Here is a 57,671-nt window from a genome sequence, read left to right as displayed (position 1 = left end):
GCTTCTTGCCGACCATCGGGCAGATCGGCGTCTCGATCGGGCAGTCCTCGACGTCGATGTCGCGGGTCGCCTCGTAGGTCTCGAGCATGACCAGCTCGGACACGAGTTCGCGGAAGGTGGCGGATGGGGTGTTCTTGTCACGCAGGACGGTGAGCTTGTGGTCCACCAGCGGGTGGTCTAAAACATGAAGTTCCATACCTACTAGGGTAAGCCCTGGGGGCGAGGGGAGCCAACCGCCGCGTCGGCGCGGACTCGGGCCGCCGGGCCTTGCGGGCGGGCGATGGGGCGGACCCGCGGCGGGGATTGGCGGCGGGATCGGCGAAGTGGGTGAAGCGCCGAACCATGAAAGCGCCTGTCGGCGCAAACGCCGCTCGCAGCGGCAACAAATGGAGCCCGGGGCTTAAGCATGGCCCGGCGCGAACCCCATTGTAACGGGTATGCGCGCGAGCCACGCCGTGTCTGCCGTGGATCGGGGAGTCCGGCGATTATGCCCCGCGCGGCCCGCCGGACGAGGGGTTTCTGCCGCGGATGGGGGAGTCTGGACGAGGGGCCGGTTCACACTTTCGGCCATCGGCATCCCGTGAACCGGAATCGCGATTCTCCGGTCATGGCGCCGCAATCGCAACCGGCGGTATTCCGCGGTTATGCGCCAGGCGTCGCCGTCTGCGTCCGTGCGTTGCCGGTTCACGGGATTCGTGCCGTGAATCCCGTGAACCGGCGGATCGGTGGCTACTCGAGTCTGTCGTGCCGCCACAGCGCCGCGCCGTGCCGGAAGTCCCTGGCCGTGGCCAGCAGGTTGCCCGCCGTGTGCATCAGCCGCGCGGCCTTGGTGCGGCGCGCCCGCTCGTCGGCGTCCACCGGCCCCGCGCCGTTCTCCGTGCGCGGCTCGGGGGGCCCGCCGTCGAACGGGCCATCCGACGCATGCCCGGTGGCGTCGGCCAAGGCGTCGGCCGCATCGCCGGGAGCGCCGCCTGCCACGGAACCGGCCGCGGCCGTGTCGTCCGCCGCGCCGCCCACGCCGTCGGCGACGGCGTCACGCCGGTAGCCGCGCGTCATATGCCGCGCCTCGACGCGCAGCCCGTTGGCCACGACGTCGACGAACGCCGCGGCGCGCTCCAGCGCCACCGCGAAGTCGCCGGTGAACGCGCCGGCGAGAATGGAGTCCGCGGTGCGCGCGATGTCCTCCTCGGTCGGCGCCTGGTCGACGCCGGCGATGGCCGAGGCGGTCGTGGCCACCGGCTCGCCGATGCGCCACAGCCGGGCGATGGCCTCGCGGTGCCGCCGCATCCAGGTGCGCAGCAGATACAGCCGCCACAGCACGCCGGGCAGGGAGTCGGCCTCGCAGTGGCTCCACAGCTCGGCGATCACGTCCACGCCCTCGCGGTCCACCAGCGTCAGGACGCGCTCGACCACGGACGGATCCTCGGTGTGGTGGACGCGGTCGAGCAGCGCCGCGGCCGACGTGTGGCTCAGCTCCCGGATGACCTCGGGGTCGGCCCCGCCGGCCAGCCCGTCGAGGATGGCTCCGCTGAGCTGCCCCGGCCGGGACGGTCGGGCCGACCCGCCGGCGGACGAGACGAAACCTGTCCGGCTCGACAGGATCGAACCGGAACCGTAATGCATGGCGCTAGTAGACAATGGGGGCTACCTTCTGGATGTCGATGATGCGCGGCCCCGCCGGGGTGCCGGTGACGAACAGCACGACTGCGTTGCCCGTCGGCATGTACGGCGATTTGGCGATGAGTCGCCTGGCCAGCGTCTTGGTCGAACACATCTTACGCAGATGCTCGAACATGCCGCCGATCACCGGGCGGTGCATGCACACGGCCGTCGCCGTGCGCTCGATCAGCGACTGGTGGATCTCCTGCTCGAAGCGCCGCCACGAGGCTTCCGGGTCCTTGGCGAACGCGTCCTCGGTGAGCTCGTCGATGTGCACCATCGGGCGGTCGGTCTGCCACGACAGCACCTGCAGCGTCTCCTGGCAGCGCATCCAGGGCGAGGTGGCCAGCCGCGTGGGGTTGTAGCACGCCAGCTCGCGGTTCAGCGCGAACGCCGCCGCGGCGCCGCGCGGGGTGATCGGGCGGTTGGCGTCGGTGCCCTTCCAGCTCTTTCGGGACTCGGCCTTGCCGTGCCGCACGATGATGACGGCCCGGCTTTCGGCCGCGCCCTCGCGCACGAGCCCGACGAACGCGGCGAGCATGTCCTTGTCGGTGGAGTGGGTGAGCATGGAGCGCGCCTTGCGCAGCGACACCCAGACGATGCCGTCGATCTCGCCGATGTCGGCGCGGTGCACCGGGCCGAACGCGTCGATCAGGTGCTCGGCGTCGGTGGGGGAGACCGCCGTGGCCATCCAGAACATCACATGCTTGGAATCCACGGTCCGGTCCTTGGAACGACGCCGCTTGCCCTCCTCGGCGAGCGGGTACTCGACCTCGCCCAGGTACGGGCCGAGCGCCACGGAGATGCCGGTCTCCTCGCTGATCTCGCGCACCGCCGCGTGCCGGTGGGACTCGTTGGCGTCGAGCTTGCCCTTCGGCCAGCTCCAGTCGTCGTATTTCGGCCGATGGACGATGCACACCTCGATCGCGTTCAGCAGGGCGTCGTCGCCCCCGGACTCCTTGCCGCGGCCGTGCCGTTTCCGGTGCTTGGCGGAACCGCCGTCCTCCTCGGCGAGCGCGGCGTCCGCGTGGCGGTCCGGCCTGAACCGGTACAGGATGCCGCCGGCCGCCTCCACTACACGTCTGACTTTGCTGCCCATTCCACTCATTGTATCCCCCCGTCAGGGCTCCGCTACGTAGTTTTTCCATGGAACGACGATGGCCGGCCCGAAGCGGGCCGGCCATCGTGCGATGCCTGCGTTGCGGCCTAGTTGCTGGACCGCGGACGGCGCTGATGCTTCTTGATCAGGTAGTCCTGGCTGTCGACCAGCGGGCGGCCCTCCTCGTCGCGCGAGTGGCGCACGTAGGTGCCGTCCGGCTGCATGTGCCACGACGAGGTCGTGTCGGCCATCTGCAGGTCGACGTAGCGGATCAGCTCCTCGATCTGGTCGGGGTCGGTGATGCGCACCAGCGCCTCGACGCGGCGGTCGAGGTTGCGGTGCATCAGGTCGGCCGAGCCGATCCAGACCTCGGGGCCGGAGACCGGGCCCTCGCCGATCTGCGGGCCGTCGGAGTTGCAGAACGCGTAGATGCGGCTGTGCTCCAGGAAGCGGCCGAGGATCGAGCGCACGCGGATGTTCTCGCTCAGGCCCGGGACGCCCGGCTTGAGCGTGCAGATGCCGCGTTCGACGATGTCGATCCTGACGCCGGCCTGGCTGGCGCGGTACAGCGCGTCGATGGTCTTCTCGTCGACGATCGAGTTGACCTTGATCTTGATCCAGGCCTCCTTGCCGGCGCGCGCGGCGTCCTCCTCGCGGCGGATGCGCTGGATCAGGCCGGTGCGGATGGTGCGCGGCGCGACGAGCAGGCGGTGGAAGCTCGACTTCGGCGCGTAGCCCGACAGCTGGTTGAACAGGCGGGTCAGGTCCTGGCCGACCACCGGGTCGCAGGTCAGCAGGCCCAGGTCGGTGTACTGGCGCGCGGTCTTCGGGTTGTAGTTGCCGGTGCCCACGTGGCAGTAGCGGCGCAGGCCGTCGGCCTCCTGGCGGACCACCAGCGAGATCTTGCAGTGGGTCTTGAGCCCGACGATGCCGTAGACCACGTGCACGCCGGCGCGTTCCAGCTTGCGGGCCCAGGCGATGTTCGCGTCCTCGTCGAAGCGGGCCTTGATCTCGACCAGCGCGAGCACCTGCTTGCCGGCGTGCGCGGCGTCGATCAGGGCGTCGATGATCGGGGACTTGCTGGAGGTGCGGTACAGCGTCTGCTTGATGGCGAGCACCTTCGGATCGGCGGCGGCCTGCGCGAGGAAGGCCTGGACCGAGGTCGAGAAGGAGTCGTACGGGTGGTGCAGCAGGATGTCGTGCTGGCGGATCGCGGCGAAGATGTCCTGGGCGCGGCTGGATTCGACCTCGGCGATCTGGCGGTTGGTCGTCGGCACGAAGGAGCGGTACTTCAGGTCCGGGCGGTCGATGCCGCCGAGCTCGAAGAGCACGGTCATGTCCAGCGGCGCGGGCAGGCGGTACACCTCGTCGCTGGTCACGCCGAGCTGGTCGGCGAGCAGCTGCGAGAGGAACGGGCTGGTCGCGTCGGAGATCTCCAGGCGGATCGGCGGGCCGAAGCGGCGGTGCAGCAGCTCCTTCTCCATCGCGTTGAGCAGGTTCTCGGCGTCGTCCTCCTCCACGTCGATGTCCTCGTTGCGGGTGACGCGGAACGAGCGGGCCTCCTTGATGATCATGCCCGGGAACAGCGACTCGAGGTGCGCGATGATCAGGTTCTCCATCGTGATGAAGCCGTAGCGCTCGTCGCTGCTCTCCTCGTCGGTGCGGTCGTCGACCGGCACCAGGCGGTTGAGGTTGTCCGGGACCTTGACCCGGGCGAAGTGCGACTTGCCGGAGGTCGGGTTCTCCACGATCACGGCGAGGTTGAGCGACTTGCCGGAGATGTAGGGGAAGGGGTGGGCCGGGTCCACGCCGAGCGGGGTGAGGACCGGGAAGACCTGCTGGCGGTAGTAGCGCGACAGGCGCTCCTGCTCGGCGGTGGTCAGCTGGTCCCAGTTGAGCAGCACGATGTGCTCGTCGGCCAGGGCGGGCAGGATCTTGTCGACCACGTAGTGGGCGTGCTCGTCCTGCATGCGATGGGCCTGCTCGGTGATCGAGCGCAGCTCCTGGCGCGGGCTCAGGCCGCTGGGCGAGGTCACGGCGATGCCGGTGTCGATGCGGCGCTTCAGGCCGGCCACGCGGACCATGAAGAACTCGTCGAGGTTGGAGGCGAAGATGCCGGCGAAGCTGGCGCGTTCGATGAGCGGCAGGCTGTCGTCCTGGGCGAGCTCCATCACACGCCAGTTGAAGGAGAGCCAGCTCAGCTCGCGGTCGAAGAAGCGGTCGGTGGGGAGCGGCTCCTCGCCGTCCATCGTCTCGCGCTTGTCGTTCTTGTCGGTTTCGGCGATGTGCTCAGCTATCTGGCTGCGCAGGATCGCCTTTGAAGATGCGTCGAATATCTGTGCCATAGTCCTCTACTTTAGGCGCTGGAACGGCCGTGTCACAACGGGACATGCAAGAATTTAACGGCTGTTAACATTTTCTGTCGCGCCGGCGTGGGGCGGCGGCGCGGCGGACTGTCGGCGGGGCGGCCGGCGGGTGATGCGCGGGGCGGTCGGCGGGTGATGCGCGGGGCCGATGACGACACGCCAACCGGGCGCGGAACGGCACGCAATCGAACACGTAAACCCGTTCGATTCGCACATCTTGAGCCACGGCTGTCGGTCGAGCGGCCAGATGAGAACACTTGTGCAAATTTGCGAACAAATGCCGTCCGCGGCTTGCGGCCCGGCGAACCCCGAGCATAATGGCAAGTACAAGGACAACTGAACAGAGCGGAAGCCCACAAGTGGTGTATGGTCACGAGGACTGTTACGTTGAACGGGCATTGGAAAGACTTACCGTTACAACGATGATGTTGTGTAGAGATTCCGCTCATGTTGGACTTGCAAGAAGACCCGCCCCACGGCGGGTCTTCTTTTTTGCCACGCCGGCGTGCCGATGCTCCGGCGACTTGACTCCAGGGCGGGCCAGTGTGCCGATGACCTGATGTTTCAGTGGCTCGGCGTCCCGGCCGGCTTGGCCGCTTGGACGATTCAGGACCTACAAGCCATCTGTCTGTCTGGTCTGTCCGGTTCGTCTGGCCTGGCCTGTCTGGTTCGTCTGGCCTGGCCTGTCTGGTTCGTCTGGCCTGGCCTGTCTGGTTCGTCTGGCCTGGCCTGTCTGGTTCGTCTGGCCTGGTCTGTCCGGTCATCCGCCTGATCCGATGGATCCAATCGCTCCGGCCAATCCGGCTCATCCGCCGGGGCGATGCCACCCCGCGCACAATGTGCGTGTGGAACATGCCCGAATCGCAGCGCGCACAATGTGTAACGCGCATGCGGCATGCGCCGTGAGGCGTTGTGCCGCTTGGCCTGCGGGGCACATGGTGTTCGTGGATGCACAATGTGCGCGTTGCGCGTGCAAAGGCACAATGTGCATGCGGCCGGATGGGGCGCATCGTCCGTGTCGGTCCGCAGGCGCGTCCCGGCGCGTTGTGGACGACACGCCCGGGTTGTGGATAACCGCCAACCCTTCGACCACAATGGCCTCCGCCCGTTGTGGCCCCGGTCCCAATCGAGGTTCAATCGCCGCATGACGATGCAACGGCAGACCACTTACGCACCACCCGTCCATACTCCGGGCGATCCGCCCGGCGACGCCCCGGCCGAGCGGGCCGCGCTGCCCCCGCCGCCGCACGCGCGCGTCATGGGCATGCGCGACGGCGGACCGCCGGGGCTTCCCCGTGGCGTCGGCACGTCGGCTCCGCCGGTCACGGCCAACCTGGTCGTGGTCACCTCGGTGAGCGGCGGCATCGGCGCCAGCGTGATCGCCGCATTGCTGGCGGAGGAGCTCGGCCGCCGCGCGTACGCATGCGCGTTGGTCGACGCCGATTTCGAGGCCGGCGGCCTCGACGTGCTGCTCGGCATCGAATGCGAACCGGGGCTGCGGTTCGACACCATCGAGGCCCCGCTGGGCCGCATCGACGGCGCGGCGCTGAACCATGAGCTGCCCCGGTGCGGCGAGGTCCGGGTGCTGGCCTTCGACGCCTGGGACGGCCAGGCGCCGGACTGGTGGCAGGCCCAGGCCGCGGTGCGCGCGCTGTGCGACGTGAACCAGGCGGTCGTCGTCGACGCCGGCCGCGGCGAGGCCATCGCACGGATCCCGGACCTGGAGGCCGGCGCGCTGCTGGTGGTGCTCGAACTGTCCGTGCTCGGCTTGGCGCGCGCGAAGGCGTGGCTGGCGCGGCGGGACCACGCCTCGCCCCTGCTGGTCGGCGTCGCCCCGAGGGGCGGCTCGCACCGTCGGAACGCCGTGGAGACGGCGGAGGCCGAGGACTATCTGGGCGTGCCGATCGCGTTCGTGTTCGAGGAGGACCGGCGGCTGCAGGACGATGTGCTCAATGGGCTGGGCGTGCGGCCCTCATCCCGTCGGAACCGCGAGACCGTCGCCAGCATCTGCGATCGGCTGGGTGCCTCGTCGCGGGGCCCGGGCCTCGAGGACGGGGCGGAAGGCCTCGGTCATGGACGCGACTGAACCGCCGGTGCTGCTTGGCCCGCTGGAGGAGCTGGGCCGCGACCCGACCGTCACGGACGTGGCCGTGACCTGCGAGGGCCGCGTATGGGTCGACCGCGGCGGCGGCATGAGCGAATACCATCCGCTGGTACGGTTCCGTTCGCCGTCCGCGGTGCGTGACTTCGCCGTCCAGCTGTGCGCGCAGATGGGCCGTCGTCTCGACGACGCGTGCCCGATCGCGGACGCCTCCACGGTCGGCGGCGTCCGCGTGCACGCGGTCATCGCGCCGTTGGTGCCATACGGGGCCGCGATCTCGATCCGGTTCCCGAACTGCGGCACCCCGTCGCTGGAGGCGCTCGCCGTCCGCGGGATGATGCCCGCCGCATGGCTGCCGCTGCTGCGTCGGCTGGTCGCGCATCGGGCGACGATGCTGATCACTGGCGGCACCGGGGCCGGCAAGACCACGCTGCTCAAGGCGTTGCTGGCCGAATGCGCCGTCTGCGAACGCATCGTCACCGTGGAGGAGGTGCGGGAGCTGGGCGGTCTGGGACGCGGCAACCACGTCTCGCTGGTGTCGCGCGAGGCGAATGTGGAGGGCGTCGGCGCGGTGGGGCTGCCGGAGCTGGTCAAGGCCACGCTGCGCATGCGCCCCGACCGCGTGGTCCTCGGTGAATGCCGGGGCGAGGAGGTGGCCGATGTGCTGAGGGCGTTCAATTCGGGGCATCGCGGCGGCATGCTGACCCTGCACGCCGACGGGGTGGCCCGGGTGCCGGCGCGGCTGCTGTCGCTGGGGCTGCTCGCCGGCATGGCCCCCGACGCCACGGCGTTGCTGGCGGAGGGCGCGTTCGATGTGATCGTGCATTTGCAGCGCCGTGAGGGGCGGCGCCATATCGCCCAGCTTGGCCGTCTGGCCGTCCGGGACGGCCGGCTGGTCGGGGTGCCGGTTCTGACGTGGGACGGCGCGGGCCATGCGGCCGCGGGGGAGTCGTGGGGCCCGTTCCGCGCCCGGTGGCTGGACGGTGCAGGGTGATCGCCGCGCTCGCTCCGGCGCAGGTATGCGCGTTCGTCGCGGCGTTGCTGGCGACGGCGGCGGTGCTGTGCCGGCCGCGGCACCCCGCCGTGCGTGGGCGGCTATGCGACCGGCCGCGCGGCCGTGCCATGGGTGGCCCGGCCGCCGATGTGCGGGATGCCCACGGCGCGGGTGCCTGCATGGCGGGCGTCCGCAAAACCGACGTCCCCGGTCCGGTCGGCATCGCCGCCGTGCTGGCCGCCGCACGTGCGGGGCTGCGGGCCGGCGGCACGATGACGGAGGCGTTCGCCCGGCAGGATGCCGTCGGGTTCGCCACGCCCCGGCTGACGCAGGCGCGGCTGCTCCGCCTGCTGGAGGCATCGCGCACGGTCGGGGAGACCCGGCGCCAGGCCGCCTGCGTGGTCGGTTCCGTCCATGCCGTGTACCTGCTCAACGCGTCGTTGGGATGCGGGGCGGCGCGGTGCCTGGATGTGGTGATGGAGGACTACCGGCGCATGCGGATGCTCGACGATCTGCGGCGCAACGCGTTCGCCATGCCGGAGGCGACGGTCCGGCTGCTGTCGGCGCTGCCCGGGGCGACCGTGCTGCTCGGAGAGCTGCTTGGCGCCTCGCCGGTGGCGTTCCTGCTGGGCTCCGACGCCGGACGGCTGTGTCTGGCATGCGGTGCGGTGTGCTACGTCGCTGGACTGTGGTGGATGCGCGCGCTGCTGGCCGACGCTCCGACGATCCGTCCGCCCTGATCGCCGGGGTGTGGCGGATGCGCATGCTTCTGGCGACGCTTCGATGGTCCGGCCGTTCCGGCCGCCGGGAATCGGACATTCGCCGGTCATGTTGTGCCTGTGCCGCGGCCCGGCCGCCGGGGATCGGATGCCGCAGCCCGGCGTCGTTGCGGATGCACCGTGGATGGAACGGTGTCGGACAGGCGCCATGTGCCGGGCTTTGCGTCATCACGGATGCCGTTCGTCCGGTGGCTGCGGTCGTTGGCATGTCGGCGAGTTCGGCGACATGCATCATGGTCCGTCGTCCGGTGGCTGCGGTCGTCGGGCCGGGCGGCCGTGCAGGGTTGTGCGCGCCGGCCGTTCGCGTTCCGGCGGCCGGCGGCGATTTTCCGGAAACGAGGTGCCGATGGGAGTCTGGATGCTGATGGCGGCCGTCATTGCGGCCTGCGCGGTGCGGCTGCGCCATGCGCGTCCGACGTTGCGCGGATTGCGGCGGTCAAGGTCGGGCGAGCCTTGCCCCCGCCCGTCCGCGGCGCTGGTGCTGGGCATGGTGGAGGTCGCCATACGGCAGGGCGCCTCGATCCCCGTCGCGGTGGCCGCGGTCGGCGACGCCGTGGGCGGTGGCGTGGGGGCGCGCATGCGTATGGCGTCGCAAGCCCTGCGCCGCGGCGTGGCATGGGATGAGGCGTGGCTGGTGCCGTGCGCGGACGACGTCGATGCCGGTGAGGCCGCAGGCCATGCCGTCGGCGGAGTCGGCGGCGGAGGCACCGCCGATGACGCGGCGTGCCTGCGGCTGCTGCGCGACGCCCTGGCCGAGTCATGGCGGTACGGCGCCTCGCCGTCGGAGCGGCTGCGCGCCGCGATGGAGGCGCTGGACCGTGACGAGCGCGCCGCGATCGAACGCCACGCGTCGCGGTTGTCCGTGCGGCTGCTGGCGCCGACGGGGCTGTGCTTCCTGCCCGCGTTCATCGTCATCGGGGTGATCCCGTCCATCGTGTCGTTTCTGTGAGGCAAGCCCCTCGGGCATCGTGCCCTGCGGCGTCGCCCCTATGGCCACGATTCCGCGGAGTTCCCTCCACGATCCTGGCTCGGGCCGTCCAATCCTGTGCGGCATCGCGTCCCGGCCCACGTTGCTGCGCACCGCGTCCGCAGCCGTCCACATCGCCGGTGGACGACACGCCCGGGTTGTGGATAACCGCCATCCCTTCGACCACAACAGCCGTTCCGGCATGCGCCGTGGACCCCGGGCGGCGCATAGTGGGGGCACCCGGCGACGACGGGTCGCATGATGGGACGAACCACAAGGGGGACAACATGAACGGGACGATGGACGAAGCCGCCCTGAACGAGGGGCGGGCAACGGGACTGCGCGGCATGGTCGGGGCGTGGCGGGAGCGGGCCGTCCGGCGCGCGTGCCTGCTCGACGCGCGGCTGCGCACCCTGGCCGCGGAACCCGAGGAGGGCGCGGCCACCGCCGAGTACGCGGTGGTGCTGGTCGCCGCCACGGGATTCGCCGCGCTGCTGGTCGCCATCCTCAAATCGGGCACGGTCAAGACCCTGCTGACCGACATCATCAAACAGGCGCTGAACGTGTGATGGGCGGGGTGCGACGGCAAGCCCGGCATGGACGCCGGCGTCGGCCGGACGCCGACGCGCCGCGGCACGCTCCTCCGGGCGCTCGGCCGGCCCGCTGGGCCGCCGTGGATTGCGGGAGCGTCACGGCGGAGTTCGCCGTGGTGCTCCCGGCCGTGGTCGCGGTGGCGCTGCTGCTGGTCGGTCTGACACGCACCGTCGCGGTCTCGATGCGGTGCCAGGACGCCGCGGCGGCCGTGGTCCGCGAGCTGGTCGTGACCGGCGGGCAGACGGATGCCGCCGCGGTGGCCCGCGACGTCGCCGGCGTGGATGCGTCGGTCGCGGTGCGTCGGGCGCAGGATCGCGTCACGGTGAACGTGACGTGCCCGGTGCTGCCGGGGCCGTTGGGGGTGCTGCCCGCACAGGTCTCCGGCGAAGCGGTGGGGGTGGCGCCATGAGTCGGCCGCCGCGGTGCCGGGGATCCCGGCCGGGACGACCGGGGGCGCCGTGCGAAAGCGACATGGGATCGGGAACGATAATGGGGGTGATGATGATCATGGCCGTCGGATTGCTGCTGTGCGCGCTCGCCGCCCTGGGGCAGGCGCTGATCTGCCAGGCGAGGGCGCGCGGTGCGGCCGACGCGGTCGCGCTGTCCGCGGCGGCCGCGTTGCTGTACGGCGACGGCGATGACCCGTGCGCCGTGGCCGGCGTCGTGGCCGAACGCAACCAGGCCCGCCTCGACGCCTGCGTCGTCGACGGCGAGGACGTGGAGGTCCGCGTGCTCGTGCCCACCGGCATGCCGATCGTCGATGCCGCGTTCGGGCGTTCGCGCGCCGGACCGGTGCCGTGCCGGTGAGGGCCGGCGCGACGGCCGGGCGCGCGCGGCGTGGCGCCCTCGTCCGGATCGTGCGCGGACCCTCCGCGGGCGCCGATAGGGCGTGCGCGGTGTGGCGAAGACCACAGCGCGATGGGCGCGAACATCGGCGTGGGGCTGGTGTCGGGCGTCGTCCGGCGGCTATCGTGGCGGTATGGACGTAACGAACAGGACCGTGGCGATGATCGGCAACCCCATAGCGGACAAGGGCCATGGCGAGAAGGACTGCGAGCGGGTGTTCGACCTGCTGTCCGAGGCGGGCGACCGCCACGGGTTCACGGTCATCGACCTGACCGGCGGCAGCTACGACGATTCGCTGCGCAACGCGCATGCCCACGCCGATCTGTATGACGCCTTGGTCGTGGTCGGAGGCGACGGCATGATCGCGCTGGGCGCCAACGCCGTCGGCGGCACGGGCACGCCGCTGGGCATCGTGGCCGTCGGGTCCGGCAACGACTTCGCCCGGGGCCTGGGCCTGCCCGTCAACCGCCTGCGGACCGCGGTCAACGGCATCGCCGGGGCCATCGTGCGGGGCAGCGCGATCGATGTGGACCTGGGGCGGGTCGATCCGTCAAGGGCGTCCGCCGTCGATGCCATTGGTGCCGCTGGTGTCGGTGCCGCTGGTGATGGTGTTGTCGGCGCCGCCGATGCCGCCGGCGCCGCCGGGGTCGCCGATGCCGATGCCGAGGCCGCCCGTGGCGGGGAACGCGCCCACGGCGGCGTCATGGCGGGCGGTCGCTACTTCGCCGGCATGCTGTCGTGCGGCATCGACGCGAAGATCAACGACCGGGCCAACCACTCGCGTCTGCCGAACGGCTCGCTGCGGTACCTGGCCGCCGTCCTGGTCGAGCTGACCCGGCTCAGGCCGTTCGGCTACCACATCCGCGCCACGCGCGCCGACGGGAGCGTGGACGAGCGGGACATCGTCTCGCCGCTGCTGACCGTCGCGAATTCGCGGCACATCGGCGGCGGCATCGAGGTGAGCCCCTACTCGCGCTTCGACGACGGCCTGCTGGACCTGGTGTGGATCGACCACATGCCCACTCTCGGCGAGCTGGCCCAGGTGGTGCCCAACATCTACAACGGACGGCTGCTGACCAGCAGGCTGTTCGGCTGGGAACGGGTGCGCGACGTGGAGATCTCCCGAATCGACGAAGGCGCCGAGCCCCCGGTGCTCATGGCCGACGGCGAGTACATCGGCGACCTGCCCGTGCGGGTCGCGGCGATGGACCGCCAGCTCAGGGTCCTGGTGCCGCCCGCCGTCGCCGAACGCGGGTCGGCGATGACGCGCGACGGCGTGTCCGAGGCCATCGCGCGCGACGGCCGCGACCCGTTGAGCGGCATGTTCCTGTAGGCGCGTCGCGTGTCGCGCCCCGGGGCGGGCCGTGCCGCCGCCGCATGCGGTGCGGGGGCGCCTCCGAACGGTCCGGCAGGGGCAGAGGTTGGGCTAGGTTTGTGGCAAGGCATTCGTGCCGGGACACGTGACGGCGGGTCCGCCGACGACTCCCGGGTGGAGGGCGCGGAACCGTCGCAACGACGAGATGGTTGAGGTTGACAGATGGCATTGGCGTTATACAGGCGATACAGGCCGGACACCTTCGAGGGCGTCATCGGGCAGGACCAGGTCACGGTCCCGCTGATGCGGGCCCTCGACCAGGGCAGGCTGACCCATGCCTACCTGTTCTCCGGTCCGCGCGGCTGCGGCAAGACCAGCTCGGCGCGCATCCTGGCCCGCTGCGTGAACTGCGCGCAGGGCCCGACCTCGCATCCGTGCGGCGAGTGCGCAAGCTGCCGCGACCTGGCGACCGGCGGTCCGGGGTCGATCGACGTGGTCGAGATCGACGCGGCCAGCCACAACGGCGTCGACGACGCCCGCGAGCTGCGCGAGCGCGCCGGCTTCGCCCCCGCGCGCGACCGGTACAAGATCTTCATCCTCGACGAGGCGCACATGGTCACCCAGCAGGGCTTCAACGCCCTGCTCAAGATCGTCGAGGAGCCGCCGGAGCACGTGATGTTCATCTTCGCGACGACCGAGCCCGAGAAGGTGATCGGCACGATCCGCTCGCGCACCCACCACTATCCGTTCCGCCTGGTGCCACAGGAGGTCATGGGCCCCTACCTGGAGACGATCTGCGAGCGGGAGCGCATCGAGCCGGAGCCGGGCGTGCTGCGTCTGGCCATGCGCGCCGGCGGCGGCTCGATGCGCGACACCCTGTCGGTGCTCGACCAGCTCATGGTCGGCTCCGTCGACGGAGTGATCCCCTACGACGCGGCGGTCGCGCTGCTGGGCTTCACGCCCGAGGCGCTGATCGGCGAGGCCATCGACGCCGTGATCGACCGGAACGGCGAGGCGCTGTACGGCGTGGTGCAGAAGGTCGTCGTCGGCGGATTCGATCCGAGGCGGTTCGTCGAGGACCTGCTCGCCCGCGTGCGCGACCTGCTGGTGCTGACGTTGGGCGGCGAACGCGCGGAGAGCGTGCTGAGCGACGATGCCGCCGCCGAGGACATGGGCGACCTGCGCCGCCAGGCGTCGGCGCTCGGCCTCGGCGAGCTGACGGCCATCGCCGAGACGATCAACGCGACCCTGGGGTCGATGACCGGGGCCACATCGCCGCGCATGCGGCTCGAGCTTCTGGCCGCCCGCCTGCTCGCCGGCCGGGAGAACGGTTTCGGTGCGGCCGGCCGACCCGCCGAGGCGTCGGTTCCGGCGGCCGGTCCGGCCGGCGCCGCCTCGCCCGACGGCCGGCAGCAGCGCCGGGGCGGCTTCGCGGCGGCGCGCAGCCAGAAAGCCTCCCAGTCCGTGGCGCAGTCGTCCTCCGGCCGGCCGGCCTCGTCGCCGTCGGCCCCTGCGCCGTCGACCCCCACGCGGCCGGATGCCGCGCAGCCGGGCGGCGCACCGCAGCCGTCCGGCCAGGGTGCGGCGCCGGCCGCCCCGTCGGATGCCGGATGGCCGTCGGCCGCGTCGTCGCAGCCGTCGCACGCCATGCCCCGATCGGTCGCACAGGCGACGGGCGGTATGCCGTCCGGATGGGGCGAACAGTCCGCGGAGCCTGCGCCCGGCGGCCGCAACGCGGCGGCGGGCCAGCCGTCCGGCCAGCCGGGTGCGGCGCCGGAGGCCGTCGATACCCGCTCGGTCGACCAGAAGTGGGATGCGGTCGTCGCCGGGCTGCCCGACGACGTGCGCGAATACGTGAGCCGAGACAAGGTCCCCACGGTCGCCTACGCGGTGAACCCCGCCGGCAAGGGCCGCCTGTCGATGACCTTCGACAGCGCGCTGAGCCAGCACGCGTTCTCGCTGGCCGTGGCCACCGACGAGGCGAACAGCGGCAAGAAGGCCTCCGGCGTGGTTCTGGATGCGGTGCGCGGGACCTTCGGCGCCGGCACGATGATCGCACCGACCACGGTCGCCGCGAACGGCGAGCGCGTCATCCCGATCAGGCGGCTGTCCCCGGAGCAGCTGGCGCAGGTGAAGACCCAGATCGCCATGGCGAAGGCCGGCTTGGCGGCGGCGAACCTGTCTCACGCGGTCGGCATGCGTGCCGGCGCCGAGCCCAGGACGTCCGGCGCCGCCGGAGCGCCCGCGCCCGACGGCGACGACGCCGGCGAACGAACCGGCGCCGCCGCGCCTGCGGCCCCCGAACCGCCCCAGACCGGCCGAGGGACGACGGATGGCGGGCCCGACCATCAGCACGGGCATGTCGCCGTTCCCGACCTCAGCGACGACACCGATCCCTGGGCGCAACCCGCCGGCTCCGCCGCCGCGGACGGCGGATCCGATGCCGGTGCCGGCCGCGGTCCCGCCGGCGGTCATGACGACGGCCGCGGCGCTGACGCCGGTCAGGGCGCAGGCATCGCCGCCGGTGCTCCCGTCGGTCCTGTTGCCGGCTCGCATGCGGACGGTTCCGTTGCGTTCGGCGGTGCCGGCGGTTCGGGCGCGTTCGGTGGCGGGACCTCCGGCGCGACCGGCGTGGGGCATGCCGGCCCGGCCGGTGGGAACGCCTCGTCCGGTGGAGGGGCCGTCGCGTCCGGCGGCGCTTCCGTCGACCCGTTCGCCGGGTTCGCAATTGACGACGACCCCTGGGCCGCGCCGCTGCCCGCGCCGCAGCCGATGCCGCTCGCCGCGCCCGCCAAGGCGAACGCGCCGCAGCCGGCGCAGCGTCACGACCATCACTTCGTTCCCGGGCGGCGCGCCGCGGACGCCGACAGCGACATGGACGACCCGTGGGCCAACGGCGGCGCGGGGGCGTATGACCCGTCCGGCGACGCCTCGGCACCGAACGCCGTGTCCATGCACGGCGGCGTGGGCGGCGACCCGGTCCCCGGCGGTCCCGTTCAGGGCGGCGGGCCGGCCTCGCCGCACGGCGGCGCGCCGCTGCCCGCCGGCGCCCAGGCGGGCGGACCGTCGGCGTTCGGCGGCGCGGAGCCGCGGCGCACCGGCCCGCAGGTCGCCCCCGAGGACGACGAGTACTCGCTCAGCGACGAATCGCTCGGCACGGCCACGGCGCTGAGCATCGAGGAGCTGTCGAAGATGTTCGACGTGAAGAAGGTGGAGCAGTTCGCCGCCGACGACCCGAAGAACCCGAAGAACGCCCAGCCCGCCAAGCACACCATCGACTGACGGGCCGGGCGGCCGCGTCCGGCGGTCCGCCGCGACGCGGCGTCATGCCCGGGGCGCCGGGAACCGGCGCCGCCGCAAGCCGGCCCGGCACGGCATAATGGGTGGTGGCCCGCGACGGCCCGGAAGGAGTGAACGATGGCATTGGCATACGACGGCGCGATCCAGCGACTCATCGACGCGTTCTCCCGCCTGCCCGGCATCGGGCCCAAGGGCGCGCAGCGCATCGCGTTCCACCTGCTGTCCGCGCCGGAGTCGGAGGCCCAGGAGCTCGCCGACGCCGTCATGGAAGTGAAGAGCAAGGTGCGATTCTGCGAGATCTGCGGCAACGTGTGCGAGACCAGCCCGTGCCCGGTGTGCGTGGACCCGCGGCGCGACCGCGGCGTCATCTGCGTGGTCGAGGAGCCCAAGGACGTGATGAGCATCGAGCGCACACGCGAGTTCCGCGGCCTGTACCACGTGCTCGGCGGGGCGATCAACCCGATGGCGAACGTCGGCCCCGAGGACCTCAGCATCGCCGGACTGCTCGAACGGCTCAAGGGCGACGAGGTCAAGGAGGTCATCCTGGCGCTGAACCCCAACATCGAGGGCGAGGCCACCACCACCTACCTCAGCCGGCTGCTCTCGCCGCTCGCCATCCGCGTCACCCGCCTGGCCAGCGGCCTGCCGGTCGGCAGCGACCTGGAGTACGCCGACGAGATCACCCTCGGCCGCGCGCTCGCCGGCCGTCGCGACGCCTGAGCGCGCATCGGGAGAGCGGCCCGTCGCCGCGGCCCGGTACCCGTGTGGGAACCGCGCGGCCCGCATCGACGTTCGGCCTGTCGACGCGCCGCGGTCGCGCGCCCGCGGGGAGTCAGCCCCGGATGAGTTCGGGCGGAGCTGGTCCGCACCGTCGACCCCGAAACCGCGGATCATGCCCGGGCGGGCCCGGACGGAACTCGCCGCCTTAACCGTGCGCCGGCATTCGCCATCGTCCGCCGCGGGTGTCGTCCGTTCGCCGCGCGGCGTCGCTCGCCGCATCGCGGCGCGGTCCCGGGGCCGTTCCGCCGGCTGCGTCGTCGGCCCCCTACACCGCCCCCGACATGCGGACCGCCCGTCCGATCCGCCCGTCCGTCCGGCGGTGTGTCCGGCGATGTGTCCGGCATGTGGCCCGCCTGTCCCGCATCGTGGTCGGGACCCGATGCCGCGCGCCGCCGCAACCCTATAATCGTGCCGCTTGCGTAGAATGTGGGCAGCATCCGCAGGCGGCATCCCCGCAGAAGAAGATTGGACAGCAGTGGCTCTTATCGTGCAGAAGTACGGCGGCTCGTCGGTCGCTGACACGGATTCGATCAAGCGCGTCGCCCGGCGCATCGTCGAGACGAAGAACGCGGGCAACGACGTCGCCGTCGTGGTCTCCGCGATGGGCGACACGACCGACGACCTCATCGACCAGGCGCTGAGCATCGACTCCAATCCGCCGTCGCGCGAGATGGACATGCTGATGACCGCGGGCGAACGCATCTCGATGAGCCTGCTGGCCATGGCCATCCACGCCGCCGGGTCGCACGCATACTCGTTCACCGGCTCGCAGGCCGGCTTCATGACGGACGCGCAGTTCGGCGCGGCGCACATCAAGGCCGTCAAGCCCGACCGCGTACGGCGGGCCCTGAACAAGGGCAGCGTGGCGATCGTCGCGGGGTTCCAGGGCGTGAACGAGGGCGGCGACGCCACCACGCTCGGCCGCGGCGGCTCGGACACCTCCGCGGTCGCGCTCGCGGTCGCGCTGGGCGCCGACATCTGCGAGATCTACACCGACGTCGACGGCATCTTCACCGCCGACCCGCGCATCGTGCCGACCGCGCGCCGCATCCCGGTCATCGACTACGACTCGATCACCGAGATGGCCTCCTGCGGCTCGAAGGTGCTGGCGCTGCGCTGCGTGGAGTACGCGCAGCGCTTCAGGATGCCGCTGCACGTGCGCAGCTCGTTCTCGCACCGTCCCGGTACGCTGGTCGTACCCGACGGCGTCGATCCCAGGACGCTGCCGAACATCGACGACATGTTCGCCGCCGCGCGCTGACCACCCCAATCCGCTGACCATCCACAACCATCCGACAGGCAACCGGAGGCAATCATGAGCGAGCAGAACACGAACGAGAACGACGCCAAGTCCATGGGCGACCTGTTCCCCGACCTCGGCCCCGAGGCGCCGGTCATCTCCGGCGTGGCGCACGACCGCACCGAGGCGCTGGCCACGCTGCGCGGCGTGCCGAACGAGCCGGGCATGGCGGCCAAGGTGTTCACCCAGCTGGCCGAGGCGGGCGTCAACGTGGACATGATCGTGCAGGCCGGCGCCTCCACCGGCACCGCCGACATCTCGTTCACCGTGCCGGAGACCACGGTCCGCAACGTGCAGGACGTCCTGCAGGACAAGCAGGAGGACCTGGGCTACCAGTCCTTCGAGATCAACAACAACGTCGGCAAGGTGGCCGTCGTCGGCGTGGGCATGAAGACGCACTCCGGCGTCGCCGCGAAGTTCTTCAACGCACTGAGCGACCACGACATCAACGTGCTGATGATCTCCACCTCGGAGATCCGCATCGCCGCGCTGGTGCCGCTGTCCCAGCTGGACGAGGCGGTGCGGGCGCTGCACACCGCCTACGGGCTTGACGCCGAACAGATCGAGGCCGTCGTCTACGGCGGCACCGGCCGCTGAAAGGAGCCGAACATGGTACGGATCAATGCAACCGGCGTGAACGTCGCCGTCCTCGGGGCCACCGGCCAGGTCGGCATGGTGATGCGCCGCGTGCTCGACGAGCGCGACTTCCCCGTGCGCGAGCTGCGCTTCCTCGCCTCGGCCCGGTCGGCCGGGCGGACGCTGTCCTGGCGCGGCCACGACATCGAGGTCGAGGACGTGGCCGCCGCCGACCTGAGCGGCATCGACATCGCCATCTTCTCCGCCGGCGGCGGCACCTCGGCCGTCTGGGCGCCGAGGTTCGCCGAGGCCGGGGCCATCGTGGTCGACAACTCCTCGCAGTGGCGCATGGACCCGGAGGTGCCGCTCGTCGTGGCCGAGGTGAACCCCGGCGACCTCGACGTGATCCCGAAGAACATCGTGGCCAACCCGAACTGCACGACGATGGCGATCATGCCTGTGATGAAGCCGCTGTCCGACGCGTTCGGGCTCAGGCGCCTCATCGTCAGCTCCTATCAAGCCGTCTCCGGCGCGGGCCGTGCGGGCGTCGAGCAGCTGATGAACGAGGCGAAGGCCGCCATCGAGCAGGGCGCCGACAAGCTCGTGTTCGGCGGCGACGCCATCGACTTCCCCGAACCGACCAAGATCGTGCGCACCATCGCGTTCAACGAGGTGCCGTTCATCGGCGCGCTGGCCGACGACGGCTCCGAGGAGACCGATGAGGAGCAGAAGCTGCGCAACGAAAGCCGCAAGATCCTGCACCTGCCCGACCTCAAGGCCTCCTGCACCTGCGTGCGCGTCGGCGTGTTCACCTCGCACGGCATGAGCGTCAACGCCGAGTTCGAGCGCGACGTGACCCCGGACGACGCCCGCCGCGTGCTGGCCGACGCCCCGGCCGTCGAACTGGTCGACATCCCGACCGCGCAGCTCGCCGCCGGCAAGACCCCGAGCTTCGTCGGCCGCATCCGCCAGGACCAGGCCGTCGACGGCAGGAAGGGCCTCGCGTTCTTCGTGACGAACGACAACCTGCGCAAGGGCGCCGCGCTCAACGCGGTCGAGCTCGCCGAGATCATCGCGCGCAAGCATTTCGCGGACCGTCTGTAACGGACCGTCCGCAGCGGCCGGCTCCGGCCCGGCCCGCAGCACGTCGCCCGTTCCCGCCCGCCGCGGGGGCGGGCGACCTGCGTTTTCCGTGACGCGTCGGCGGCGGTGTGGAATACTGGAAGCTATGTCGAAGGCATCTGAGGAGGCGAGCAGGCAGCTCGACCGTATCGTGGCGCTGGGGTATCCGGACGTGGCGGACATGAGCGAGGCGGCGTTCCGCGCGCTGGCCCGGCCGCTGCTCGAGGCGCTGGAGCACAGCGACCTGGGGAGCGACATCCTGCTGGTGCCGACGCGCGAGCTGGTCTCTCCTGAGTCGCTGATCGCCCGGACCAGCATCAACCGCATGGCCGGCTTCACCACGATGCCTCCGCGCGACATCGCCAGCTTCCTGCCGCAGGACGGCTTCACCCCGCCCGAGGGGCCGTTCTACCTGGCGGTGGACCCGCATACCGGCACCTGCTACATCAACCGCGAGCCGGACGTGGCGCGCAAGCTCATCGACTCCGACGAACGCCTGCCCCTGACCCTGGAGGAGGGGTTGGCGATCGCGACCCAGCACCCCGAATGGCTGCTGGAGAAGAACGGCTTCAACCTGCTCGGCTCGCGCAGCGCCGACGGCCGCGTGCCGAGCATCTGGATGAGCCAGAACGCCCCGCGTCTGGGCGCGGTCTGGCCGAACTCGCGCCACACCTGGCTGGGCAACGCGTACTGCGTCGCCCGTCGCGGCGTCAGCCTGTTCTCGTAAGGGGCGTTCTCGTAAGGGGCGTTCTCGTACGGGCGGCCGCACGCCGTCGTTCGCCGCGCGCGGCCCCGCCAAGACCGCTACCGCCGCCGGAACAGCCGTGCGGCCAGCCCGGCCAGTCCGGCGGCCGCCAGCGCGGCCACGGCCGAGACGGCGGCGAACACGGCCGGGCGGCGCAGCTCGTTGCGGATGCCGATCGCGTCGGTGACGCAGTGGTCCTCGAAGAACACGCGCAGCTCATCGCTCGAATACCGGCCGACCAGGTCGCCCCACGTCAGCATCCGCGTCTCGTACGCGGCCGGATCGGACTCGTGGAACTCGAACAGGCGGATGCCCCGCAGCCTCGACTTCGGCCCGTAGCACTCGAACCCGCAGGTCGGCGCGTAGCCCAGGTCCATGCCGTGCACGTGCCCGACGAACGAGTTCTTGTGGTCGTGCCCGCAGAACAGCGCGAAGTAGCCGCCCGCCTCGCGCATCGCCTCGACCTGCCCGACGTTCTCGTCGGCGCAGCCGATGGCCTCGCCGAGCCGGGAGCCCGGGCGGCACACCGATTCGTCGAGCACGTAGCAGTGTCCGGCGTGCGTGCGTGCGCCCTCGACCGCGTTCGGCGTCCACGCCGGCACCTCCCTGAGGCAGTCGTAGAACTCCTGCGGGGGGATGTGCTGGAACGCGATGGCGGGCACCGGCATGCCGTCGCCGTTCATCGCGCCCAGCGCGCGCTGCACCGAGCCGAGCCAGGCGATCGCCTCGGGCGAGGGCGTGCCGTACCCATCGGAGTCCGCGAGGTCGAGGCCGCGCGAGTTGACCGCGTACCGCGGGTACTGCGCGTCGTTTTCCGGCGGCGCGCCCGCGTAGTCGCCCGAGTCGACCATCATCACCGACATGGCGACGCGGCCGGAGCCGTCGGAGGCCATGACCGGCAGCGCGAACGTGCCGGGCGCGCAGACCAGCGGGTCGGCCGGGCCGGGGGTATGGCCGGCGTCGTCGGCGTGGTCGGCGCGGCCGGTGCCGTCGTTCCGCCCGCCGTCGGCGTTCCCGCCCGCGGCGGCATCCGCGGCCCCCGTGGCCGCCGGGTTGAGGCAGCCGGGGAACTCGCGGTAGATGTCGTCCTGCTCGTCGATCAGGATGCCGCACTGGAAGTCGTGGTTGCCGTAGGTCGCGGCGAACGGCACGCCGGCGTTGACCACCGGCGCGAGGAACGCGGCGAACGTGCGGCGCACCTTCCGCCGCGTTTCGTCCATCAGTTCGTCCATGGTCGGCGGCTCGTCGCCGGTGAGCACGGCGGGGGCGTCCCGGCCGCCGCGCTCGATCCGGTCGGCGACCCTGCCGGCCAGCTCGGCGGCCCCGGGGCTGCGCCGCTTCACGCCGTACAGCCGCGCCTCGACCTCGGTGACCAGCCGGACCCGCGCGCCCGGCTCCTCGCCGCGGCGGCGCAGGAACGTGTCGATGTACGCGGGGTCGTAGCCGCGGATCTGGTCGCCGGTGAGCACGACCAGATCGGGGTCGGCCTCGCGGACGGCGGCCGCGATCATGCGGATCGTGTCGTCGCGGACGTCGGGGCCGTCCTGGATGTCGGCCATCTGCAGCACGCGGAACGTGCCGTCGTCTCTGAATCGCAGCGTCATGGTTCCACTGTAGCGGGTCGGGCGGGGCGGACGCCGCCGTCCGGTCCGCTCCCCGTGCCGGACGCCCCCCGCATCCGTGCCCGTGTGGCGAAACGCGCGGATTGGTCAGGGCATGCGGGCGGCTAGTATTGGGGGCACGCGCGCATGCCACGTGCGCGCGGCGAACCCACTCGGCGGCCGTCAGGCGAGGCCGCCGAACTACAGGCAAAGGAGGAGAGATGGGTCAGGATCAATCATCGGTGTTTGATCTCGCGGCGGTCGCCGCGGCGTCCAACGGAGGGAACAACGACCCGCTGCTGCCTCCGGCGCGATTCATCGGCGACCCGCAGAAGCCCAGCAAGATGCCGTACACCAAGTACGTCGCCTACGACAAGCAGGTGCCGTTCGACTACCCCGAGCGCACATGGCCGGGCAAGCGCCTGCAGCGCGCGCCCCGCTGGTGCTCGGTCGACCTGCGCGACGGCAACCAGGCGCTGGTCAACCCGATGGATTCGGAGCGCAAGCTGCGCTTCTGGAACATGCTGGTCTCGATGGGCTTCAAGGAGATCGAGGTGGGCTTCCCCTCCGCCTCCGAGACCGACTACGACTTCATCCGCATGCTCATCGAGCGCGAGCTGATCCCGGACGACGTCACGATCGTCGTGCTCACCCAGGCGCGCGAGCACCTGATCCGCAAGACGTACGAATGCCTCAAGGGCGCCAAGCGCGCCGTCGTGCACTTCTACAACTCGGTGTCCGTGCTGCAGCGCGAGGTCGTGTTCCGCAAGGACAAGGCCGGCATCAAGAAGCTCGCCACCGACGCCGCCGAGCTGTGCAAGGAGCTGGAGGGCGAGGCCGGCGACACCGACCTGTACTACGAGTACAGCCCGGAGTCGTTCACCGGCACCGAGCCGGACTACGCCACCGAGGTGTGCAACGCGGTGATCGACGTCATCAAGCCGACGCCGGAGCACCCGATGATCATCAACCTGCCGGCCACCGTCGAGATGACCACGCCGAACGTGTTCGCCGACCAGGTCGAGTACGTCTCGAACCATCTGCAGGACCGCGACTCGGTCGTGCTGTCGCTGCACCCGCACAACGACGAGGGCATGGGCGTGGCCGCGGCCGAGCTCGGCATCCTCGCCGGCGCGGACCGCATCGAGGGCTGCCTGCTGGGCAACGGCGAGCGCACCGGCAACGTCGACCTGGTCACGCTGGGCCTGAACATGCTCACCCAGGGCATCGACCCGCAGATCGACTACTCGAACGTGCCCGAGATCCGCAAGACCGTCGAGTACTGCAACCAGATCAAGATCTCCGAGCGCCATCCGTACGCGGGCAACTTCGTGTTCACCGCGTTCTCCGGCTCGCACCAGGACGCCATCAAGAAGGGCCTGGAGGCCCGCCAGATGGCGGCCGACCGCGCCGGCGCCGCGCTCGACAACTTCGTGTGGCTGGTGCCGTACCTGCCGATCGACCCCAAGGACATCGGCCGCAGCTACGAGGCCATCATCCGCGTGAACTCGCAGTCCGGCAAGGGCGGCATGGCCTACCTGCTCAAGACGAACCACAACCTCGACCTGCCCAAGCGCCTGCAGGTGGAGTTCGAGAAGATCGTCCAGCGCTTCGCCGACGAGACGAAGAAGGAGGTCAAGGACGCGGACATCTGGCGTCTGTTCAAGGACGAGTACCTGCCCGTCGAGGAGGGCGGCGCCACGGCCGCCGGCGCGGTCGTCGGCGACAGCAGCGACGAGTCGCTCGAGCAGTGGGGCCGCCTCAAGCTGCTCAAGGTCGCGGTCTCCTCGGGCGAGGACGGCTCCGACACCGTGATCAAGGTCCGGCTGCTCGACCGCGGCGTGCGCCCCGGCGTCGACGAGCCGGTCGAGCGCGAGCTCTCCGGTGTGGGCAACGGCCCGATCGCCGCGTTCATCAACGCGATCCAGGCCATCGGCATCAACGTGTCCGTGATGGACTACGTGGAGCACACGATGACCGCGAGCACCGACGCGATGGCCGCCTCCTACGTGGAGTGCGAGATCGGCGAGGAGCCGGAGACCACCGTGATCTGGGGCGTCGGCATCGACTCCTCGATCATCACCAGCTCGCTCAAGGCGATCATCTCCGCCATCAACCGCTCGGAGCGCTGATTCCGCGCCTGCGCCTGTGAGGCGTTGATTGTTGGGAGAACCGTGCATCCCGTGTTTTGGGGTGCACGGTTCTTTGCGCTACGGGGCGGGAGCCGCGGACTTCGGGGGATGGTTCGCGGGGATCGTTGACTTTCCGCCATTCCCCGCAGACCATCCCCCAAAGTCCGCGACCGCCATCGGCGTGTCGTGCCCATCGGGATCGCGTCGGGCGGGGAGCGCGCCGACCGGGGTGGGCCGGCGTCCGCGACACGCGCGGACTTACGAAGACCCCTCCGACCGTGCTACGGTGACGGCTGACTTTCGGAAACCGCGTGACCGCTTGTCATATGACCATACAAGGGCTGTATGCAAGGGTCCGCGGTTTTTCTTTGCCGGGTCGCCATGTCTGCGACTCGCCGCATAAGCATCCCATGACGTATGGCCGCAAACGGCCCGGAATAGAGAGGTTTATGCCGTCCGTGTCACAACGTAACCAGCACATTGACGAGAATTCCCAGAACCCCGTTTCGTACGAGACCCCCCACAGGCTTATGCTCGGCCTGTATATCGGCGCGTTCCTCGGCATGCTGTCCGAGACGTCGATGAACATCGCACTGCCCGCGCTGTGCGACACCTTCGCCATCACCACCGGCACCGCGCAGTGGATGGTCGTCGGCTACATGCTCGCCATCGGCATCGTGCTGCCGTGCGTCGGATTCCTGCTCAAGTGGGTCAGGGCCAAGACGCTGGTGCTCGTCGCCCTCGGCTGCTTCCTGGTAGGCGCCGTGCTCTCCGCCGCCGCCCCGACGTTCGCGCTGCTGCTGTTCGGCCGCATCCTGCAGGGCGTGGGCACCGGCATCGTGCTGCCGACGATGTACGCCGCCATCATGCGCGTGTTCCCGCCGCAGCAGATCGGCGCGGCCAACGGCGTGGCCGGCCTGGTCATCATGTTCGCCCCCGTCATCGGCCCCACGCTGGCCGGCGTGCTGATCGGCGCGTTCTCGTGGCGCTCCATCTTCGTGCTGTTCGCCGTCGTCGCCGCCGTGGCGATCTGCCTGACCGCCGCGTTCTTCGTGACCCCCATCGAGACCACCCGGCCGAAGGTCGACGTGCCGTCCATCCTCGGCTCGGTCGTCGGCTTCGGCTGCCTGGTCGCCGGCGTGAGCCTCGTGGCCGACATGGGCTTCTCGCCGCTGGTCGTCGGCCTGCTGGTCGTCGGCGTCGTCGTGCTGGCGCTGTACGTGTACCGTCAGCTGCACATCGCGACGCCGCTGCTTGAGCTGCGCGCCCTCGGCATCGCCGAGTTCCGCGTCCCGGCCGTCATGGTCACCTGCTCGTTCGCCTGCACGCTGGCCGTGATGTACCTGGCCCCGCAGGAGCTGCAGCGCGGCCTCGGCCTGGACACCACCGTGGCCGGCCTGCTCATGCTCGCCGGCGGCGTGGTCAACGCGGTCTGCTCGTTCCTGGCCGGCCGCCTGTACGACCGCCACGGCGCGAGGGTCCTGGCCCGCATCGGCGCCGTCGTCGCCATCGTCGGCGCGGCGCTGTTCCTGATGATCGGCACCGCCACCTCCGCCGCGTTCTTCGTGTTCGCGCACATCGTCATCATGATCGGCATCCCGCTGATGCAGCAGTCCGTGCAGTCCGCCGCGCTCAAGGGCCTGCCGCGCGAGCTCGCCGCCGACGGCTCGACGATCCTGAACACGATGCAGCAGGTCGTCGGCGCGATCGGCACCTCGGTGGCCACCTGCCTGCTCACCCTCGGCCAGACCAACTACGAGGCCGCCGGCGGCACCGACCCGGCGCAGGGCTTCGTGGACGGCGCCCGCTACGGCTACGTGTTCGCGCTGGTGCTGGTCGTGGTCGTGCTGCTGCTGTCGTTCGCGCTCAAGGAGAAGCGCGAGGCTCGGTAGTCTGCGGCCTCGTTGCGTCGCGCCTGGGAACCGCATGCCCCGGCCGTCCGGGACGTGCGGTTCCCGTGGGCGTGCGTTGCCGTCGTGAAGCCGTGCGTTCCGTGCGATCGGGACGCGCGGCTTCCTGCGTTCCGGCGGCCGTGCATGGTTCCGGCGGTACGGGGTTCCCGCGGCGCATGACGTCGGCGGTGCCGGCGGATGCCTGTTCGGCTTGGCGTGCGATCGCCTGTCGGCGGGCAGCCGGTTACGCACCGCGCGGACGCGGGTGACGGCGCGGGAGTCCGACGCGATCGACGGGCGGTCGCCGACGCGGCCGCCTACGGCACGCGAACGGATCGGCGCACGGTTCGAGGCGGCCTATGTTCCGGATCGGAGCGCGATCCGACACGACGCGTACGCCGGGAAGACGCGCGAAGCCTCCGGGAAGCGCACGCCCTTGCGGCGGCTTGGTCGGGCTATAGTGGAAGTTCGGCGACGAAAGGAGCTCGGATGCTGACGGTTGCGATCATCGAGGACGATGACGACGCGGCGGCGCGTCTGGAGTCCTGCCTGGACGAGTACCGATCCTGCAACGGCGTCGCGTTCCGCCCCGTCCGCTTCGCCGAGGCGACGGGTTTCCTCGAGGGCTACCGGCCGGTGTACGACATCGTGTTCATGGACATCGAGATGCCGAACATGGACGGGATGGAGGCCGCACGGCGGCTACGCGCGATCGACGAGCGGGTGGTGCTGGTGTTCGTGACCAACATGGCACAGTTCGCCGCCAAGGGCTACGAGGTCGACGCGCTCGACTACATCGTCAAGCCGTTCTCCTATCAGGATTTCGAGCGCAAGCTGCGCCGCGCGGTGCGGCTGTGCGAGCACGGCTCCGACGCCGTGGCGATCACGCAGCAGGGCGGCACGCTGCGGTTGCTGCTGCGCGACATCGAGTACATCGAGGTGCGCGGCCACAGTCTGGTCTTCCACACCGAGTCGGGCATCGTCCAGGGCTCCGGCACCCTGCAGGAGGCGCAGGACAGGCTCGGCGGGCAGGGATTCCTGCGGTGCGCGAAGGCGTTCCTGGTCAACGCGCGGCACATCCGTTCGGTGCACGGCCACACCCTGCTGATGACGGACGGCACGGAGCTGCCGATCGGCCGGACGTTCAGGAAGCCGTTCATGGAGGGGCTCACGCGGATGATCGGAACCGGCAATGTCCTGTGACGCGCTCGGCCGGTGCCTGGCGGAATCGGCGTATCGGTTCTTCGACGCGAACGGGTTCATGGTCGAGCTCGCCGTCGCCGCGCTGCTGTTCACCTGGTGGCTGCGGCGCCGCCGCCACGCCCCGGCCCGGTTCGCGCTGGCCGCCGTCCTGCTGCTGTGCCTGTCGGTCGCGTGGTGGCTGGCGGTCCCGGAGAACACGTGGACGCTGATCGTGCAGTACGCCGCGTACTTCGCCGCGCTGACCGTCGCCATCCGCTGGTGCTACGACGTGCGCTGGTCCCAGGCCCTGTTCTACATGACCGCGGCCGGCACGATGCAGCACTTCGCGTTCCGCGGCGCGCGCATCGTAGCCGCCGTGCCGCATATGGTGGCGGGGGTGCCGGAAGCGTCGATCGCGTACATCTACCCGGCGGCGCTGGTGCCGATGTACGTCGTCGGGTACCTCGCCTTCGCCCGGCCGCTGCGCGGCAAGCGCGTCGAGAACCTCGGCTACGGCATGATCCTGCCGCTGCTCGCCGGCATGTCGCTGTGCGTGAGCGTGTTCACCAACGTGTTCAACAGCGAGGCTTCCGGCATCGGCGACGTCACGTACACGATCTTCGCGCTGTTCGACCTGGTCAACTGCATATTCCTGCTCGCGCTGCTGCGCGAGATCGTCGACCGCAGCCGGGCCGAGGAGAACTCGACCGTGCTGCAGCGGCTGCTCGAGCAGCAGAAGACCCAGCTGGAAAGCTCCAAGGAGACCATCGACCTGATCAACGTCAAGACGCACGACCTGAAGAAGCAGATCGCCATGCTCGGCGACCGCGTCGACCCCGACGAGATCGAGGAGCTCGGCGAGCTCGTGGACATCTACGACTCGTCGGTGCGCACCGGCAACGAGGCGCTCGACGTCGTGCTCAAGCAGAAGTCGCTGGTGTGCGAACGCCGGCGCATCCAGTTCGACCGGATGGTCGACGGCCGGGCGCTGGCGTTCATGCGGCCCGCCGACATCTACGCGCTGTTCGGCAACGCGATCGACAACGCGCTGGAGGCGCTCGCGGACGTGGCCGAGCCCGACCGGTACCTGCACCTGGACGTGCGCGAGACCCGCGGCATGCTGGCGATCCGGGTGGAGAACCCGTACCGCGGCAGCCTCGAGTTCGAGGACGGGCTGCCGCACACCACCAAGGGCGACGAGCGGTACCATGGCTTCGGCACCCGGTCGATCCGCATGATCGTGGAGCGGTACGGCGGCTACCTGTCGATCGACGCGTCGGACGGCGTGTTCCTGCTCACCGCGCTGATCCCGCTGCGCGACGACGCGTCGCGGGGCTGAGGCGGGCTGAGGGGCTGAGGCGGGTTGCGGATCCGGTTCTGGGCCCGGTGCCCGCGAGGGTCGTCCGGCGCGGGCGCGACATGCAGTTCGATGCGCAAAACGCACCGGTCGTGCATTCGGCCTTGAGAATCGTCCGCTCCGGACGGACCCTAGGGTCACGGAGTCCTGTCGGGCTTCCCGGGCGGCTTTCGCATCGGTGCCGATGCGGGGCGTCCGGTTTGGAGAATCAAGGAGGATGAGTTGTTTAAGCGAACAAACATCTGGCGCGGATTGATGACGGTGGGCGCGCTGCTGCTGTCCATCGCCATCATCGCGAGTCTGACGCTGGAGATGTACCGCACCTCGGTCGACGCGTTCCTCGGCACGCGCAGCCAGCGGACCGTCACCGAGGCCACGGGCGACGATGCGGACACGTGGACCTACCAGTCGGACTTCACCACGGCCGAGGAGGCGTACGACGGCTTCAAGGAGTTCGCCCTGAAGGAGGGCGAGGAGACCAACGTCCTGCTGAAGAACGAGAACGACGCCCTGCCGATCGCCGCGGACGCGAAGATCACGATGTTCGGCGTGCGCAGCTACGCGCCGGTGTACGGCAGCTCGGGCGGCTCCATCGCTGACGGCTACTCGACCGTGGAGATCGCCGACGCGTTCACCGAGAAGGGCTTCCAGATCAACCCGTCGATGCTGGCCGCCTACGAGGCGTACTTCGCCGACAAGGAGTGGACCACCCCGCAGTTCGGCAGCGGTCTGATCCCCGAATACGCCGAGATCACCTCCTATACGGATCCGTGCGAGCTGACTCTCGACGAGCTCGCGGCGCTCAACCCCGACTACGACTCGCAGTACGGCGAGTACGACGACGCGGCCATCGTCGTGGTGGGCCGGCCCGGCGGCGAGAACGGCGACGGCTACTATCCCGGCGAGGCCGGTTTGGCCGACGGCGTGCACACCGTCACCGGCAACATCCTGAGCCTGTCCGACGAGGAGATGGCGCTGGTCGAGGAGGCCGAGGCCAACTTCGACACCGTGATCGTGCTCGTCAACTCCACCAACCCGATGGAGATCGCGAACCTCGAGGAGGACCCGGAGGTCGACGCGATCATGTGGATCGGCTATCCGGGCGCCTACGGGTTCTACGGCGTGGCCGACACGCTGAACGGCACGATCAATCCCTCCGGCGCCCTGGGCGACAGCTTCGCCAAGAACACCGCGCTGGCCCCCGCCATGGCGAACTACGGCAATGTCCCGTGGAGCAACGCCTCGGACTTCTCCGAGGACGCGGCGGTCAACTCCTACCTGATCGAGGCCGAGGGCATCTACACCGGCTATCGCTACTATGAGACCCGCTATGCGGACATCGTGCTCGGCAACGGCGGCGAGGAGGCCTCCGCGGGAACCTATGCGAACGCCGACGGCACCGTCGCCACCACGGACGGCACCTGGGACTACGACAACGAGATCGTGTACCCGTTCGGCTACGGCCTGAGCTACACGACGTTCGAGCAGACGCTCGACTCGGTCGAGATGACCGGCGACAGGAAGTCCGCCACCGCCACCGTGACGGTGACGAACACCGGCGACGTGGCGGGCAAGTCCATCATCCAGCTGTACGCCTCCGCGCCGTACACCGACTACGACCGTGAGAACGGCGTCGAGAAGTCGGCGATCCAGCTGATGAACTACGAGAAGACCGGAACCCTGGAACCGGGCGAATCCCAGACGATCACCCTCGACGTCGACCTGGCGAACCTCGCCAGCTACGATGCGAACGGGGCGCAGACCTACATCGTCGATCCGGGCGACTACTACTTCGCGATCGGCGACGACTCCCACGACGCCCTCAACAACGTGCTGGCCGCGCAGGGCCTCGGCGAGTCCGACGGCATGACCGCCGCCGGCGACGCCGGCAAGACCTACGCCTGGACGTGGGACGGCGACGTCGACGCCGACACGTTCTCGGTCAGCGACAACGGCACCGAGATCACCAACAGGCTGTCCGAAGGCGACTACGCGATGGACTACAACGCCTTCGAGCCGGACACGGTCACCTATCTGACCCGTGCCGACTGGAACGGGACGTTCCCGGCCACGTATGAGGGCCTGACGGCCTCCGGGCGGCTCGCGGAACTGCTCGGCAACGACTTCATCGAGCTCGCCACCGACGAGGACACCTCGGACATCGTCTTCGGCGACACGTCGAGCGAACTGACCATCAACGACATGAAGGGCGCGGACTTCGACGACGAGCGGTGGAGCGAGCTCATCGACAAGGTCACGCTGCAGGAGTACCTCGACTTCGCGGCGAACGCGTTCCATGCCATCGGCGGCATGGAGTCGATCGGCCTGCCCGAGATGACCTCCGACGACGGCCCGGGCGGCTCCGACTCCCACCTGCTGTCCGAGGGCCAGTACCAGGGCGAGGCGTACGCCGACGCCGAGGACTACAACTACGCCACCCGCGTCGCGCCCTCGCCGGTCAACCTCGCCTACAGCTGGAACAAGGAGCTGGCGTACGAGAACGGCGAGATCATCCTGGGCGAGAGCACGCTGGTGCTCAACCTGCCGATCATGATCGGCCCGGCCATGAACCTGCATCGCCACGCCTACAACTCCCGCGGCGTCGAGTACTACTCCGAGGACCCGATCCTGTCCGGGTACACCGGCTCCGCGGTCGTGCAGGGCGCCCAGTCCAAGGGCACGCTCGTCAACGTCAAGCATCTGGCGTTCAACGACCAGGAGATCAACCGCTCCGGCATCGCCGTGTTCATGAGCGAACAGAAGGCGCGCGAGATGGAGCTGCGCAACTTCCAGCAGGCGTTCGAGGGCAAGGGCAGGCCCGCCTCCTTCGTCGGCGACGACGACCACGCGGACGCGTACACCGAGGGCGCCCTGGGCACGATGAGCTCCTACAACCGCATCGGCGCCGTCGCGCCGAGCGCGAACCATGCGGTCATGGTCGACATCCTGCGCAACGAATGGGGATTCCAGGGGTACAACGTCACCGACTTCACGAGCATCTCGCTCAAGGCCTCGCCCAAGGAGTCGACGCTGGCGGGCACCACGGCGTTCTGCGGATTCGGTCCGCAGGGCATCGACTACTGGACCCCGGAGGCGCTGAGCGGCGACCGCGACATGCTGCTCGCCATCAAGGACAACCTGCACTACGCGCTGTATGCGCTCGCCAATTCGGCGGCGCTGAACGGCGTGAACTCCTCGACGCGCACCGTCAACGTCATGACGTCCTGGCGCGTGGGGTACACCGTCGCAATCGTGGTGGCCGGCCTGGTCATCGCCGTCGGCCTGGGCGGGTACGCCGTGGCCGCGGTGAAGTCCGGCAAGGCCGCGGGCAAGGGAAGGAACTGACATGAGCAACGTCAACATGAAGACGGCGGCAAGGGAGATCATCGCCCTGGTGCTGGCGGTGGCCGGACTGGCGATCTACATCGCGACCAGCGTCACCGGATACCTTGCGGGCATGACGATGAACCCGCTGCCCGTGGCGTTCACCGTGGTGGCCGCGGTCGCCATCCTGGCGGACATCGTGATGAACGACCGGCTGCCGGCCGTGGCGCGCGACGCGATCGTGGTGCTCTCGTCCGCGCTGCTGGTCGCCAGCCTGGCGATGTTCGTGATGGCCCGCGTCACCCTGGCCGCCGACGTGTATTTCATCCCGGTCAACTACCCGGCCACGGAGGCCAATGCCCTGCACATCTCGATCGCTGGCGTGGCATGCTACCTGCTGGCCGACATCGCGCTGATCGTCGAGGGGTTCGTCGCCAGCCGCACGCCGCGTAGCGCCATCAGCGTGGTGACCGCCTGAGGTCGTTCGCACCGGGCGGGCCCGGACGAATCGGGTCCGCCCGGTGCGGGCGACGTCGGCCGCCGCGAAATCCGGGACACGCACATCCGCGTCCGCCGATTCCAGGAAAGGAAGCAAAGGAGTTCACATGCAGGCCATCGACTTCAACGACGGATGGTCATACCGTCATCTTGACGCCACGGACGAGCCGTTCACGCCCGTGCGTCTGCCGCACGACGCGATGATCGGCGAGCCCCGGAGCGAAAGCGCCGCCAGCGGCATCAACGCCGGCTGGTTCGAGGGGCGCGACTACGAGTACGTTCGCCCGTTCACGCCGGATGATTCCATGGCCGGGAAACGTCTCGTCCTTGAATTCGAGGGCGTGTACCACAACGCGGAGGTGTGGGTGGACGGCGGCAGACTCGCCTTCCGTCCCTACGGCTACACGAACTTCCGCGTCGACGTCACCGAGGCCTGCGCCGCTCCGCGCGCCGACGGCGGCGACCACGAGATCCGCGTCATCGCGCGCAACGCCGACCAGCCGAACTCCCGCTGGTATTCCGGCGCCGGCATCTACCGTCCCGTCACCCTGTGGGTGGGCGATGCGGGGCATATCGTGCCCGACGGCATCACGGTGAGCACCGTGTCCCTGGACCGAGCGGACGCCTCCGCGGCGCTCGCCGACGCCGTGATCGAGGTGAGCGTCGAGACGAGCGCCTCCGGAACTGTGTCGATCGACGTCGTCGACGACGAGGGGACGGTCGTGGCCTCGGCCGACGCGGCGACCCGCGACATCCTCGATGTCGGGCGGGGCGGCGAGCCGGGCGTCGTGCCGGCCGGGGCGTTGCAAGCGGCAAGCGACGCCGGGGCCTCGGCCGTCGCCGTGACGCGCATCGACCTCGCCGGGGTGCGTCCGTGGGACTGCGAGCATCCGAACCTCTACCGCTGCGTCGCGCGCTTCGCCGGCCGGGACGGCTCGCGCGACGAGTCCACGGCAACATTCGGCGTGCGCACGCTGTCCTGGGGGCATGACGGCCTGCTGGTCAACGGCCGGCGCGTCATCATCCAGGGCGCGTGCATCCACCACGACAACGGCGTGCTGGGCGCCTGCGCCTACGTCGACGCCGAGGAGCGCAAGATCCGACTGCTCAAGGAATGCGGCTACAACGCGGTCCGCTCGGCGCACAACCCCTGCTCCCGCGCGCTGCTCGACGCATGCGACCGGCTCGGCGTGCTGATCATGGACGAATACATCGACCACTGGTACATCCACAAGACCCAGCACGACTACGTCGAGTACTTCGACGCATGGTGGCGCAGGGATCTGGCCGACATGGTGCGCAAGGACCGCACCCATCCGAGCGTGGTCATGTACTCCACCGGCAACGAGGTCAGCGAGACGGCGCAGCCCAAGGGCGTGGCGCTGACCCGACGGCTCACCGAATACCTGCACGGACTGGACGCGACCCGACCGGTGACCTGCGGCATCAACATCTTCTTCAACTTCCTCAGCTCGATCGGCATGGGCGTGTACTCGGACGACAAGGCGGCCAAGGAGGCCGCGGAGGCCGAGCGGCGTCGCGCCGCCGGCGAGGAGCAGAAGAAGGGCAAGGCCGTGGGCAGCCAGTTCTTCAACGACATGGCCGGCATGCTCGGCGCCGACTTCATGAAGACCGGGGCGACGCTGCCGTTCTGCGACTGGAAGACGCGCGACGCCTTCGCCGCGATGGACGTGGCCGGGTACAACTACGGCATCAAGCGGTATCGCCACGACCTGAAGCGGTATCCCGACCGTCTGATCCTGGGCAGCGAGACCTTCTGCTCGGACGCCTACCGGTTCCGCGAACTGGCCAAGCGGGAGCCGCGGCTGATCGGCGACTTCGTCTGGGCCGGCATGGACTATCTCGGCGAGGTCGGCGTCGGAGCATGGGAGTATGCCGACTACGCCCCGCAATTCAGCGGCTTCGGCTGGCTGACCGCGGGTTCGGGCCGTCTCGACCTGACCGGCCGGCCGCTCGGCGAGGCGCTGTACACGCGCGTGGCGCTCGAGGCCGCGCCGGGGCCGTACATCGCCGTCTGCCCGGTGAACCACACCGGCGACAAGCATTCGCCCTCCGCCTGGAAGATGTCGAACGCCATCGCGTCCTGGAGCTGGAACGGCTGCGAAGGGCGCCGGGCCGACGTGGAGGTCTACGCGCGCGCGGCGTCGGTCGCCCTGCTGCTCAACGGCCGCGAGGTCGGCCGCAAGACGATGCGCGACGACTGCATCGCCCGGTTCGCCTGCACATGGGAGCCCGGCACGATCGAGGCGGTGTCCTATGACGAATCCGGGCATGAGATCGGGCGCCATCGGCTGACGAGCGCCGGCGACGACACGGTGCTGGCCGCCGAAGTCGAATCGGCGAACGGCCGTCTCACCTCCGCCGCATTCGCCGGCATGTCCGGCGGAGACGCCGTCGATCCGGCGGACGCCGTCGTCTCTCCCGGGCGCCTGTGCGTCGTCCGTCTGCGGTACACGGATCGCAACGGCACCACCAAGCCGCTGGAGCGCGGGACGATCACGGTGGACGTCGACGGCGGCCGTCTGCTCGGTCTGGGGTGCGCGGCGCCGTATGACCTCGATTCGTTCGTCGACGACGAGACGGATACGTACTACGGCGAGGCGCTCGCGGTCGTCGAGGCCGCGCGCGGCGCCGGCGGCGTCCCCGGTGTCTCCGACGCCTTTGACGTCTCTGCCGTCTCCGACGCCTCAGGCGCGACCGTCACACTGACCGCCACCGACGGCACCCATACCGCCACGGTCTCCATTCCCGTGCGCTGAGGCTGCCGGCATCGCAATCGGCGGTTTTCCATGGTTTGCGCCGCCCGCTCCCGAAACCCGGGCGGCGCGAATCATACGACATTCAGCCGCAATCGCATCGCTTGTGGCCGCCGTGCCGCGTCCGGGCGGCGTGAATCCGGCGGCACGCTTGCGGGGCATACCGCACCGCGTCCCTATAGCTCGCGTTCCACGTGAATCCGGCGGCACGTTTGCGGGGGCATACCCTCTGCTCGCCGTGCCACGCCCGGGCGGCACCGCGTCGTCCGGGACGAATGTGTCGAAGGTCGCCTGCTCGCCGTACCACGCCCGGGCGGCACGAATCGTCTGACATTCAGCCGCAAGGCGGACGCTCAGATGCCAAGCAACCAGTAAGGAGCCATCATGACCGACACCGACTCCGCTCCCTCCAAGACCTCCGCGCTCGCCGCATGGTGGGGACGGTTTTCCATCCGCCACAAGCTGATCGCACAGTTCGTGATGTTCTACGCGTTTTCGATGTTCGTCACGGTGCTGCAGTACGTGCTGCTGACCTTCCTGCCGGGACTGTTCTACCGGTTCACCGACTGGTGTTCGATCCCCGCGCAGATCGGCCACATCAGCCTTGGCCCGGTCGACACCTACGTCTTCGACTATCCGGTCACCGGCGACGAGACCGGCGGCATGGGGTACTTCGCCGCGTTCGCGGTCACGCTGTTCATCGCGCAGTGCGTGAACTTCCCGATGCAGCGCAACATTACGTTCAAGTCGCATGGCAACGTGTGGTACCAGATCCTGTGGTACGTCATCGCCTTCGTGCTGATCACCGTGGTGTGCAGCTTCCTGATGGGGCTGTACGTGCCGCTGCTGCGGAGCCTGGTGCCGCCGGCGGTGTACAACATCCTGATCACCGTGGTCAACGGCGGCGTGCAGATGGTCATCTACTTCCCGATCTACAAGATCATCTTCCCCGAAGGCGAGGCCGACCGGAGCCGATGACCGCCATCGCCGCGTCTCGTCTCGTCTCGGCGGACGCAGGCGGGGTGGGCAGCGACGATCGGTGGCCGAGGCGAGGACGAGGCGTGTGTGGCGCAACCGCCCAGGGCAGTCGTGCCGCGCTGGGCGGTCTTGGGTGGATCGGGCGCATGCGATGCGGATGGGGCGATTCGTTCTGATGTGTAATCGCATGCCGATAGGCAGGCGATTACACATTGGGCGGAATGAATGAAGTACGGCTTGACTGCTGTTCGACCGGACCCTGCCGACTGACAGACGATTGCGTGGCGGCTGGATTCGCTTTCGGAACCGTTCGCGGAAGTGCATCGCAGGCGTGATTGCCGGGTCACATGGCCGATGACGGTGTGGCACTGACGGCGGGTACGGTGCCGACGGCGGAGACGGTGTCGGCACTGCCTTAAAACACAACGATGAGGATGTCCGTGACGAGAAGCGGGCATCCTCATCGATGCGTCGCGGGCGGGTCGAAGGGCGATTCGGTCGAGCCCGCCTGCGGATCGCAGCCGGGCCCCGGATGATTCGGACGGCTTCCGATATCGCTTCGGGTCCGGGCGGTCCATCGCCGGATTGCGGGCCGCGTCTCAGTAGGTTTCGGGCGGCCTGCAGTCGGATGCGAACCGCATCGCAGTCGGTTTCGGATGGTCTGCAGGATTCCAGACGGTCTCATCCGAATCCGCCCGGAATCCGGATGAGACCGGCCGGATCTACAGCCGCGAGCCCCAGATGGTCCGGTTGCCGCCGATCGCCGAGAAGGTCACGGTCGGCCTGCGGTCGATTTCCCGCGGCAGCTCGGCGAAGACACCGACGTACGTCACGCCGTCCAGTGTGATCGCCATATCGCCGCTGCAGCACCGCACGCCCGTCGCGCCGCAACCACCGAGCATCCTCCACGTGCCGCGCAGCGCGGGGCCGTCGGTCGAGCGCGGCAGATTCGCGTCCGGTGTGTCGAAGAATGCGACCACGCCGCCGCTGGTCACCCTGCCGTCCGCATGCAGCGTGATCGTCTCCGGTCGGTTGACGCCGACGGGATTGCCTTCGGCGTCGCGCTCGCCGTTATAGAAGGTATGCGGGTCGTGGCGGACCAGTTCGTAATCGCCGGCAAGATACGGCGGGAACGGGTCGTTCGCCGCCGTCGACGGATCGGATCCGTACGCCGTCGTACCCTTCGCCGGCCCGTCCGTGCCCATGCCGTCCGCGGTCGTTTCGCCCGCCGTCGCGGCCACGCTGTCCGTGGACGCTCCGTCTGTTGCTGAGTCGTCCGCGGTCACGTCGTCCGCAGGCGTGCCGTTCTTCGCCGTCCCGCCCGATGTCGTCCTGACCGTAGGGTCGTCCGTCGCCAAGCCGTCCGTCGCCGCCGGCGGGACCGCCGGGGCGCCCAGATACTCGTACGGGGCGGCCACCAGCCATCCGTCCTCGGTGGGCAGCAGCTCGCGGATGTGCGTCTCGTAGTCCTCGCCGTCGCGCTTGGGGAAGCGCGTGTGGTACGTCAGGAACAGCCGTCCGTCGGAGCCGCGGCGCAGCACCGAATTGTGCCCCTGCGACACCTCGACGTCGCCGATCGCGGCTGGGCCTCCGCTCCACATTACCGACGACGTCAGCCGCACGCCGGTGTCCTTGGTGAGGTTGTCGGGGATCTCGCCGGCGGAGATCGCCGGATTGCCGTTCTGGTCGACGTACGGTCCGAGCAGGTGCCGCGAACGGAACATCCGGATCTGGTAGCCGCCGGTCGTGCCGAGCCATCCGTACGACAGGAACAGGTACCACCATCCGTTCCGGCGCACGAAGTACGACCCCTCGCCGGAGTTCCAGTAGCCGCCGGCGACCTTGACGCCGTAGTACGGGTCGGCGGCGTCCTTGACGAGCGGGTATCGGACCGTGTAGTCGCGCAGGCCGGTGGCCGGGTCGAGCTTGAGCATCCAGATGCCGCCGAACCAGGAGCCGAATCCCATCCACATCTCGCCGTGCTCGCACAGGATCGGCGCGGCGTCGATGGCGTTGATGCGCGTGTCCTTGAGCGAAAGGTAGCGTGTCAGGTCGCCGTGGGCGGCCTCGTCGCCGAGCACCCGCGGCACGTCGGTCCGGTCGACGTTCGAGGCGTCGAAGCCGGAGTAGACCACCGGGCCGACGTAGGTCCAGTCGCCGTCGAGCCGGTCCGCGGTCAGCAGCACGATGACCGAGCGGAACTCGTGCCCGTTGACGGAGAGGTACATGCACCACTTGCCCATCGTGTCGTTCCGGATCACGTCGGGCGCCCAGGTGTTGCCGCGCAGGTCGGGGTTCTCCGGCTGGCTGGGCCACGCCCGCCAGATGTCGCCGAGCACGGACTCTGGGTCGCGGCTGAGGTTGTTCTCGAAGCGCTCCCAGTGCACCAGGTCGGTGCTGCGGGCGTTGCGGCGGTGGGTGCCGAAGATGTAGTACGTGCCGTGGTCCTCGACGATGGCGGGGTCGTGGATGGCGACGCGGCCGTGTGCCAGCGGGTATTCTGCGAACAGATCGTCCAAGGGACTGCTCCTTGCTGTGGAAGGTTGTGGGAATGGATGGGACGGTGTGGTTGATGGCGGGGCCGTCTGGGCACCCGGTGGGGATCAATGTCGGACGCCGGCGTTCGGGAGGGATCCCGTGAGCCGGTTGGTGGGGAACTGATGTGCGATGTTGGTGGGTGAGTGGGTGCTGTGGTGTGTCTGGTGGGGAATTGGTGGCTAAAAAGTGCTTTCTGGGTTTAGTGGGTGGGGCATCGGGGCGCTTTCGGAGCCGATGCCATGGTCGTCGGTGGTTTGGTGGTGGTCGATGGCTGTCGGTGGAATCTCCTGTGGGAATGCATCGGGATGCGCTGGCGTGGCTTCGCTGACTCCGGTGGCGACCGGTGGCGGTCGGCGGGCCGTCCTCGCGAATGGTGCTGGGGTGTGCCCCGATGCGCCGGTATGGGGCCGGTGGCGGTTGGCGGTGGTTGACGTCGGTGGTTGACGGTGGTTGACGGAATCGCCTGTGGGGTGGCGGTCGGCGGCTTGGTTGATTCCTGAGATGGTTGGTGGTTTCGGTGGTGGTTGGTGGTTTCGGTGGTTGGCGGAGTCGGTGGTGGATGCCGGTTCGTTTCGGGTGCCGGTTCCGGTGGCCGACAATGGGGGACGGCGACTCCGATGGCGGCTGACGGTCCCGGCGGTGGCTGGTGATTCCGCCGGGTCGGCGGCGGCCATCGCCGATCCCTCCCGATCTCATCCGATGCCCATGTCCGGCGTCTTCGTCCCGTCCTCCGCCCGGGCCTCAGTCCCGGATGGGGACATCGGCACAATGTGCCCATCGTAGGCGGCCGCCGGAACCGGGCGAAACCGGGCGACGAGCACATTGTGCATATGGCGACGCCGCTGGACGGCCGCCGGAGCCCGTCGGGGCCCGCCGGAGCCGCCGGAGCCGGGGAGGCTGGTTCAGAGTTTCGCGCCCGGGCATCCTGTGAACCGGAGCGAACACATTCGCGCAAAAGCTACCGCTCGAATCGGCGGAACGCCAACGAACATTGTTCGCTTTCGTCGGGGCGCCGGTTCACAGGATCGCCGGGCTTGATCCTGTGAACCGCAACAACGTTGTACCAACGCCTCCCGGCCGCTCCGGGCCCGCCCTCAGACCTGCGAGCCCCAGATGCACAGGTTGTCGCCCAGCGCGCTGAAGGCCATGACCTCCTTGCCGTCCACCTCGCGCGGCATCCGGATGAAGTCGCCGGTGTAGTCCACGCCGTCGAGGGTGATGGTCATCTGATTGGACCCCTCGGCCGCCTCCCAGGTGCCGGTCCGGTCGCCCGAGACGGTGCCGTCCTCGTTCAGCGTGATGTCCACCGGCTTGTTCACGCCGCGGTAGTCGGTGCTGTCGGTGTCGGTGACCTTCTTCGGCCCCTTGAACGACGTGCTCTGCTCGTGGACCACCAGCTCGTAGTCGCCGGCGAGCTCGGCGGCGTCGTACCCGGCGGTCTCGGCCTTGGTGCCGGTGTACTCGTAGGGCGCCGCGACGAGCCAGCCGTCGGCGGTGGGCATGAGCTCGCGCACGCGCACCTCGTGCTCCTCGCCGCGGTCGGAGAAGCGGGTGTGGTACACGATGTACGCGGTGCCGTCGTCGTCGACCAGCGCGGAGTTGTGCCCCTGCGCCACCTCGATGTCGCCGTTGTCGTTGCCGCTCCACTGGATCGAGCTCATCAGGCGGATGCCGTTCTCGCTCTGCCAGTTGTTGCCGATCGCGCGGTAGGAGATGGCGGTGTTGCCCGCCTGGTCGACGTACGGGCCGGTGATGTTCTCGGAGCGGAACATGCGCACCTGGTAGCCTCCGGTCTGCTGGAGGTTGCCGTACGAGGCGAACAGGTACCAGTACCCGTTGGTGTGGAGCAGGTAGGAGCCCTCGCCGGAGTTGCCGTAGCCGCCGGCGAGCTTGACGCCGTAGTAGGCGTCGGACTGGTCGGCGACGGTCTCGTAGGTGACGGAGTAGTCGCGCAGGCCGGTGGCCGGGTCGAGCCGGAGCATCCACATGCCGCCGAACCACGAGCCGAAGGTCATCCACATGTCGCCGTTCTCGTCGGTCTTCACGCAGGGGTCGATGGCGTTGATGCCGGTGTCGCGCTGCGACTGGTAGCGGGTCAGGTCGGCGTCCTCGCCGAGCACCCGCTCGACGTCGGTGCGCGAGACGTTCACCTTCTCGAAGCCGGAGTAGACCACCGGCCCGACGTAGGTCCAGTCGCCCTCGATGTCGTCGGCGGTGAGCAGCACGATGACGGACCGGTAGTTGTCGCCGTTGACCGAGAGGTACATGCACCACTTGCCCATCGTGTCGTTCCAGACCACGTCGGGCGCCCACATGTTGCCCTCGACGTCGGGGTTGGTGGACTGCTTGGACCATTCCTCCCAGATGTCGCCGAGGATGGTCTCGTAGTCGGTGCTCAGGTTGTTCTCGAACGTCTCCCAGTTGACCAGGTCGGTGCTTTTCGCCCAGGCGCGGTGCGATCCGAAGATGTAGTAGGTGTCGCCGTCCTTGACGATGGACGGGTCGTGCGACGAGACGCGGCTGATTTCGGCGGTGTCGGCGCCGTCGTCGGCCCCCTGCGTGCCGCCGCCGGAGCATCCGGCGAGTGCGCCGAACAGCAGGGCGGCCGCGGCGATGCCGGCCGCCGCCCGGCGGAGGATGGATGGCGTGGTCATGGTTCTCTCGCTTTCCGGGCCGCAGCCGTGCGGCCCTGGTGGTCGGGTGCCTGCGGCGGCGGGCGGTGCCGCGGCGGGTCTTGCGGCGTTGCGGCGCCGCGGATTGGCGCGCGGGTCGCGGTGCCGCGCCGTCGCGGCGCCGATGGTCCTGCGGCGCGTGACAGGCTGGCTTGCATCATTTCTACAACGATGTAATACTGTATAGTGTACAACGATGTAAAACAAGTTGGCAACGAAAGGGGCGTCATCATGTCCGGCACCTACTCCCTGCTGTGCTACACGCGCAAGCCCACGAAGCGCGAGGAGGCGAACAACGAGGACATCGCCTACAGCATGCATCTGGCGCTGCGTTCGCACATCGACGGTGCCTGGACGCCGCTGAACGAGAACTACGGCATCCTGTTCGCCGCCGGCGTGCCGGCCGCCTCGGTCCCGGCGTCGGCCCGGCGCGCCTGCACGGCCGCGCGCCGTCTCGGCCCCGACCACTACGACGCGCCGCGCCGCCCCAGCCCCGCCGTCGGCTGCGACGCGGTGATGCCGGACGTCGACATCGTGCTCAAAAGCCTGAAGGACCCGTACCTGTTTCGTCTGCGCGACGGGCGCTTCGCGGTGGCGGCGACCCGCACCGCGCGCGGCGGCGGGTCCGACGGCTCCGAGTCCTCGGCCTTCCTGCTCGCGGTGAGCCGCGACCTGACCTCCTACGACCAGCTCGGCCTGGTGCGCCTCGACACGGTCGCCGGCGTGAACCGCCCCGCGGTCCGCTACGACGAGCGCACCGACCGCTATGTGATCCGCTGGCGCGACGACGAGGGCCGCGCGCTGATGGCGCTGGTCGACGACATCCTCAACACGGTCGGCCGCACGGTCGCCGTGACCGGCGCCGACCGCGACGCCGCCCGGGACCTGCCGGACCCGCAGGCCGACGGCGCGGCGGCCTACCCCGGCATCCCCGATGCGGTGCCCGGCAACGTCATCACCGTCAGCGAGGTGGAGGCCGCGCGCCTCATCGAGCGTTTCGGCCGCATCTACAACACCGGCGCGTCGGCCCCCGCCTGCAGCCTGCTGTCCTCGCTGCGCGGCGAGCAGGCCCGCGAGGCCGTCCGCTGGCTCGCCGACACCCGCGCCTACCTGACGTATTCCGACGGCTCGACCGCCACCCGCGCCGTCGACTGGGACGCCGAGGAGCTGGAGCGCCTCGCGCAGGACGCCGAATCCGGCCGTCTGGCGCCGGGGCAGGAGCGCACCGTCCGCGGCCGCGTCCGCCAGCAGGTCTACCCGGTGCCGTTCGCGGTGGAGCGCGCCGACCCGTCGGTGTTCGCCTGGACGTTCAACGGCGAGCCGATGTTCCTGTTCATCGCCACCGAGGACGCCGACGGCAACTGCGTGGATCCGCGCGGCGGGCGCACGCACATGCCGCTGCGCGTCGCGGACACCATCGAGGGGCTGTCCGACGCGGCGGGCGGCCGCGAGCGCGAGATCGACCTGCTGCGGCGCGGCGACCGCAACGCCGAGGGGCGCGAGATGACCGGCTGCTTCTGGGCGCCCGAGCTGCACGTCATCGCGGGCCGGCTGTCGATCCTGTTCATGCCGTGCTTCGACGGCGGGCCGACGAACCCGGATGGCACGGCCAACGAGCGCGCCGGCAAGCCGGACATGTGGACCGGCCGCTGCCACATCATGCAGCTCAAGCAGGACGGGGACGGCCGCGACCTCGACCCGCGCGACCCGGCGAACTGGACCGTGCCGGAGCCGATCCTGGGGCCGGAGGGCGAGATCCTCAACCCGGTGCAGCGCATCTCGCTGGACATGACCGTGATCGGCGACTCCGGCCGCTGGTACTACGCCTGGCAGCAGGTGGGCAGCGTGTGGATCGCCTCCTTCGACCCGCAGCGCCCGGCCCGGCTGACCAGCCGGCCGCGCCAGATCGTCGTGCCCGAGTTCGCGTGGGACAACCTCATCGCCGAAGGGCCGAACGCCGTCGTGCACGACGGGCGCATCTTCCTGATCTACTCGGGCTCGTCGGTGGGCATCGACTACACCACCGGCCTGGTCACGGCCCCGGCCGACCGGGGTGCCGACCTCACCGACCCGGAGGCGTGGACCAAGCTCGACTACCCGCTGCAGAAGTCCGGGCTGTACAACGGCGAGTGGCAGCTGGGCACCGGCCACGGCATGTGGTCGCACGACGAGGACGGCAACCTGATCTACGTGTTCCACAACGCCGAGTACGAGGGCGGCCGCTACGGCGGGCGCGACGCGCAGGTCCGCCGCGTGCACTGGTCGGCGGAGGGCATGCCGGTGCTGGATATCGAGACGCGCGAGGAGCTCGACCCGGCGTATGCTGATATAACGATGGAAATCACGGTGGCGTGACTCGCGTCGGGGCGTGGTGCGCCACGCCCCGCGACCTGGAATCGGAGGTGCAATGGGAGGGCGCGTGAGGGGCAGGGATTCCGAGCACGGCGTGACGATGCGCGACGTCGCCGAGGCGGCGGGCGTGTCGATCAAAACCGTGTCGAACGTGGTGAACGACTACCGGTTCGTCTCGGAGCGCACGCGCAGCAAGGTGCTCGCGGCCATCGACGAGCTCGGCTACACGGTGAACGTCACCGCGCGCAACCTGCGCACCGGGCATACCGGCATCATCGGCCTGGCCGTGCCGGACCTGACGATGCCGTACTTCGCGCAGCTGTCCTCGCTGGTGATCGGCGAGGCGAAGAGGCTCGGCCTGCGCGTGATCGTGGAGCCGACGCTGTACTCGCGCGAGGGCGAGCTCGACGCGCTGCACGGCAGCCAGCAGACGATGCTCGACGGGCTGATCTTCAGCCCGCTCGAGCTCGGGCAGGACGACGTCGCCGAGCTCGAGGTCGACTATCCGCTGGTGCTGATCGGCGAGCGCATCTTCACCGACCGGGTCGACCACGTTGCCACCGAGAACGTCGAGGGCGCCAAGCGCGCCACGAAGTACCTGCTGCAGATCGGCTGCCGGCGGATCGCGGTGGTCGGCACGCACCCGGGGGAGCAGGTCGGCTCGGCGGCGCTGCGCTTCCAGGGGTACCGCGAGGCGCTGGCCGAGTCCGGGGTGGCGTTCGACCCGCGCCTGGTGGTGCTCTCCGGCATGTGGCACCGCGACGACGGCGTGCGTGCGATGTCGTCGCTGCTGGACGCGGGCGTGGTGCCCGACGGCGTCGTGGCGCTGAACGACATGCTCGCCTCCGGCGTCATGCATGCGATCCAGATGCACGGGTACCGGATCCCGGACGACATCTCCGTGATCGGCTTCGACAACTCCGACGACGCGCAGTACCTGACGCCCGCGCTGACGACGATCGCGCCGGGGCTGGAGGCCGTGGCGCGGCTGTCGGTCAAGGTCCTCAAGGACCGGATCGACGGGGTCTCGCCGTTCGGCGCGCCCGAGGGCACGTCGGTGTTCCGCAAGGTGGCCTCGACGCTGGTGGTGCGCGGCTCCACGCGCGCGCCGCAGGGCGCGCGGCGCACGCGGTAGCGTTCCTGTGCCCGCGGGCGGGCCGCGCGGTTGCGGCCGGCGCGGGACCCGTGACGCAGGCAAGCCCGCCCACGACACTCTGACGAGTTGTTTCAACGATGTAAATTTGCTATATTCAACGTTGTAAACACGGAACCGATGGATGACGAGGTTGAAACAATGGCTGTTTACCACAATCCGATCGTGCTTCAGCGTGCGGATCCCTGGGTGCTCAAGTCCGGTGACGACTACTACTTCACCGCCTCCGACCCCGAGTACGACTGCATCGCCATTCGCCGCGCCAAGGCGATCGACGACCTGCAGTCCGCCCCCGAGCATGTGATCTGGCGCAAGCACGACAGCGGCCCGATGAGCAAGTACATCTGGGCCCCCGAACTGCACCGCGTGAACGGCGCATGGTACATCTACTTCGCCGCGGCCGAGCGCGAGTTCGAGCCCTCCGGCCTGCCGACGCACCGCATGTACGTGCTCGAGAACACCGACGACGACCCCACCAGCGACCACTGGGTCGAGAAGGGCCGCATCGTCACGCCGATCGACTCGTTCTCGCTCGACGCCACATCCGTCGTGCTCGATGGCGTGCAGTACCTGATCTGGGCGCAGAAGGACCCGGCGATCGAGGGCAACTCGAACCTGTACATCGCCCGGATGGCGAACCCGTGGACCCTGGACACCGAGCCGGTGATGCTCACCAGGCCGGAATACGACTGGGAGTGCGTCGACTTCCTGGTGAACGAGGGCCCGGCCGTGCTGCGGCATGGCGACAAGATCTACGTCACCTACTCGGCGTCCGGCACCGGCGTGCCGTACGCGGTGGGCCTGCTGACCGCCGATCGCGGCGCCGACCTGCTCGATCCGGCCTCGTGGACCAAGAGCCCGGTTCCGGTGTTCAAGACCTGCGCCGAGAACGGCCAGTACGGTCCCGGCCACAACTCGTTCACCGTGAGCGAGGACGGCACGCAGGATCTGATGATCTACCACTGCCGCAACTACACCGACATCAAGGGCGATCCGCTGTTCGACCCGAACCGCCACGCCCGCGTGGGCGTCGTGACGTGGACCGACGACGGCCCCGACTTCGGCGTCCCGCTGCCGGACGACCTGTGGACCCCGACGACGACGGATGTGCTGCCCGCGGACGGCGGTCCGCTGGCCGGCACCCCGGCCGCGCCGCGGAACGCCTAGGCGGACGGCCCGTTCGGCGGCCGTCCGCCGGCCGCCGAACCCGATGCCTCGGGCGCCGCTGCATGATAACTGAACCGTGACAACCGGGTCGTGGCGACCGGGTCGTGACGCTGGGCCGCCGGCGCATGACTGTCGCGCATCGGTCCGCCGCCGGTCGGCCATGCGCCTGTGCGCCCGCGAAACGCACATCCGTGGCACCGTCTGCGACGGATGTGCCATGGGCAAGCCCACATCCGGCACATTCGCGTAATAGGCTGTAACGGATGTGCCGGATGCGGTCGGGCGTCCGACGGTCCGGGGCCGATGCCCGATGGCCGATGGGACCGGGGCCAGAGCCGGATGCGGATGGCGCGCAACGCCCGTCATACCGCGCAACACGCCGGGCCCCATCGCAGTTGTACAACGATGGAAAAACTGTTATAACTATATTTACAACGTTGCAAATGAGTGCTGAGGGCATACGCAGTCGAAGACGACGGTGTTGGAAGACGCCAGACGCCTTGCCGGAAGCGGAAGCCGGAGGAAGGACTCTCGGTCCCATCGCTCGGATGCGGCGTACAACCAGTTCTGGTATCGCACCAGGAGAAAAGGAGAAATCCATGAAACTGAAGAAAACGCTCGTGGCGGGTGTGGCGCTGTCCATGGTGGCGACGCTCGGCCTGGCGGCCTGCGGTTCCGACGGCGGTGTCGAGAAGACCGAGGACGGCAAGATCAAGATCACGATGTGGCACGGCTTCTCCGAGGCCGACGGCAAGACCCTCGAGGCCATCGTCGACGACTTCAACGACTCGCAGGACGAGTACTACATCGACGCTCAGCTGCAGCCGTGGTCGACCATCGGCGAGACGATGGTGACCAAGGTCACCTCGGGCGACGGCCCGGACTTCGTGACCACCGGCGCCGACAACGGCCAGGGCTGGTCGATCGACGGCACCTTCCAGTGCGTCACCGACTTCTACGACGACGCCTCGAACGAGACCGAGAACTACATCGAGAACGTGGTCGACCAGGTCACCTTCGACATCGACGGCTCCGAGGAGATCTGCGCGGTCCCGATGGGCTACGCCCCGACCGCCGTGTGGTACAACACCGACATGTGGGCCGAGGCCGGCCTGACCGACGCCGACATCCCGCAGACCTGGGACGAGCTGCTCGAGGTCGCCAAGAAGCTGACCAAGTCCGACGGCTCGCAGTACGGCATCGCGCTGTCCGACATGAGCTGGGGCTCCTTCCTCAAGGGCAACGGCTCCGGCATCTACACCGTGGACGGCAAGGTCTCGATCAACACCCCGGAGAACCTGGCCTTCCTCGAGAAGATGCGCGAGTTCTACCAGGGCGGCTACTCGATCTCCGGCATGGACGACACCGCGGCCCGTGAGTCCTTCGAGTCCGGCCAGTCCGCGATGGTCATCGTCGGCCCGTGGGAGGACCAGGCGGCCACCGACAAGGGCATCCCGCACGACCTGTTCGGCGTCCCGGACGGCGACGGCACCTACGTCTACCCGGACGGCACCTCCGGCTCCAACGTCGGCTCCACCGGCCTGTACTGGTGGGTCACCTCGCAGGTCGGCGACTCCGAGAAGCTGCCCGGCATCTACGAGTTCTTCAAGTTCTACAACAACCACGACAACCAGGTGACCTGGTCGCTCGGCTCCGCCTACCCGCCGAACAACACCACCGTCACCGAGGAGGAGCTCTCCGAGCGTCCGCTGATCGCGAAGATCGCCCAGTACACCGACAAGTCCTACATCGCCGTCGCCGGCCTGAAGGGCGGCTTCGGTGACATCATCGCCAGCATGGACACCGTGACCTCCAACACCGCTCGCACCAACGACGACATCCAGACGATGCTCGACGAGGCCGAGACTCAGATCCAGGGCTACCTCGACGAATACGCCGAGTAAGGCGCCGATCCCATGGGAGACCCGGCCCGCGCCGGCGATCCCCGAGCTCGCAACGGCCGCCGCAGGCGCACCGCAGGCGGCGGCCGTTGCCATGCTGGTCCATCCAGACAATGTCGTTAATCGGAGGAGTGCATGACCACCGCATCTTCTAAGGCGAGCAAGCACACCGCGGTCGCGCGTGAGAACAAGAAGGCCATCGCCCGGCGCAACCTGCGCATCGGCCTGATGTTCACCGCGCCCGCCCTGATCGTCCTCGCCATCTTCGTCTTCTATCCCGCGGTCAAGACGTTCATCACGTCGCTGACCACCGACCGCATCAACCGTTCCGGCAAGTTCGTCGGATTCCAGAACTACATCGACCTGTTCCAGAGCGCGGACTTCTGGACCGACGTGAGGAACACCGTCGTCTACGCCGTGCTCTACGCGCCGATCGTCGTCATCGTCGCGCTCGCGTTCGCGCTGCTGCTCAACCGCAAGGACCTCAAGTTCGTCGGATTCTTCCGCACCTGCATGTTCCTGCCCTTCGTCATCTCGCTGACCGTCGCCGCCATCGCATGGCAGTTCATCCTCTCCCCGTCGCTGGGCCTGGTGCCGTACTGGCTGAACCAGCTGTTCGGCATCGAGAACCTCAACCTGCTCGGCACCCGCGAGACCGCCATGGCCACCATCGTGTTCATCACGGTGTGGAAGAACTTCGGCTACTTCATGGTGATCTTCCTCGCCGGCCTGCAGGGCATCTCGCAGGAGCTGTACGAGGCCGCGAGCCTCGACGGCGCGAGCGCCTGGCAGAAGTTCCGCTACATCACGCTGCCCGCGCTGCGCCCGACCTTCAACTACGTCGTCATCTTCGGCCTCATCGGCTCGTTCCAGGTCTTCGACCAGGTCTTCATCCTGACCTCCGGCGGCCCGGCCCGCGCCACCGAGACCATCGTGTACCGCATCTACACCGAGGCGTTCGGCAACGGCAAGCTCGGCTATGCATCCGCGCTGTCGTACGTGCTGCTGATCATGACCCTCATCGTCGGCCTGATCCAGCTGTACACCAACGCCAAGCACGAGAGGGAGGAGATCGCATGAGCTCCGCAACCATGTCCGCCCAGGACGCCGAGAACGCGCGCATCAACGCCGAGAACGAGCGCCTGCGCCGCCGTGCGACGACCCGCCGCCGCATCGGCCTGGGCTTCAGCTACCTGGCGCTGATCCTGATCACCATCCTGATGCTCTTCCCGCTGCTGATCGTCTTGCTGGTCTCGTTCACACCGAACGCGATCACGCAGACCTGGCCGCCGAAGGTCATCCCCAGCGAGTTCACGCTCGACAACTACATCGACCTGTTCGGCCGTCTGCCGATCGGCCGCGAGCTGCTCAACACCATCGTGTTCGCCGGCGCGGTCACGCTCATCTCGGTGTTCTTCGACTCGCTGGCCGCCTACGGCCTGTCCCGCGTGGACTTCAAGGGCCGCGGCATCCTGCTCAGCGTGCTCATCGCCACGATGATGATCCCGTCGATGGCGCTGCTCATCCCGGTGTACAAGCTGCTCGCCAACATGGGCCTGGTCAACAGCTACCTCGGCATCATCATCCCGCGCATGGCCGATGTCGGCGGCATCTTCCTGCTGCGCCAGTTCTTCATCTCGATCCCGAAGGACCTGGACAACGCGGCGCGCATCGACGGAGCCGGCGAGTTCCGCATCTTCGCGCAGATCATCCTGCCGAACTCGATCCCCGCCATCCTGACCGTCGGCATGTTCAACTTCATGGGCAACTGGAACGACCTGCTCTGGCCGTTGATCATGACCTCGCGCCCCGAGACCCGCACGATCACCGCCGGCCTGGCGATGCTCACGGGCCACGGCTCCTCGGTCACCCCGTACGGCGTCGTGATGGCGGGCGCGCTGATCTCCGCGCTGCCGCTGCTCGTCGTGTTCTTCTTCGTGCAGAAGAGGTTCGTCGAGGGCATCGCGATGACCGGCATGAAGTAACCAGCCCATCCCCGTCGCGCGGGGCTTCGGCCCCGCTCGACTCCGGAGGTTCTCCCATCCCTTTCTTTCCTTCCTCTCCTCCTCCGACAAGGCTTCGGCCCGGCACCGTCACTGGTGCCGGGCCGAAGCCTTGTCCGCCGTCATCGAACCCGACGCCATTCGGCTCGCCGTCGCCCGCCGGTGGATGCCGGATCCGTCGCGGTGGCCGTGGAAGCCGGGCGGTCCGGTGCGGTTCACCGGTCCGGCGCGCTGGATTCGCGCTCCATCAGCTTCGAGGGGACCACCACCTCGGCGAAGCCGTTCGGCCCCGCCTCCTCGGGGACGCGGCCCTCGATGCGGTCGCACAGCAGCTTGACCGACATCCGCGCCACCTCCTTGAGGTTCGGGTTCACCGAGCTGAGCGAGGGGGAGAGATACTGCGAGTCGGTCGAGTCGTCGAAGCCGAATACCTTGACGTCCTGCGGGATGCGGATGCCGCGTTTCGCCAGCTCCTGCATCGCGCCGACGGCGAGCAGGTCGTTCATGCAGACCAGCCCGTCCGGGCGGATGCCGTCGTCGAGCATGCGGGCCACGGCCGCGGCGCCGTCCGGCTGGTACCAGATGATCGCCGGGATCTCCAAGGCCGGGTCGTTGGGCAGGCCCGCGTCGGCGAGGGCCTTGCGGTAGCCCTTCAGACGGTATGGCGAGGAACCGTAGGTCGTCTCCCATTCGTGCACGCCGATGATCGCGATGCGTTGGCACCCGAGTTCGATCAGGCGGGTCGTGGCGTTGTAGATGCCGGTCGTGTTCTCGGTGAGCACGCGGTCGTAGGTGTCCAGCCGCAGATGCTCGCCGATGATGACGAGCGGGTAGTCCACCTTGATGTCCGCGGCGTCGGTGGTGTTCAGGTGCAGCGGGCTGAAGATCAGGCCGTCGGTGAGCGAGCTGATCGAGCTGTGCAGCACGTCGAGCTCGGCCTGTCGGTCGCCGCCCGACGGGTTGAAGATGACGTGCTTGCCGCGGGCGCGGGCCTCCTCCATCACATACGCGGACAGCTCCGCGAAATACGGCATGCGGGGGTCGGGGATCGACAGGCCGATGATGTTGCTGTGCCCCTGCCGCAGGTTCTTCGCCGTCATGTTCACGGAATAGCCCAGCTCGTCGATCGCCGCGAGCACCTTGTTGCGGGTCGAGTCGCGGACGAACTGGTAGTCGTTCACGACGTTGGAGACGGTTTTGACCGAGACGCCTGCGCGCCGCGCCACATCGTGCATGGTGACGTGTCGTTGCTGTGCCATGCATCTCTCCTATGTGTTGTCGGATGACGAAACGTGCGCCTTGCCGCACCGAAACATCTGCATTGTAGTAAGTAGTATAGGGCGCGTCCTGTGGGACATGGCGAAAACGGCGAGATTGGCGCGTTTACATCGATGGAGCGCATGGGGTCGCGCCGGGGCGCCGCCGTGTCGCGGCGCGTCGCCCGCGCGTGCGTCCCCGGTGCGCGCGTCCGTGCCGGGCGGCGACGGGCGGAAGCCCGGAACCGGCGCGGGTATGCGGCTTATGTGGTGTCGCGGCGCCGGTGGCGGACGGTCCTCTGCCTCGGCTCGCCGGCCGTTCCGCATGTCCGGCCGTCCATCGGCGCGCCGCGATTGCGCGACGGCGAGGTGCAACGTTAGACTTAATCGACGACGCGGCGCGGCCCGCGCGGCGCCTTGCATGCACATACCGAATCGGACCGGGGGTACCACAGGCCATGTCACCGTCAGCTTCCTCATCATCCTCATCGTCGTCCGCGTCATCCGAGGTGTCTGCGCCGCCGACGCGGCACCCGGCAACGCCGTCGCAGTCGTCCGACGCGCGGGCGTCCGCCGTGCGCATGGCCGGCGCGACGGGGAAACCGGCATCCGATCGTGCTCCCGCTCCGGACGGGGACGACCCCTACGGCTACCTGCTCGTCCACTTCCTCGAGGACCCGGACGGCTACGCCGAACGCATCTACATGGACCTGTCCGACGGCGACGACCCGCGCCGGTGGCTGCCGCTGAACGGCGGCGAACCGATCCTCACCTCGTCGATCGGCACGACCGGCGTGCGCGACCCGCACATCACCCGCAACCCCGAAACCGGCGTGTGGACGATCGTCGCCACCGACCTGCGCGTGTTCGGTGGACCGGAAGGGCTGCACGGCCGCGACGCCGCCGCCTGGAGATACTGGACGCGCCACGGCAGCACGAACCTGGTCGTCTGGCGGTCCGACGACCTGATCCACTGGCGCGGCCCCGACACGATCGACGTCTCCCGCCTTCCCGGCGGCGGCCGTCTCGAACTGGGCATGGCGTGGGCCTGCGAAAGCCTGTGGGTGCCCGACTACTATCCGCAGGGTCATCCCGGCGGCCGCGGCGCCTTCGTGATCTACTGGTCGAGCAACGTGTACCCCGACGGCGACGCCGCTCACGAATCGTCCGACGTCCACACGCAGGTGCTGTGGGGCCTGACGCGCGACTTCACGCAGGAGACCTACGAATACGGCGGCGTGTTCGTCGACACGGGCGGCGACGCCATCGACACCACGATGGTCCGGCGGCGTTTGCCCGGTGGCGGCGTGCGCACCTACCGCATCACCAAGGACAACTCCTTCGGCCGCGGCATCTGGATGGACTCCACCGACGCCGCGCGTTGGTGGGAGCCCGGAACCGAATGGCGTGTCGTGCAGACGCGGATCGGCGCGGAATACGCCGGCGGCGACGCGGGCGGCGTCGAAGGCCCCGCCGTGTTCGCTTCGCACGCCGTCGACATGGTGCGCCCCGTCGACATGGTGCGCCCCGGCGGCGCGGCGGCCGAAGGCGCGGCGGTCGAATCGCGCGGCGACGGCCGGTCGGACGCGCAGTGCGACGCCGACGGGTCCGCCGCGTGGTATCTGTTCGTGGACGTCATCCCGGATGTGGGCTATCGGCCGATGGTCAGCCATGACCTTGACGCCGGCTGGGAGCCGCTGCGCGACCCCGGCTTCTCGCTGGCCGCGCACACCAAGCACGGCGGCGTCATCGCGCTGACCCGCGACGAATACGACCGCGTGCGCGCCGCGATGCTGCGGTAGGGCCGCGCTGCCGCGGCGGGAGGGCCGCGTCGCAGACCGGGACGGGACTGCATGAACCAGGTCCTGACCGCTCGGCGGGCCGGCGGCGGGCCGTGCCGGAGACCGGCCCGGAACGGTTGGAATGGCCGGAACCGGAGTGCCCCGAACCCCGCACGATATGGGTGAGCCCCGAAGCATGCGGGGCTCACCCGCGTGGAGGTGTCGAACCCCGCACGATACGGATGGGCCTCGGCGATGACTGCACATCGCCGAGGCCCATCCGTATTCGGTCACATCCGTATTCGGTCACATCCGTATTCGGTCACATCCGTATTCGGTCACATCCGTATTCGGTCACATCCGTATTCGGTCACATCCGTATTCGGTCACATCCGTATTCGGTCACATCCGGTGGTATCCGGCCGTGCCCGGCCGCATCTGACCGGCCGGAGGGGCGGCCTCCCGGGTCGCGCCTACTGCGAGGCGCCCCCGTTCGCGCCGTCCGAACCCGTGCCGCCGCCGGACTCCCCGGACCCGGAGGAGTCGTCGCCGCCGGTGGAGCCGGAGCCGCCCGTCTCGCCGCCGTCCGTGGAGCCGCCGCCGGCGCCGCCGTTGCCGGTCGTGGGCTCCTGCGACTGCTGCTCGGCCTCCTGTTGCCGCTGGGCCTCCTCCTCGGCCTGGCGCTGCGCCTCCTCCTCGGCCTGGCGCTGCGCCTCCTCCTGGGCCTGGCGTTGCGCCTCCTGCTGCTGCAGCAGCTCGGTGGTGGTCGACCCGCGGCCCCACGATCCGTCGCTGCCGCCGATCTTGCCGTCGTCGGTGGCCGTCGGGAAGGTCTCGTTCTCGGTGCCGGCCAGGGCCTGCGTCATGTACTGCGTGAACAGGTGGACCGGGTAGTCGCTGCCGCCGGACCAGCCGCCGAACGAGGGGATCTCCTGCGGGTTGCCGTTCTCGTCCGGGTACCACATTGCGAACACGCTGACCACCGACGGCGTGAAGCCGACGGTGCTGGCCGCGAACGAGTCGTTGGCGGTGCCGGTCTTCATCGCGAGGTTGTGCCCGACGGCCCGCGCCTCGGTTGCGGTGCCGTACTGGACGGTGCCGGTCATCGCCTTGGTCACCAGCGCGGTGTCGTTGGCGTCGAACACCTGCTCGGTGTCCGTCGGCGCGCGGTAGAGGTCCTCGCCCTCGGCGCTCTGCACGTTGGAGACGATGTGCAGCGTCGGGCGGTTGCCCTGGTTGGCGATCGTCGCGTACATGCGCGCCACGTCGGCCGTGGTCAGCGCGTTGTTGCCGAGCACGGTGAACGGGTTGGTGCCGTCCAGCGCGTCGCTTTCGGCGCCGGCGGTCTTGGCGATTTCCGCGATGCGCTCGGTGCCGAGCTGCTCCTGGACGGCCATGTACACGGTGTTCAGCGAGTTCGCGGTCGCGCTGTACAGGTCCACCCAGCCGTAGCTGGCGTTGCCGAAGTTCGACACCGTGTCGGCGATGCCGGCGAAGCGCTGCGGCGAGTTGCCGTTGAACTCGGTGTCCAGGCTCACGCCCTCCTGGATGGCCCCGAGCAGCGCCATCGGCTTCATCGTCGAGCCGATCTCGTACTGCGACTGCGTGGCCTGGTTGAGCTGCTTGGTCAGGTAGTCCTCGCCGGCGTAGACGGAGATGATCGAGCCGTCGTGCGCGTTCACCGAGATCGCGCCGAACTCCATGCCGTCGGGCACGACGCCCTGCATGCCGTTCTGCGACGGGCTGACCGTCGCGTACATGAGGTCCTGCTTGTCCTTCTGGATCGTGGTGATGATCGAGTAGCCGCCGGTGTCCAGCTGTTCGGCGGTGAAGGCTCCGTCGCCGGTCAGCTCGTCGCGCACCATCTGCAGCAGGTAGCCGTTCGGCCCCTGGTAGGCGTTCGACTGCGAGTACTCGATCGTCGCCGGCATGGCGGCCTGGTCGGCCTCATCCGCGGTGATGTAGCCGTCGCTCTCCATGATGCCGATGACGCGCTCGAACCTCGCCTCGGCCTGGTCGGGGTCCACGGCCGGGTCCCAGGTGGACGGCGAGGGGATGATGCCGGCGAGCATCGCCGACTCGGACACCGTCAGGTCGGCGGCGTTCTTGCCGAAGTAGGCCTGCGCGGCGGCCTGGATGCCGTAGGCGCCGCGGCCCAGGTAGATCGTGTTCATGTAGTTGCACAGGATCTCGTCCTTGCTCTGCGTCTGCGTGATCTTGAGGGCGAGGATCGCCTCGCGCAGCTTGCCGAGATAGGTCGTGGTGTCGCCGAGATAGTAGCGTTCCGCGTACTGCTGGGTGATCGTCGAGCCGCCCTGCCGCGAGCCGGTGGTGATGTTGTTCCACAGCGCGCGGCCGATGCCGATGAAGTCGATGCCGCGGTTCGTGTAGAACGAGCGGTCCTCGGAGGCCACGACGGCCTGGCCGACGTAGTCCGGCAGCACGGAGCAGTCGATGATGTCGCGGTTCTGCTCGGAGAACGTGCCGATCGGCGTGGTGCCGTCGGCGTAGTACACGGTGGTGTTCTCCGCGATGGCGACCGACTCCGGCTCCGGGATGTCGGTGGTGACGTACAGGTACGCGAACGCGCCGATGCCGGCGACGAGGAGCGCGCCGATGACGCCGAGCACCCACTTGAGGATCCGGTGCTTCCTGCGCCCCCTCGGCCTCGGGCCCTTCGAGCCGCTCGAACGGTGCAGGCCGCCGCCGCGATGGCGGCCCGCCGGCGTGCGATTCACGGTGCGTGTCTGAGAAACCATGCTGTCCAAGGTAATCGCTGCCCCTGAGAATCCACGGCCCGGAGGTCTGAAAACCAAGACTTTCCGTCGGGATTTCCTCCGAACCCTTACAAATCGTCGGCGCCGCGCCGCGGGTCGGAGGAATTGCGACAGACGGCGCCTGCGGTGCATAACCGGTTCGACACCGCGTTGCCGTCTGTCGCATTACCGGCCCGCCCGTCCGTGGCCCGGTGCGTCGGGCCGCCGGCCGTCCGGCGGATGCGGACCCGATGGCCCGGCTTCCGAGCCGGGGTGGGTATGCTTGGACGTTGACACACGAAGCGTCGACGTATTGAGAGGTTGTAAACAATGAGCATTCGCGTGGCAATCGCGGGCGTGGGCAACTGCGCCTCGTCGCTGGTACAGGGTGTGGAATATTACAGGGACACTCGGGATGACGACAAGATCCCGGGGCTGATGCACAACAACTTCGGCGGCTACCGCGTCCGCGACATCGAGTTCGTGGCCGCGTTCGACGTCGATGCGCTGAAGGTCGGCACGGACCTGTCCGAGGCCATCTTCGCCTCGCAGAACAACACGATCAAGTTCTCCGACGTGCCGAATCTGGGCGTCGAGGTGCTGCGCGGCCCGACCTACGACGGTCTGGGCGAGTACTACCGCCGGATGATCGACGAGTCCGACGCCGAACCGGTCGACGTGGCCGCCGTGCTTAGGGAGAGGCGGGTCGACGTGCTGGTCTCCTACCTGCCGGTCGGCTCCGAGGAGGCGGACAAGGCCTACGCGCAGGCCGCGATGGACGCCGGCTGCGCGTTCGTCAACTGCCTGCCGGTGTTCATCGCCTCCGACCCGGAGTGGGCGCAGAAGTTCCGCGACGCGGGCGTGCCGATCGTCGGCGACGACATCAAGAGCCAGGTCGGCGCGACGATCACCCACCGCGTGATGGCCCGCCTGTTCGAGGACCGCGGCGTGCGCCTGGACCGCACCTACCAGCTCAACGTGGGCGGCAACATGGACTTCATGAACATGCTGCAGCGCTCCCGTCTGGAGTCCAAGAAGATCTCCAAGACCCGCGCCGTCACCTCCGTGGTGCCGCACGAGATGGACGGGCACAATGTGCACATCGGCCCGTCGGACTACGTGGCGTGGCTGGACGACCGCAAGTTCGCGTTCGTGCGCCTGGAGGGCACCACGTTCGGCGACGTGCCGCTGAACCTCGAGTACAAGCTCGAGGTGTGGGACTCCCCGAACTCGGCCGGCATCGTCATCGACGCCGTGCGCGCCGCGAAGATCGCGCTGGACCGCCATCTGGCCGGCCCGGTGCTCGCGCCGAGCTCCTACTTCATGAAGTCCCCGGCCGTGCAGCACGAGGACAACGAGGCCCGCGAGCTCGTCGAGCGCTTCATCGCCGGCGAGGTCGAGGCCGACGAGGCGCAGCTGGACGCCGACGTCGCGGCCGCCAAGGCCGCGGGCAAGGACGTCTGGCGCGCCTGACGCCCGGCGCCGCCCGACCGCGCGCCCAGCCGGCGCGCCCGCAACGCGGACGGCCCGCGCACCCCACGACCGTGGGATGCGCGGGCCGTCGCCGTCGATGCGCCGCAGCGCGGATCACTTGGTGATCATGGGGTGGATCTGTTGGTCGTAGGCGGTCAGGGCGGTGTCGATGACCTGGTGCATGTCGTAGTACTGGTAGGTGCCCAGGCGGCCGCCGAACACGGTGTTCGGCACGTCCTTCTCCAGCTCGACGTAGCGCGCGTACAGCTCCTTGTCGGCCTCGGTGTTGATCGGGTAGTACGGCTCGTCGCCGCGCTCGGCGAACCGGCTGTACT

General features: G+C 69.3%; 39 protein-coding genes and 1 pseudogene (1 of these 40 running past the window's edge). 30 read left to right on the top strand and 10 right to left on the bottom strand.

Annotated elements, in window-relative coordinates; translation table 11 throughout:
* The 4 genes from upp to KIH73_RS01455 all read right to left on the bottom strand — a co-directional run.
* Positions 1-196: the start of a uracil phosphoribosyltransferase gene (upp, locus tag KIH73_RS01470; protein ID WP_219079820.1), read on the bottom strand. The gene continues 449 nt to the left of window position 1, outside the view; only the first 196 of its 645 coding nucleotides appear in the window; it begins with the start codon at positions 194-196; its stop codon lies beyond the left edge, outside the window.
* Positions 197-729: 533 nt separating this feature from the next.
* Positions 730-1,623, bottom strand: coding sequence for a hypothetical protein (locus KIH73_RS01465; protein ID WP_236022500.1), 894 nt, complete (start codon positions 1,621-1,623; stop codon positions 730-732).
* Positions 1,624-1,627: 4 nt separating this feature from the next.
* The gene (locus KIH73_RS01460) at positions 1,628-2,758 is read right to left on the bottom strand and encodes an NUDIX hydrolase (protein WP_219079818.1); all 1,131 of its coding nucleotides are present in this window, start codon (positions 2,756-2,758) and stop codon (positions 1,628-1,630) included.
* A gap of 107 nt (positions 2,759-2,865) precedes the next feature.
* On the bottom strand, positions 2,866-5,103 hold the full coding sequence (locus KIH73_RS01455) for an RNA degradosome polyphosphate kinase (protein ID WP_219079815.1): 2,238 nt from the start codon (positions 5,101-5,103) through the stop codon (positions 2,866-2,868).
* A gap of 1,165 nt (positions 5,104-6,268) precedes the next feature.
* Here KIH73_RS01455 and KIH73_RS01450 point away from each other — a divergent pair.
* The 14 genes from KIH73_RS01450 to KIH73_RS01385 all read left to right on the top strand — a co-directional run bounded on the left by KIH73_RS01450 (position 6,269) and on the right by KIH73_RS01385 (position 20,525).
* Entirely contained in the window at positions 6,269-7,210 is a 942-nt protein-coding gene (locus KIH73_RS01450; RefSeq protein WP_219079813.1) for a CpaE-like family protein, read from the top strand.
* Positions 7,197-8,219, top strand: coding sequence for a TadA family conjugal transfer-associated ATPase (locus KIH73_RS01445; protein WP_219079811.1), 1,023 nt, complete (start codon positions 7,197-7,199; stop codon positions 8,217-8,219). The genes KIH73_RS01450 and KIH73_RS01445 overlap by 14 nt, the downstream gene beginning before the upstream one ends.
* A 179-nt stretch (positions 8,220-8,398) precedes the next feature.
* Positions 8,399-8,959 carry a type II secretion system F family protein gene (locus KIH73_RS01440; RefSeq protein ID WP_219079809.1) on the top strand — a complete coding sequence of 187 codons (561 nt, stop codon included), beginning with the start codon at positions 8,399-8,401 and terminating at the stop codon, positions 8,957-8,959.
* A gap of 397 nt (positions 8,960-9,356) precedes the next feature.
* Complete coding sequence (locus KIH73_RS01435; RefSeq protein ID WP_236022499.1) at positions 9,357-9,947, top strand: pilus assembly protein; 591 nt, start codon at positions 9,357-9,359, stop codon at positions 9,945-9,947.
* Positions 9,948-10,312: 365 nt separating this feature from the next.
* Positions 10,313-10,534 (top strand): DUF4244 domain-containing protein, encoded by a 222-nt coding sequence (locus KIH73_RS10800; protein WP_338023927.1) that lies wholly within the window; start codon positions 10,313-10,315, stop codon positions 10,532-10,534.
* Positions 10,535-10,671: 137 nt separating this feature from the next.
* Entirely contained in the window at positions 10,672-10,968 is a 297-nt protein-coding gene (locus tag KIH73_RS10795) for a TadE family type IV pilus minor pilin (protein ID WP_420830204.1), read from the top strand.
* Positions 10,965-11,366, top strand: coding sequence for an Rv3654c family TadE-like protein (locus KIH73_RS01420; protein WP_338023922.1), 402 nt, complete (start codon positions 10,965-10,967; stop codon positions 11,364-11,366). The genes KIH73_RS10795 and KIH73_RS01420 overlap by 4 nt, the downstream gene beginning before the upstream one ends.
* A gap of 172 nt (positions 11,367-11,538) precedes the next feature.
* Positions 11,539-12,738: a diacylglycerol/lipid kinase family protein gene (locus KIH73_RS01415; protein WP_219079799.1), complete on the top strand. Its 1,200-nt coding sequence runs from the start codon at positions 11,539-11,541 to the stop codon at positions 12,736-12,738.
* A gap of 204 nt (positions 12,739-12,942) precedes the next feature.
* Positions 12,943-16,002: a DNA polymerase III subunit gamma/tau gene (gene dnaX / locus KIH73_RS01410; RefSeq protein WP_219079797.1), complete on the top strand. Its 3,060-nt coding sequence runs from the start codon at positions 12,943-12,945 to the stop codon at positions 16,000-16,002.
* A gap of 135 nt (positions 16,003-16,137) precedes the next feature.
* Positions 16,138-16,740: a recombination mediator RecR gene (recR, locus tag KIH73_RS01405; RefSeq protein ID WP_219079795.1), complete on the top strand. Its 603-nt coding sequence runs from the start codon at positions 16,138-16,140 to the stop codon at positions 16,738-16,740.
* A gap of 535 nt (positions 16,741-17,275) precedes the next feature.
* Complete coding sequence (locus tag KIH73_RS01400; RefSeq protein WP_219079793.1) at positions 17,276-18,061, top strand: aspartate kinase; 786 nt, start codon at positions 17,276-17,278, stop codon at positions 18,059-18,061.
* 54 nt (positions 18,062-18,115) lie between these two features.
* Complete coding sequence (locus KIH73_RS01395) at positions 18,116-18,697, top strand: ACT domain-containing protein (protein ID WP_236022498.1); 582 nt, start codon at positions 18,116-18,118, stop codon at positions 18,695-18,697.
* Between the two features lie 12 nt (positions 18,698-18,709).
* Positions 18,710-19,780, top strand: a complete 1,071-nt coding sequence (locus KIH73_RS01390) for an aspartate-semialdehyde dehydrogenase (protein ID WP_219079791.1) — start codon at positions 18,710-18,712, stop codon at positions 19,778-19,780.
* 124 nt (positions 19,781-19,904) lie between these two features.
* The gene (locus KIH73_RS01385) at positions 19,905-20,525 is read left to right on the top strand and encodes a DUF5701 family protein (protein WP_219079789.1); all 621 of its coding nucleotides are present in this window, start codon (positions 19,905-19,907) and stop codon (positions 20,523-20,525) included.
* A gap of 77 nt (positions 20,526-20,602) precedes the next feature.
* On the opposite strand, the gene KIH73_RS01380 is transcribed toward KIH73_RS01385, so the two are convergent.
* On the bottom strand, positions 20,603-22,147 hold the full coding sequence (locus KIH73_RS01380; RefSeq protein WP_219079787.1) for a metallophosphoesterase family protein: 1,545 nt from the start codon (positions 22,145-22,147) through the stop codon (positions 20,603-20,605).
* Positions 22,148-22,365: 218 nt separating this feature from the next.
* On the opposite strand from KIH73_RS01380, the gene leuA reads away from it, so the two are divergent.
* From leuA to KIH73_RS01340, 8 genes are all read left to right on the top strand, one after another.
* On the top strand, positions 22,366-24,276 hold the full coding sequence (leuA, locus tag KIH73_RS01375) for a 2-isopropylmalate synthase (RefSeq protein ID WP_219079785.1): 1,911 nt from the start codon (positions 22,366-22,368) through the stop codon (positions 24,274-24,276).
* Positions 24,277-24,806: 530 nt separating this feature from the next.
* Entirely contained in the window at positions 24,807-26,168 is a 1,362-nt protein-coding gene (locus KIH73_RS01370; RefSeq protein ID WP_219079783.1) for a DHA2 family efflux MFS transporter permease subunit, read from the top strand.
* Positions 26,169-26,657: 489 nt separating this feature from the next.
* Complete coding sequence (locus tag KIH73_RS01365; RefSeq protein WP_219079781.1) at positions 26,658-27,371, top strand: LytR/AlgR family response regulator transcription factor; 714 nt, start codon at positions 26,658-26,660, stop codon at positions 27,369-27,371.
* A complete protein-coding gene (locus KIH73_RS01360; RefSeq protein WP_219079779.1) occupies positions 27,361-28,689 on the top strand; it encodes an ATP-binding protein in 1,329 nt (442 codons plus the stop codon). Before KIH73_RS01365 ends, KIH73_RS01360 begins: the two co-directional genes overlap by 11 nt.
* 240 nt (positions 28,690-28,929) lie before the next feature.
* Positions 28,930-32,052, top strand: coding sequence for a beta-glucosidase (locus KIH73_RS01355; RefSeq protein WP_219079776.1), 3,123 nt, complete (start codon positions 28,930-28,932; stop codon positions 32,050-32,052).
* A gap of 1 nt (position 32,053) precedes the next feature.
* On the top strand, positions 32,054-32,509 hold the full coding sequence (locus KIH73_RS01350; RefSeq protein WP_219079774.1) for a hypothetical protein: 456 nt from the start codon (positions 32,054-32,056) through the stop codon (positions 32,507-32,509).
* Positions 32,510-32,636: 127 nt separating this feature from the next.
* On the top strand, positions 32,637-35,309 hold the full coding sequence (locus KIH73_RS01345) for a glycoside hydrolase family 2 TIM barrel-domain containing protein (RefSeq protein ID WP_219079772.1): 2,673 nt from the start codon (positions 32,637-32,639) through the stop codon (positions 35,307-35,309).
* Positions 35,310-35,690: 381 nt separating this feature from the next.
* On the top strand, positions 35,691-36,284 hold the full coding sequence (locus KIH73_RS01340; protein ID WP_219079770.1) for a hypothetical protein: 594 nt from the start codon (positions 35,691-35,693) through the stop codon (positions 36,282-36,284).
* 722 nt (positions 36,285-37,006) lie between these two features.
* Here the strand turns inward: KIH73_RS01340 and KIH73_RS01335 are convergent.
* Both KIH73_RS01335 and KIH73_RS01330 read right to left on the bottom strand, forming a co-directional pair.
* Positions 37,007-38,869, bottom strand: a pseudogene (locus KIH73_RS01335) (glycoside hydrolase family 43 protein); the annotation flags it as partial.
* A 1,047-nt stretch (positions 38,870-39,916) separates the two neighbouring features.
* Entirely contained in the window at positions 39,917-41,476 is a 1,560-nt protein-coding gene (locus tag KIH73_RS01330) for a glycoside hydrolase family 43 protein (RefSeq protein ID WP_219079766.1), read from the bottom strand.
* Between the two features lie 249 nt (positions 41,477-41,725).
* Between KIH73_RS01330 and KIH73_RS01325 the strand changes: the two genes are divergently transcribed.
* From KIH73_RS01325 to KIH73_RS01300, 6 genes are all read left to right on the top strand, one after another.
* Positions 41,726-43,849, top strand: a complete 2,124-nt coding sequence (locus KIH73_RS01325) for a family 43 glycosylhydrolase (protein WP_219079765.1) — start codon at positions 41,726-41,728, stop codon at positions 43,847-43,849.
* A gap of 97 nt (positions 43,850-43,946) precedes the next feature.
* Positions 43,947-44,981 carry a LacI family DNA-binding transcriptional regulator gene (locus KIH73_RS01320; protein WP_236022513.1) on the top strand — a complete coding sequence of 345 codons (1,035 nt, stop codon included), beginning with the start codon at positions 43,947-43,949 and terminating at the stop codon, positions 44,979-44,981.
* Between the two features lie 159 nt (positions 44,982-45,140).
* Positions 45,141-46,166, top strand: coding sequence for a glycoside hydrolase family 43 protein (locus KIH73_RS01315; RefSeq protein WP_219079761.1), 1,026 nt, complete (start codon positions 45,141-45,143; stop codon positions 46,164-46,166).
* Between the two features lie 599 nt (positions 46,167-46,765).
* On the top strand, positions 46,766-48,070 hold the full coding sequence (locus tag KIH73_RS01310; RefSeq protein WP_219079759.1) for an ABC transporter substrate-binding protein: 1,305 nt from the start codon (positions 46,766-46,768) through the stop codon (positions 48,068-48,070).
* Positions 48,071-48,202: 132 nt separating this feature from the next.
* A complete protein-coding gene (locus KIH73_RS01305; RefSeq protein WP_219079757.1) occupies positions 48,203-49,147 on the top strand; it encodes a carbohydrate ABC transporter permease in 945 nt (314 codons plus the stop codon).
* Positions 49,144-50,052 carry a carbohydrate ABC transporter permease gene (locus KIH73_RS01300; protein WP_219079755.1) on the top strand — a complete coding sequence of 303 codons (909 nt, stop codon included), beginning with the start codon at positions 49,144-49,146 and terminating at the stop codon, positions 50,050-50,052. The genes KIH73_RS01305 and KIH73_RS01300 overlap by 4 nt, the downstream gene beginning before the upstream one ends.
* 233 nt (positions 50,053-50,285) lie before the next feature.
* Here KIH73_RS01300 and KIH73_RS01295 read toward each other — a convergent pair whose 3' ends face one another.
* Entirely contained in the window at positions 50,286-51,329 is a 1,044-nt protein-coding gene (locus tag KIH73_RS01295) for a LacI family DNA-binding transcriptional regulator (RefSeq protein ID WP_219079753.1), read from the bottom strand.
* Between the two features lie 578 nt (positions 51,330-51,907).
* Here KIH73_RS01295 and KIH73_RS01290 point away from each other — a divergent pair.
* Positions 51,908-53,128, top strand: coding sequence for a glycoside hydrolase family 43 protein (locus tag KIH73_RS01290; RefSeq protein WP_236022497.1), 1,221 nt, complete (start codon positions 51,908-51,910; stop codon positions 53,126-53,128).
* Positions 53,129-53,580: 452 nt separating this feature from the next.
* Here the strand turns inward: KIH73_RS01290 and KIH73_RS01285 are convergent, their stop codons facing one another.
* Complete coding sequence (locus KIH73_RS01285) at positions 53,581-55,866, bottom strand: transglycosylase domain-containing protein (protein WP_219079751.1); 2,286 nt, start codon at positions 55,864-55,866, stop codon at positions 53,581-53,583.
* Between the two features lie 327 nt (positions 55,867-56,193).
* Between KIH73_RS01285 and KIH73_RS01280 the strand changes: the two genes are divergently transcribed.
* On the top strand, positions 56,194-57,336 hold the full coding sequence (locus tag KIH73_RS01280) for an inositol-3-phosphate synthase (RefSeq protein WP_219079749.1): 1,143 nt from the start codon (positions 56,194-56,196) through the stop codon (positions 57,334-57,336).
* A gap of 114 nt (positions 57,337-57,450) precedes the next feature.
* On the opposite strand, the gene KIH73_RS01275 is transcribed toward KIH73_RS01280, so the two are convergent.
* Positions 57,451-57,671: UDP-galactopyranose mutase (locus KIH73_RS01275; protein WP_274608136.1), on the bottom strand; the 221-nt coding region annotated here is incomplete at its 5' end.

The organism is Bifidobacterium phasiani, from assembly GCF_019331775.1.
Classification (GTDB): domain Bacteria; phylum Actinomycetota; class Actinomycetes; order Actinomycetales; family Bifidobacteriaceae; genus Bifidobacterium; species Bifidobacterium phasiani.
Note: the sequence above shows the minus strand (reverse complement) of the source record. Positions and strands in the feature narration are given on the sequence as shown.

Coding starts and splice junctions, on each gene's coding strand:
- KIH73_RS01465 (WP_236022500.1), bottom strand. CDS start 1,623: ATGCATTACGGTTCCGGTTCGATCCTGTCGAGCCGGACAGGTTTCGTC.
- KIH73_RS01460 (WP_219079818.1), bottom strand. CDS start 2,758: ATGGGCAGCAAAGTCAGACGTGTAGTGGAGGCGGCCGGCGGCATCCTG.
- KIH73_RS01455 (WP_219079815.1), bottom strand. CDS start 5,103: ATGGCACAGATATTCGACGCATCTTCAAAGGCGATCCTGCGCAGCCAG.
- KIH73_RS01450 (WP_219079813.1), top strand. CDS start 6,269: ATGACGATGCAACGGCAGACCACTTACGCACCACCCGTCCATACTCCG.
- KIH73_RS01445 (WP_219079811.1), top strand. CDS start 7,197: ATGGACGCGACTGAACCGCCGGTGCTGCTTGGCCCGCTGGAGGAGCTG.
- KIH73_RS01440 (WP_219079809.1), top strand. CDS start 8,399: ATGGCGGGCGTCCGCAAAACCGACGTCCCCGGTCCGGTCGGCATCGCC.
- KIH73_RS01435 (WP_236022499.1), top strand. CDS start 9,357: ATGCTGATGGCGGCCGTCATTGCGGCCTGCGCGGTGCGGCTGCGCCAT.
- KIH73_RS10800 (WP_338023927.1), top strand. CDS start 10,313: ATGGTCGGGGCGTGGCGGGAGCGGGCCGTCCGGCGCGCGTGCCTGCTC.
- KIH73_RS01420 (WP_338023922.1), top strand. CDS start 10,965: ATGAGTCGGCCGCCGCGGTGCCGGGGATCCCGGCCGGGACGACCGGGG.
- KIH73_RS01415 (WP_219079799.1), top strand. CDS start 11,539: ATGGACGTAACGAACAGGACCGTGGCGATGATCGGCAACCCCATAGCG.
- dnaX (WP_219079797.1), top strand. CDS start 12,943: ATGGCATTGGCGTTATACAGGCGATACAGGCCGGACACCTTCGAGGGC.
- recR (WP_219079795.1), top strand. CDS start 16,138: ATGGCATTGGCATACGACGGCGCGATCCAGCGACTCATCGACGCGTTC.
- KIH73_RS01395 (WP_236022498.1), top strand. CDS start 18,116: ATGAGCGAGCAGAACACGAACGAGAACGACGCCAAGTCCATGGGCGAC.
- KIH73_RS01390 (WP_219079791.1), top strand. CDS start 18,710: ATGGTACGGATCAATGCAACCGGCGTGAACGTCGCCGTCCTCGGGGCC.
- KIH73_RS01385 (WP_219079789.1), top strand. CDS start 19,905: ATGTCGAAGGCATCTGAGGAGGCGAGCAGGCAGCTCGACCGTATCGTG.
- KIH73_RS01380 (WP_219079787.1), bottom strand. CDS start 22,147: ATGACGCTGCGATTCAGAGACGACGGCACGTTCCGCGTGCTGCAGATG.
- leuA (WP_219079785.1), top strand. CDS start 22,366: ATGGGTCAGGATCAATCATCGGTGTTTGATCTCGCGGCGGTCGCCGCG.
- KIH73_RS01370 (WP_219079783.1), top strand. CDS start 24,807: ATGCTCGGCCTGTATATCGGCGCGTTCCTCGGCATGCTGTCCGAGACG.
- KIH73_RS01365 (WP_219079781.1), top strand. CDS start 26,658: ATGCTGACGGTTGCGATCATCGAGGACGATGACGACGCGGCGGCGCGT.
- KIH73_RS01360 (WP_219079779.1), top strand. CDS start 27,361: ATGTCCTGTGACGCGCTCGGCCGGTGCCTGGCGGAATCGGCGTATCGG.
- KIH73_RS01350 (WP_219079774.1), top strand. CDS start 32,054: ATGAGCAACGTCAACATGAAGACGGCGGCAAGGGAGATCATCGCCCTG.
- KIH73_RS01345 (WP_219079772.1), top strand. CDS start 32,637: ATGCAGGCCATCGACTTCAACGACGGATGGTCATACCGTCATCTTGAC.
- KIH73_RS01340 (WP_219079770.1), top strand. CDS start 35,691: ATGACCGACACCGACTCCGCTCCCTCCAAGACCTCCGCGCTCGCCGCA.
- KIH73_RS01330 (WP_219079766.1), bottom strand. CDS start 41,476: ATGACCACGCCATCCATCCTCCGCCGGGCGGCGGCCGGCATCGCCGCG.
- KIH73_RS01325 (WP_219079765.1), top strand. CDS start 41,726: ATGTCCGGCACCTACTCCCTGCTGTGCTACACGCGCAAGCCCACGAAG.
- KIH73_RS01320 (WP_236022513.1), top strand. CDS start 43,947: ATGCGCGACGTCGCCGAGGCGGCGGGCGTGTCGATCAAAACCGTGTCG.
- KIH73_RS01315 (WP_219079761.1), top strand. CDS start 45,141: ATGGCTGTTTACCACAATCCGATCGTGCTTCAGCGTGCGGATCCCTGG.
- KIH73_RS01310 (WP_219079759.1), top strand. CDS start 46,766: ATGAAACTGAAGAAAACGCTCGTGGCGGGTGTGGCGCTGTCCATGGTG.
- KIH73_RS01305 (WP_219079757.1), top strand. CDS start 48,203: ATGACCACCGCATCTTCTAAGGCGAGCAAGCACACCGCGGTCGCGCGT.
- KIH73_RS01300 (WP_219079755.1), top strand. CDS start 49,144: ATGAGCTCCGCAACCATGTCCGCCCAGGACGCCGAGAACGCGCGCATC.
- KIH73_RS01295 (WP_219079753.1), bottom strand. CDS start 51,329: ATGGCACAGCAACGACACGTCACCATGCACGATGTGGCGCGGCGCGCA.
- KIH73_RS01290 (WP_236022497.1), top strand. CDS start 51,908: ATGGCCGGCGCGACGGGGAAACCGGCATCCGATCGTGCTCCCGCTCCG.
- KIH73_RS01285 (WP_219079751.1), bottom strand. CDS start 55,866: ATGGTTTCTCAGACACGCACCGTGAATCGCACGCCGGCGGGCCGCCAT.
- KIH73_RS01280 (WP_219079749.1), top strand. CDS start 56,194: ATGAGCATTCGCGTGGCAATCGCGGGCGTGGGCAACTGCGCCTCGTCG.